A 51,849-nucleotide genomic window follows, 5' to 3' on the forward strand; every position below is an offset into this window, starting at 1 on the left:
GCCAGCACTCTGAAAGACGTACATTGTCGAGCCAGGGAGTTCTTCTAAGCCAGAAATGGCTGATTGCACCCAATCCTAACCCGAGATTATCGCTGGAATCAACTGCCCTGCAATAGTTCTAGGTTTCTCAGCAAGCCCTATCTTATCTCAGTTGGATACTGGCTTGGCGTTTGTTGTCGATCTGTGATCGAACGCGCCGGGCTTGATCCCGGAGGACTCGCTGTGGTGCGCAAGCACCTCCTTCGAGAGGGGGCCATGGATGTGCTCCCAGGGGAGAGTCGTCTTTATGTCCCATCGTCCATGAATCACCTCCTCCCAGGGGGGCATGGGGGCGAGAGGTTGAAAGGAGACGTGGGCTTCGCCCGCCAGCGCGGCCCGGTAGGCGGCCTTCCATCCACCCAGGCTGCCGTGGCGGCCCCGCACCGCGGCGATCACCGGTGCCAGGCGCCGGTCGCTGCGGGAGAGCAGAGCCTGGATCACGCTCCATCCGTAGCTCTCCGGGCGTAGCTGGATGCCTCGGGGCTTGAGCCGTTTCGCCAGAAGCTTCAGGCGTTTCTCCGCTTCGGGACGAACACCCTGCCACTGGAATGGCGTGTGGGCCTTGGGCACAAAGGTGCTCACCCCCAGGGTGAGCCGCAGCCCAGGTGTGGCTTTCTTCAGCGCCAGCATCAGAGCGGCCGTGGCCTCCACGTCGTCGTCCTCCTCGCTGGGGAGCCCCACCATGCCGTAGAGCTTCAACCCCGTGAGCCCCCCCTCTTTCGCGTAGCGAGCCGCCGCGAAGATCTCGTCTCTGCTGAGCTTCTTGTTCACCACCTCGCGCAGGCGCTCGCTGCCGCTTTCGATGGCGATCGTGAGCGATTTGCTGCCCCTCCGCGCCAGGATCCGGGCCAGTTGGGGGGTCACCGTGGCGGCCCGTACCGAGCTGACACTCACCCGCATGTCATCGAAGCGGTCACCATCCAGCCAGGTCAGCAGGTCATCGAACTGGGGGTGCTGGGTGACCGAGGCCCCCAGCAGGCCCAGGCGCTTGGTGGCGGTCAGCCCCTTTTCCACCGCCGGGATCAGTCCGTCGTCGAGGGAAGGCGTGCGGAAGGGCAGCGTGAGGTAGCTGGCCAGACAGAAGCGGCAGAGCTCGGGGCAGCTGCGCACCACCTCCACCATGTGGATCGAGGGCCAGGCCGCCTCCGGGGTGATCACCGTGGAGTGGCTGAGGGTGTTCCCCCGCCAGGTCTGCTTGGCCACCGTGGCCGGGATGTCCGCGTCGATGGGCTCGATGCTCAACAGCCGGCCATCGGAGCCGTAGCGAGGGACGTAGAGCGCCGGCACGTACACCCCCGGCACCTGGGCCAGGGCCCGCAGCCGCTCGGCTCGCGGGGCGTTCCTGTGGGCGATCACCGCCTCCACGAAGTCGGGCAGCAAGCGTTCGCCATCGCCCAGCAGCACGGCATCGAAGAAAGGTGCCAGCGGCTCGGGGTTGGCGGTGAGCACCGGCCCCCCTCCGAACACGATCGGGTGCTCCTCCCCCCGCTCCCGGCTCCAGAGCGGAATGTGCTGCTGCTCCAGCAGGTCCAGCAGCACCGGTCCGTCCAGTTCCCAGCTGAGCGAGAGTCCGAACAGGTCGCAGTGGCGGTGGGCGGGGTCGCCCCGGTCGGTGAACAGCCTGCGCACGTCAAGGTCGGCCCGCCGCGCCAGGGTCGCCCAGACCACCTGAAAGCCCAGGCTGGTGATGCCCACCGAGTAGGTGCTGGGGAAGGCCAGCACCGTGCGCAAGGCATCCGCCTGCGGCTGGGCCGGCTCGAACAGCAGGGTCTCCTGATCCAGGGGAAGGCCGGCAATGCAGTGTCACCAGGGTGTCACCCCCGGGGGGTGGCCGTTGCTCCGGCTGTCTGCCGGCTGATGGGCTGGTGGCTCCTCAGTTGGTCTTGAGCCCTTTCAGCAGGGTCATCAGGCCGGATATGGCGGCCCCTCCACTCTCGGCGGTGGGGGGTGTGGCGCCCCCGAAGGTGCTGATCACCTGCTGGGCGGCGGCCTCGATGGCCGGCCACTTGTCGCCGGCCAGGGGCTGGATCAGGGGCGCCACCTTGCTGTAGACCCCCTCGAACCCACCCATGGTGGCCACGGCGGCCTGGATGTCGCCGGCCTTGATCTGGCCATCACCCTTCCTGAGGATGTCGAGCAGGGGGGCGAGCGCAGGGCTGAGCGCTGTTCCGGAGGCATCACCGGCCGCCTGCTTGGCGGCCTCCCCCATGCCGTCCCCGGCCTGCTTCATGCCCTCCTGGGCGCCCTGGCAGCCCGTGAGCAGCAGGGAGACCGCCAGGGCCCCGCTCCAGGTGGTGCGGATCAGATCTCGAGGGGTGTTCATCAGCCACGGGCGAACGGACCTCAAGGTATGCAGCTGAACCCGATGCGCCCGTCGACGGGGGGTTTTGTAATCCTGGCTACCAAGGTGCGGGCGATGTCAGCGCGGATCAGAGCTGTCGGGGCCTGAGTGGCACCGACAGCACAGGCAGCCCACCGACCCCCTGACCGGAGGGAGTCCGGGGCGGCTCGTGGGGAATCAGCCGCTGGAAGATCGACTGGCGATGCAGCAGCCGGGCGATCACGAGGCTGCCCAGGCTGGCCACCAGCACGGGCTTGAGCAGCAGCAGGTCCTTGGTGAGGGCGAAGGTCAGGAAGGTGGCTGTCATCGGCGTGCGCGCGCAGGCGGTCATGAAGGCCGCCATGCCCGCGAAGATCGAGGTGTTGGGCGCGATCAGCCCCAGCTGCTCCAGCACCCCGGCGGCCGCCAGGCCCAGGGCTCCCCCGAGGGTGAGCATCGGGGCAAACAGCCCGCCTGGGGTGCCGGCGGCAGCGGCCAGCCCCGTGCTCAGGAACAGCACCAGAAAGATGGCCAGGGCTTTGCTGATGTCCAGATCGCCTTCCGCCACCGCCTGGCGGATGCCGGCACGGTTGATGAAATCCACCGGGAGCAGGGCGTCGACCACCCCCAGCACCACTCCGGCGGCCGCCATGGCTCCCGCCAGAGGGATGGCCCGCTGGCGGCGCCAGTTGTGCAGCCTGACCACGAAGCGGCAGTAGGCCTCCGCGCCCAGCGCCACCAGGGCCCCGAGCCCGAACAGCACCACCAGGTCGAGGGGCAACACCTCCACGTAGGTGCTGACCTGCCGCTCCAGGGCGAAGCCCCGGCCCAGGCTCCAGCCCGCGGTCGGCATGCCGATACCCGCCAGACCGAGCAGATCCGTCCAGGTGTCGGCCCAGAAGGTGGTGACCAGCACCAGCAGCATCACCACCGGACGGGCCCCCTGCAGCAGCTCTTCGATCGTGTAGAAGAAGCCGCCGATCGGGGCGTTGAACACCGCGGCGATGCCGGCGCCGCCGCCGGCGGCCACGATCATGCGCAGGAAGGCGTTGGGCGCCTTGAGCAGGCGGGCCATCACCCAGCCCACGGAGCTGCCCATCTGGACCGAGGGCCCGGACGGGCCGAGCGGGAAGCCACTGCCGATCGCCACGATGCCCGCCACCAGTTTCACCACGGCCACCTCGAAACCCATCGGGATCGGGCGCCGCATCAGGAACTGCATCACCTGGGGAATGCCCGAGCCCTGGGCCGCGGGAGCGCCGATCTGCACCAGCAGGCCGGCGATCAGGCCGCCGCCACCACTGATCGCAGGCAGCAGCAGCCAGTCGGGCCCGAGCGCGAGCATGCGGATGCGCAGGCGTCCCAGGCCATCAAGGCCCACCTTGAAGAGCAGGGCCGCACTGGCGGCCCCCAGACCGGTGATCACCAGGGCCAGGATCACCTTCAGCCAGTGCTCCTCCAGCATCCGGCGGATCGTGGAGGTGGTCAGCCGCTCCTTCTGCGGCTTGACGAGCGCGGTGGCGTGACGCTCCGTGCTCAGGGTCACACTTCCGCCAGCACCTTCGCCTCCTCCTCGCTGCTCACGATCCGGCCCTGGTCCTCGAAGCCCTCGATCTGATCGAAGTTGAGGTAGCGGTAGAGCTGGTCCGAGAGGGGATCGATCTTTGCCGCGGCGATCTCCAGATACTCGGCCGGGGTGGGAATGCGTCCCAGCAGAGCGCAGACCGCCGCCAGCTCCGCGCTGCCCAGGTACACCTGGGCGCCATTGCCCAGGCGGTTGTTGAAATTGCGCGTGCTGGTGGAGAACACTGTGGTGTTGTCGTCGACACGGGCCTGGTTGCCCATGCAGAGCGAGCAGCCGGGCAGCTCCAGGCGCGCCTCAGCCCCCTCAAAGATCCTGTAATAGCCCTCCGACTTGAGCATCTCCTCATCCATGCGGGTGGGGGGACACACCCAGAGTTTGGCCTGGCTGGTGCCGGCGCCGTCGAGCACGGTGGCGGCGGCGCGGTAGTGGCCGATGTTGGTCATGCAGGAGCCGATGAACACCTCATCGATCCGGTCCCCCGCCACCTCGCTGAGCAGCTTGACGTTGTCGGGATCGTTGGGGCAGGCCAGCACGGGTTCCTTCAGCTCGTCGAGGTTGATCTCGATCACCTCGGCGTAGGCGGCGTCGACATCGGCGGCCATCAGCTGGGGATCGGCCAGCCAGGCCTCCATCGCCTGGATCCGCCGGGCCATCGTCCGCTCGTCGTGGTAGCCACGGGCGATCAGGTTTCTGAGCAGCGCCACGTTGCTGCGCAGGTATTCGGCCACCGTGGCCTCGCTCAACTTGATCGTGCAGCCGGCACAGGAACGCTCGGCAGTGGCATCGGTGAGCTCGAACGCCTGCTCCAGCTTGAGGTCGGGCAGGCCCTCGATCTCCATGATCCGTCCCGAGAAGACGTTCTTCTTGTTGGCTTTCTCCACCGTGAGCAGGCCCTTCTGGATCGCCACGTAAGGAATGGCGTTCACCACGTCTCGCAGGGTGACGCCGGGCTGCAGGGAACCGGAGAAACGCACCAGCACCGACTCGGGCATGTCGAGCGGCATGGCGCCGATGGCTGCCGCGAAGGCCACGAGGCCCGAGCCCGCCGGAAAGGAGATGCCCAGGGGGAAGCGGGTGTGACTGTCACCGCCGGTGCCCACGGTGTCGGGCAGAAGCATGCGGTTGAGCCAGCTGTGGATGATGCCGTCGCCGGGGCGCAGGGCCACGCCGCCGCGGGAGCTGATGAAATCGGGCAGCTCGGCGTGGGTCTTGAGGTCCACCGGCTTGGGGTAGGCGGCGGTGTGGCAGAAGCTCTGCATCACCAGGTCGGCGGAGAAGCCCAGGCAGGCCAGCTCCTTCATTTCGTCGCGGGTCATCGGCCCGGTGGTGTCCTGGGAGCCCACGGTGGTCATCAGCGGCTCGCAGCTGGTGCCGGGGCGCACCCCCGGCAGGCCGCAGGCTTTGCCCACCATCTTCTGGGCCAGGGTGAAACCCTTGCCGGTGTCGGCCGGAGCTGCCGGGCGGACGAACACGTCCGAGGGAGCCAGGCCCAGCTGGGCCCGCACCTTGTCGGTGAGGGAGCGCCCGATCAGCAACGGGATGCGACCGCCGGCGCGCACCTCATCGGCGATGGTGCTGGGCTTGAGCGCGAAGCGGGCCACCACCTCACCGGCGTTCGGCTCGCCTGCGGCCCGCTCGATCGTGCCGGCGAAGGGGCGGATCGTGATCACATCGCCGCTGTTGAGGGTCGAGACGTCGCATTCGATCGGCAGCGCGCCGGAATCCTCGGCGGTGTTGAAGAAGATCGGCGCGATCTTGCCGCCCAGGATCACCCCACCGGCGCGCTTGTTGGGCACATGGGGAATGTCGGTGCCGGTGTGCCAGAGCACGGAGTTGATCGCCGACTTGCGCGAGCTGCCGGTGCCGACCACATCGCCCACGTAGGTCACGGGGTGGCCCTTGGCCTTGAGCTGCTCGATCAATTCCAGCCCGCCCGGCATCCGGGTCTCCAGCATCGCCATGGCATGCAGGGGGATGTCGGGGCGGGTGGTGGCGTGGGTGGCGGGGGAGAGATCGTCGGTGTTGGTTTCACCGTCCACCTTGAAGACCGTGACGGTGATCGCCGCCGGCAGCTCGGGCTTGGCGGTGAACCATTCAGCGGCGGCCCAGCTGTCGACCACCTGCTTCGCCATGGGGTTGGTGGCCGCCAGCTCCAGCACGTCGTGGTAAGCGTCGTAGACGAGCAGAGTGCGGCTGAGGCCCACGGCCGCCTCGGCGGCGATGGCGGCGTCGGTGTGGCTGAGCAGGGTGATCAGGGCGCCGACGTTGTAGCCGCCGATCATGGTGGCCAGCAGCCGGGTGGCCTCGATCGGGCTGACCAGGGGGCTCCGGGCGTGTTTCTGGGCAATGGCGCTCAACCAGCTGGCCTTGACGTAGGCGGCCTCATCGACGCCTGGCGGAATGCGCTCGCTCAGCAGCTCGAGAAGAAACGACTCCTCGCCAGCCGGAGGCTGCTCCAGCAGCTGGGTGAGGGCCTGGACTTCGGGGGCGGTGAGGGGCAGGGCCGGTACGCCCAGGGCCGCACGCTCCCTCTGGGCCTGGCGATGGCTGGCCAGCAGGTCGGAGGCCAGCAGGTCCGAGACATTCTCTGAAGCGGGCATGGTGAAACGTCGGGTTTGAAACCATTCTTTCGGGCCGCGGGCCGCTCCTCGGTCACCGTCGCTGCCAAAGATCCAGCCCGGAGAGTCTCTAGGGTGTGAGATTGGCCCACGGTTCACGACCGCTCCCGGCATGCTCACCACCTCCGACCTCCACATCGTGGAGACACGGCCGCTGGTGGCTCCGGCGGTGCTGCATCGCGAACTGCCCCTGAGCCAGTCGGCTGCCCGCACCGTGCTCGACGCCCGTGAGCGGATCAAGGCGATCCTGCACGGACAGGACTCCCGCCTGCTGGTGATCGTGGGCCCCTGCTCGGTCCACGACGTGGAGGCCGCCCGGGCCTATGCCGAAGCCATCGCCGAGGTGCGTCACCGCCACCGGGATCAGCTGGAGGTGGTGATGCGGGTGTACTTCGAGAAGCCCCGCACCACCGTGGGCTGGAAGGGCCTGATCAACGATCCGCATCTCGACAACAGCTACGACATCAACACCGGCCTGCGGCTGGCGCGAGGCCTGCTGCTGCACCTGGCCGAGATGGGACTGCCGGCTGCCACCGAGCTGCTCGATCCGGTGGTGCCCCAGTACATCGCCGATCTGATCGGCTGGACGGCGATCGGAGCCCGCACCACCGAGAGCCAGACCCATCGGGAGATGGCCTCGGGCCTCTCGATGCCGATCGGCTTTAAGAACGGCACCGACGGCAGCGCCGTCACCGCCATCCATGCCATGCAGGCCGCCTCCAAGCCTCATCATTTCCTGGGCATCAGCCAGATGGGCCATGCCGCGATCGTGTCCACCACGGGCAACCCCGATGGTCACCTCGTGCTGCGCGGCGGCAAGGGAGGCACCAATTACCATGCCGAGGCGATCGACGCGGCGGCGTCGGCTCTGGAGCAGGAGGGTCTCCCGGCCCGGCTGATGGTCGACTGCAGCCATGGCAATTCCAACAAGGACTACCGGCGTCAGGGCGAGGTGCTCGCCGAGGTGGCCCGGCAGGTACGGGGCGGCTCTCGCCACGTGATGGGGGTGATGATCGAGAGCCACCTGGTGGCCGGCAATCAGAAGATCCCCTCCGATCTCAGCCAGCTCACCTACGGCCAGAGCATCACCGATGCCTGCATCGACCTGGAGACCACCCGGGAGGTGCTCGATGGACTGGCTGCAGCGGTGAGCGAGGCCCAGGCCGCCAGCCTGGCGCCGGTCTGATTGGATTAGTTCTGGCACTCCCGGAGTGAGACTGCCAGGCTGATGCTTATGCGACAGGATGTTCCTGTTGAACAGTTCATTCTGGTCGGCGCACTAAGTTGCGCTTCTTGAGGCATCCGGTGATGCATCAGGAGGCGACTCAATGACCTATCTCCTCCAATTCTGCGGCCTGAGCGAGCCCCTCCAGCTCTTTTATCTCGAGCAGAGTGGGGCTTCCAGGGAGTCCCAGGGACCTGTCTTTGCGGGCTTTCGTCCCTTCCAGCTCGATGATCTGCTCGGCTGGGCTCTCGGTTCCGCCCGTCAGCGGGGCTGGGATCCCGAGGGCATTCAGGCCACGGTGCTTCAGGCCTGGATGGAGCGCGCCGAGGTGATCCGCCAATGGCAGCTGCGCCTCAAGGCTGAGCCGCATGATCGCCTGGTGGTGGCGGGCCTGGGCACCCCCAGCGACTGGCAACACCGCTGTGAGGGCATGCTCAGGGCCTGAGCGACAGCCAGTTCCAGAGCAGGCCCGTGGCCACGGGCACGGTGAGGTTGTCGAGACCGAGCACGGCGATCTGCTCCAGCATGGTGGCCGCCAGGCTGATCAGCACCAGGGCGCCGGGTCCTGGGCCCGCGCCCCCCAGCAAGCGCAGCAGCAGGAGCACCACCAGCGCCGTGCCGGCCATGGCGGCCGTGCCCACCACCGACTTCCGTTGGCCCAGAATCAGCCAGCTCGGTGAGGGGATCGAGGGGCCCAGCAAGCCGGCCAGACCATCCCCCCAGGCCATCACCAGCACTCCCGCCACCAGGGCCTGGGGCTGGGAGGGCCAGAACAGGGCCAGCAGCACCGTGATGGCGGCGCCGTAGGCCACGGTGCCGTAGCTGTGGCGCCCCACGTCCTCGATGGCCGGCAGCAGGCGATAGCGGTGGTTGAGGGCCGCCAGCAGGGTGACCAGGGCCGCCGCTGCCAGGGCGAGGCGGCGATCGACGGCCACGGCCCAGGCGATCAGCACCACGGGCCCGGTGCCGAGATGCAGCACCTTGCGGCTCCATTCGGGTTGCCCCGGCCAGCGCCGGCGCGCCGCCAAGGCCAGGCCGACCACAAGGGCCAGCCAGAGCAGCACCAGAGCCACCCCCATCAACGGTTCGATCCCGGAGGACGAGGTCCAGCGTGGCAGCCGCTCCGGTTCAGGCGGCCTGCTGCAGGTTGCTCATCAGCCGCAGTTTCATGATCGCCTTGGCTTCCAGCTGGCGCACGCGCTCGCGCGAGACATTGATCTTGCGTCCGATCTCCGCCAGGGTGAGGGGCTCTTTGCCTTCCAGGCCGAAGCGCAACCGCAGGATTTCCTGCTCCCGCTCATTGAGCTGGGAGAGCCAGGCGCCCAGGTGCTCCTTCTGGATCGAGCGGTCCATGTGGTCCATGGGCTCGGTGCTGGCCGGATCAGCGATCAGCTCACCGAGGGTGCTGCGGTCTTCCTCGCCCCTGGCATGGGCATCAAGGGAGGCGCAGGGGGCGCTCTGGGAGATCAGATCCTCCAGATCCTTGATGTCCATGCCCATGGCGTGCGACAGCTCCAGCCGGTTGGGCTGGCGGCCGAAGCGGTGGGAAAGCTCCCGGGTGATGCGCCGCATCTTGGAGAGTTTTTCACTCACATGAATCGGCAGACGAATCGTGCGGGCGCTGTTGTCGATGGCCCGCGTCATGCCCTGGCGGATCCACCAGTAGGCGTAGGTGGAGAATTTGTAGCCCATGGCCGGATCGAACTTGTCGACCGCACGCTCCAGACCGATCGCCCCTTCCTGAACAAGGTCGAGCAGTTCCAGGCCCTGGTTCTGATACTTCTTGGCGACGCTCACCACGAGGCGAAGATTGGCGGCCATCATCCGGTCGCGAGCCCGTCCACCCATGCGGATCTGATGCCGCTGGCGGGGGGTGAGGCTGGCATCAGGCAACTCGAGCAGGCGCTTCATTGCCTGCACATGGTGAGCGAGCTCGATTTCTTCCGCTGCCGTGAGAAGCGGGACGCGCCCGATATTGCTCAGATACCAGCCAATGGAGTCGGCGCTGAGCCGACCGCCGCCGGTCTTGGGCTGCACCCCCCGAGCCGTTGACTTCGCACCCTTGGGAGCGAGACCTGTGGCAGGGGTGGATTGCAGAGGTGTCCCCATCACCCCAGCCTCCGGATGAGTTGTGCGCGGAACATAGCAGGGTCCGGAGGTTGACTGCAGCAGGAATCCGAAAAATCCTTGAAGAAGACGATCAACTTTTCTTCATTGAGTTATCCATGATGCCGATTTCCGAGGTCGTGTAGCGATGCTTACCAGACCTGGAACACATGAGTCGCAGCGCCTCAGGCCGGCGCCGTCAGCCCCGTGCGCCATTGCTTGATCAGGTCGAGCTGGGCGCTGTGGGGTTCACCGCTCGGGTGGCGTTGGATGAAGCTGCCGTCGCTCTGCATGTCCCAGGCGGCGCAGTCGTCGTTCTGGTAAACATCCAGCAAGCGTTCCAGCTGGCCCCGCAGCTGGGGGCTCTTGATCGGGGTGATCGCCTCGACGCGGCGATCGAGGTTGCGGGGCATCCAATCGGCACTGCCGATGTACATCTCTGCCTCGCCACCATTGGAGAACCAGAACATCCGTGAGTGCTCGAGAAAGCGCCCGATGATGCTGATCACGCGGATCGTCTCGCTCACTCCAGGAACGCCGGGGCGCAGGCAGCACATGCCGCGGATCACCAGCTCGATCACCACTCCGGCCTGGGAGGCTTCATAGAGCAGGGCGATGATCGACGGATCCACCAGAGCATTCATCTTGGCGCGGATGTGCCCGCCCCTGCCGTCGCGGGCGTGGGCGATCTCCCGCTCGATCAGCGCCTCCATTCCCTTGCGCAGGGTGACCGGAGCCACCAGCAGACTGCGGAAGCTCTGCTGCTTCGAGAAGCCGGTCAGGTAGTTGAACAGCTCCACCAGATCCTGGCCCAGCTCCGGTTGGGCCGAGAGCAGGCCAAGGTCGGTGTAGAGGCTGGATGTCTTGGAGTTGTAGTTGCCTGTGCCGATATGCACGTAACTGCGCAGGCGCTCCTTTTCCTTGCGCACCACCAGCATGATCTTGGTGTGGGTTTTGAGGCCCAGCACGCCATAGACCACGTGAACGCCCGAGTGCTCCAGCTGGCGGGCCCACTGGATGTTGTTGTCCTCGTCGAAGCGGGCCTTGAGCTCCACGAGGGCCATCACCTGCTTCCCGTTCTCGGCGGCGCGGATCAGGGCCGCGATGATCGGCGAATCCTTGGAGGTGCGGTAAAGGGTCATCTTGATGGCCAGCACCGAGGGGTCGTCGGCGGCCTGGTTGATGAACTCCTCCACCGAGGTGGAGAAGAGGTCGTAGGGGTGATGGAGCAGCACATCGTTGCGGCGGATCGCCGCGAAGATGCTCTCGAACTCCTCCGCCTTGATCGAGCCATCCCCCAGGCGGCTCTTCTGGGCCCGCACCAGGGCAGCGGCGGTGCGGCCCTGGTGGGGCTTGTCCTTGAGCTGGGGCAGGGGGATCGCCAGCAGGTGCATCAGGTCGTCGAGACCCAGGGGCCCATTCACCCGGTAGAGATCGGCAGGATCCACGGCGGTGCCGTCCATCAGCAGCTCGATCACCTCGGCGGGCATCTCATCGGCCACCTCCAGCCGCACCACTTCGCCGCCGCGGCGACGTTTGCGCAGGCCCTCCTGCAGGGCCTCCATCAGGTCGTCGGCCTCGAGATCCCGCAGCTCCAGGTCGGCATCGCGGGTGATCCGGAAGAAGTAATGCCCCTCGATCGTCATGCCGGGGAAGAGGAGCTGCAGGTTGAAGGCCACCACCTGCTCCAGGGGCACCACGGTGTAGACGGGGGATGGCTTGCGGGTGCACAGCTCGGTGGGAATCTCCACGAAGCGCGGCAGGGTCTTGGTGGGGACCTTCACCCGGGCGAACTGCTGCTGGCCGGTGTCGGGGTCGCGGATCAGGGCCGCCACGTTCAGGCTGAGGTTGCTCATGAACGGGAAGGGATGGGCCGGGTCCACCGCCAGGGGGGTGAGCACGGGAAAGATGGCGGTCTGGAAGTAGGTGTTGACCCAGGTCTTCTGCTGCTTGTTCAGACGCTGATAGTCGATCAGCTGAACGCCCTGATCGAACAGGGCCTGTTTGAGCTCAAGCCGGTAGTGGTCCTGTTGCTGCTTCAGCAGAGGACGCAACTTCACCTGGATGGCGTCCAGTTGTTGCCGCGGGGTGAGGCCGTCGTCGCTGAGGGTGGAGAGGCCGGCCTCCAGTTGCGATTTCAGGGACGCCACCCTGACCATGAAGAACTCATCGAGGTTGTTGCTGAAGATGGCGCTGAATTTCGCCTGCTCCAGCAGGGGGGTGGCGGGATCGAGGGCCTGCGCCAGCACGCGGCTGTTGAAGTCGATCCAGCTCAGCTCGCGGTTGATGTAGAGCTCCGGTGCCACTGCGGGGTCATTCATCACCGGATCCATGGCTGGGGCTGCAGGGGGGAAGGTAGCAATCAAGGATTGGGACGCACTGTGTTGGGGTTGCTGGCTGAAGAACGGCGGAGTGCCCCTCCTCCCCCTCCGCTCACCAGCAGGGCCACCAGCAGGAACAGGGCGATGCCGGCCCAGAACGGGCTGGTTTTCCCCACCAGGTCATAGGCCAGCCCAGCCAGGGGCGGGCCGATGAAACTGCCCAGGCTCTGCAGGCCCTGCAGGCTGCCCAGGGCTGCCCCCTGGCCGCTGTCATCCAGCCGGCGGGACACCTGGCTGCGCAGGCAGGGGGTGACCAGCCCGGTGCCGCAGGCCAGTAGGGCCAGGGCGGTGAACACCACCGGCAGGGCATTGGCGGAGGTGGCCAGGGGAATCAGCAGACAGCCCACCACCACCAGGCCGAGGCCGGCCAGGCTGAGACGGCCCTCGCCGAAGCGTTGCACCAGAGGGCCGATCAGGCCTCCCTGCACCACCGTGGCCACCACGCCCACCACCAGGAAGGCCATTGCCGCCAGCTCCGGCCCCCAGCTGAAGACCTGCTTGAAATAGAGCACCAGCACGGCGGTGAAGCCGTTGAAGCCCAGAAAGAAGAGAAAGAAGGCCAGGCTGAGGCGCCGCACCCGGGGATTGCGGAACACCCGCATCAACTGGGTGACCGGGTTGAGCTCGCGCTTGCGGGGCAGCGCCAGCCGCGCTTCCGGCGGATGGGTCTCCGGCAGCACGGTGAGCACCAGCAGCAGGTTCACCGTGGCCACCGCCACCGCCAGCAGCAGCGGCAGGGTCACGTTCACCCCTGCCAGCAGACCTCCGAGGGCCGGCCCGAGGATGAAGCCGAGCCCGAAGGCCACGCCGATCAGCCCGAAGGCCTTGGCCCGCTTCTCCGGAGGGCTGATATCGGCCAGCACGGCGCCGGCCGTGGCGGCGGTGCCGCCGCTGACCCCATCGATCAGTCGCGCTGCGAACAGCAGCGGCAGGGGCCAGGCGCTGGACGCCGGCCAGGGCACGGCCAGGGTGAGGGCGAAACCGCCCAGGCCCAGCACCGAACCGGCCACGCAGCCGGCGATCACCGGTTTGCGCCCGAACCGGTCACTGAGGGCGCCGATCAGAGGAGTGAACAGGAACTGGGCCAGGGCATAGCTCCCCGCCAGCAGCCCCAGGGTGCGCCCGTCGCTGGTAAGGCTCGCCAGCAGGAAGGGCAGCAGGGGGAAGACGATGCTCTCGCTGAGGCGGTCGTTCAGCAGCGTCAGGAAGATGCAGAACCGCGTGGAGGGGCGCGACCAGCCCATGGCGGCGACCCGCGACAGCCTTTTACCTTCCCATGGGTGGCCGACAGATCCGATCGTCCGCCCCACCGGTATCTCTGGGGTGGACTGCCTGAGCCGACCCATCCATCACCAGCCGCCCTGGCCCGCGCCCGCCTGCCTGCAGGCGCTGATTCCCGTGCGCAACGAGGCCGGCACGATCGCGGCGGTGATCCAGGAGCTGCATGGCCAGGGTCTGGTGCGGATCCGCGTGGTCGACAACGGCAGCGGCGACGGCACGGCGGCGGTGGCCAGCGCCGCCGGCGCCGAGGTGCTGAGCGAAGAGCGCCCGGGCTATGGCCGGGCCTGCTGGCGTGGGCTGGGTGGGCTCCCGCCAGGAGTTCGCTGGATCCTGTTCTGCGATGGGGATGGCAGCGACGATCTGGCGGCATTGCCCCGGCTGCTGGCGGCGGCGACGGATGCGGATCTGGTGCTGGGCAATCGCCTGGCCGGCGCCGAGGGGCGGCGGGCGATGACTCCGCTGCAACGGTTCGGGAACCGGCTGGTCACCCGCCTGATTCAGCTGGGCTGGGGTCACCGCTACCACGATCTCGGCCCGATGCGCCTGATCCGCCGCGATTGCCTTGAAGCTCTCGCCCTGAGGGATCGCGGCTTCGGCTGGACGCTCGAAATGCAGGTGCGGGCTGTTGAGCAGGGCTGCCGCATCCTGGAAGTGCCGGTGGGCTATCGGCCACGCCAGGGGGGGCGCTCCAAGATCTCCGGCTCCTTGCTGGGCAGCCTCCGGGCCGGACAGGTGATTCTGCGCACCCTCGGGGGTCTGTACCTCGCCCGGATTCTGCGCCGCTTCGCCCGATGATGCCTCCGGTCCGCCACCACCACCTGTGGCGTCTCTGCGCCCTGCTGCTGGTGGGCGGAGCCGCCTGGATGGCGCCCCATGGCCAGCTCAGTGACTGGCCGACCCTTCAGGCGTTCTGGCTGGCGGTGGCCGTGATGGGTCTGGGCTTTGCGCTCTCCTGGCGCCTCAAGGTGCTGCCGGCTGCCTGGTTCTGGGGGGTGGCGATCGCCACCCGGCTGCTGCTGCTGCCGATGGAGCCAGGGGACGATGTCTGGCGTTACCTCTGGGAAGGCACGATCCAGCAGCACGGGTTCAATCCCTACGAGCTGGCGCCCGACGCCGGCGCGCTGCAAGGCCTGCGGACCCCCTGGTGGGGGCAGATCAACCACCCGGCGGTGACGGCCATCTATCCGCCCCTGACGCAGCTCGGCTTTCGTCTGCTCACCCTGGTGCCCGCCCAGGTGCTGCTGTTCAAGCTGGCTTTCCTGGCCTGCGATCTGGGCATCTGCGCGCTGCTGAGCCGGCGGTTCGGGTCTGCGTCCGCGTTGCTCTGGGCCTGGAACCCCCTGGTGATCTACAGCTTCAGTGGGGGCGCCCACTACGACAGCTGGTTCCTGCTGCCGCTGGTGGCGGCCTGGTTCCTGCTCGACCGCCCAGCCGAGCCGGGATCAGCACCCGATGGCCGCTGGGCCCTGGCCGCCCTGCTGATCGGAGTGAGCGTGGCGATCAAATGGGTCTCGCTGCCCCTGCTGGCCTACCCCTGCTGGCGGGCGCTGCGCCGTGGGCGAAGGCTGCTCGCGCTGGCACTCGCCCTGCTGGGGCTTCTGCCCCTTGGCCTGGGATCGCTGGCCTACTGCGATTCGATCCGCTGCCCCCTGATCCCGACGGGATCGGCCTTCGTGGCCCATGCCCGCAGCTCCGAATTCGTCCCCCACCTGCTGGCGGGGCTCTGGCCGGCCAGCGCGGGGAGCAACGCCATCCACCTGCTGCCCCTGCTGGTGGTGGTGGCCGTGCTGCTGGGGCGCTGCCGCCGCTTCGGGGGATTCGCCCAGGCCTACTGGTTCGCCCTGCTGGCGTTTTCGCCGATCGTTCATCTCTGGTACTTCAGCTGGATCGTCCCCTTTGCCGTGCCCACGGCGAACTGGGGCGTGCGGCTGGTGAGCCTGAGCGGCTTCATCTACTTCGTGCTGCTGCACCGGAATCCCCACTGGAACCTGCTGGAGATCGAGCGGGCCCTGATCTGGATCCCCTTCGTGGCGGGCTTCGCCATCACCCAGTTGCGGAGCTTCGGCCTTCAGCCCCCTGATCTCTCCACACCGTCCGTGCCATGACCCCCCTCAGACTGTTCCTGCTCGCCGGTGTGACCACCGGCCTGGTGGGTTGCTCCCTGCCCTTCGCCCTGCCGGGCTTCGACGCGCCGCTGACGGCGGCCCAGAAAGCCGCTGCCGCTCGGCCCTACTCCAGCGAGGCCTACGCGCGGGTGCTGCAGGAGCACGTGAACGACCAAGGTCTGGTGGATTACCAGGCCCTGCAGCGCCAGCCGGCTGATCTGGAGGGCTACGTGGCTGCGATCGGGGCCGTTCCCCAGGAGCGCTACGACTCCTGGAGCGACGAGGAGCAGATCGCCTTCCTGCTCAATGCCTACAACGCCATCACCCTGGCCTCGATCATCCAGGAGACCCCGCTGAAGGCCAGCATCAAGGACATCTGGGGCGTGTGGAATCTGCGCCGTCACCAGGTGGTGGGGCAGCCGCGCACGCTGGATGCGATCGAGCACCAGATCCTGCGCCGGGAGTTCAACGAACCACGCATCCATGCGGCGCTGGTGTGTGCGGCCGTCAGTTGCCCGCCCCTGCGCCGGGAGCCCTACGAAGCCTCCCGCCTGGACCGGCAACTGGATGATCAGGTGCGGAGCTGGCTGGAAGGTCCCCATGGCTTCCGGATCGATCGCGCCGGGGAGCGGGTGCTGATCTCAGCGATCTTCCGCTGGTTCGGCGAGGACTGGCGTCGGGCCGATCCATCGGCCGCGAAGGTTCCAGGCCATGAGAACGACAGCGCGGTGCTGGCCTTCATCGGCGCCTACGCCAGCCCTGAGGACCGTGCCTACCTGGCCCAGGGCGGCTATGCCCTGGACACCCTCGACTACGACTGGTCGCTCAATCGCCAGTGAAGGCCACCTGGGCGCCAGTCCTCAACAGCAGGAGGACGAGCCGGCCTCCACGGGCTGGCCACCGGCGGTGAAGGGCATCTCGCTGCCGCAGCCCGGGAACAGGCCGAAGTGGGCACTGGAGTCGGCGCCGATGAAGCTGAAATGGGGGGCGAGCCGGCTCTGGTGAAGCATCCGGAAGGTGTTGCCGCAGACGGGAAACACCCGGCCTGCTTCGAGGCTGTGGTGTTTGTCGAAGTCGAGGCGGTGGGGGTGGCCTGGGATCGTGCCCCGGTAGATCACGGCCTGGCCGTGGTCCTCGCAGGCGTCCTCCAGGTCGTCGATCTGGAACAGCCGGTAGGTGGCGGAGAAGAAGCGCACCTCCCCGGTGCGCTGGGCCAGCTCAGGATCGGTGATCTCCAGAGGGCGGTCGTTCACCAGGCGCGGATCGGCGAAGCCTGCCTGGCGGGCCAGGCGCAGGAAATCGTTCCAGTAGAGGGCGCCACTGAGGCATTCGCCGTAGAGCACCGGGTCACACTGCAGGGCCTTCGGCACCCGCCGATCGGCGTAGACATCGGCGAAGAAGAACTCACCACCGGGCCTCAGCAACCGCCGCACACCCCGCAGCACCGCCAGCTTGTCGGTGGAGAGGTTGACCACGCAGTTGGAGATCACCACATCGAAGCTGCCGGCCTCCAGCTCCAGCTGCTCCAGCTGCTCGATGTAGCCCTCGAGAAAGCGGACGTTGTCGTAGCCGAAGCAAGCGGTGTGAAAGGCGCGGTGGGCTTCGGCCACCGCCAGCTGCTCCGCCGTCATGTCGACCCCCACCACCGTGCCGCTGGGCCCCACCAGCTGGGCGAGCAGGTAGGCGTCGCGGCCGCTGCCGCAGCCCAGATCCAGCACCCGCGCCCCCTCCAGCAGCGGTGGGCAGACCAGGCCACAGCCGTAGTAGCGGGAGAGCACCTCGGGATGGAGGCGGCTGAGCAGGGGCTTGAGGGCGGCAGGAACGGCGCTGGCATCACAGCAGGCGCTGGTGCGCAGATCAGCGCTGCTGGTGAGGGTGCTGCCGTAATAGCTCTGCACGGCCTCGCGCACGCCGGGGCTCGATGGTGAAGCGGTCATCGCGAAACGGAAAGGGACGGGGTGGAGCGGGTTAATGGGCCCGGCGTGGTCAATGGCCCCGGCGCCAGGTGTGAAAGCGTTGCAGCAGGGCCAGCGTGCGCTGGGGGGCGTGGGCCCGTTTCCAGGCCCCGGCGGCGTACTTGTTGGCTTCCGAGAAGGTGGGGTAAGCGTGGATGGTGGAGAGGATCTTGCCGAGTCCGAGGCGCCAGCGCATCGCCAGCACGAACTCGGCGAGCAGTTCACCGGCCTGCTCGCCCACGATGGTCACCCCCAGCAGGCGGTCGCTGCCAGGGGCGGTGAGCACCTTCAAGAAACCGGTTTCGGCGCTCTCGACGATCGCCCGATCGAGCTCATGGAGCGGGAATCGGGTCACCTCCACCGCCACCCCCTGGCGGGAGGCCTCGCTTTCGCTGAGCCCCACGCTCGCCAGCTCCGGATCGGTGAAGGTGGTGCGCGGAATCACCCGTCCGTCGACGCGGAAGCGTCGAAAGTCGCCGAAGAGCGCGTTGACGGCGGCGTACCAGGCCTGGTGGGCGGCGGTGTGGGTGAACTGCCAGGGGCCGGCCACATCGCCGGCGGCATAGATATTGGGAAACAGGGTCTGCAGGGAGGCGTTGGTTTCGATCGTGCGGCCTGTGGGGATGCCGAGCTCCTCGAGGCCATAGCCCTCCAGGCGGGCGCGCCGGCCGATCGCGCAGAGCACCTGATCACAGAGCAGCTCGGTGGGCTCAGGCCCTTCCGGGCCGTCGGTCTCGATCAGCACCGCCGTTGCCGCTGCCACGCCTTCCGCCGCCGGGCGCAGCTCGAAGCCCCGCACCGTGCAACCCGTGAGCACCTGCACGCCATCGGCCTCCAGGGCCTGGCGCACCACCGCCGCGGCGTCGGGGTCTTCGCGACTGAGCAACCGTGGCCCCCGCTGCAGCAGGGTGACCCGGACCCCCAGCCGGGCCATGGCCTGGGAGAGTTCACAGCCGATCGGACCGCCGCCCATCACCACGATCCGCGGTGAGGCCAGGGGGCAGTCGCGCAGGGCCTGCCACACCGTTTCACTGGTGAGCAGGCCGACTGCCCCGGCCCCCGGGAGATCCGGCAGCACGGGGCTGGCGCCGGTGGCCAGCACGATCGCCGGCGCCGTGAGTCGTTGCTCCTGGCCATCGCGTGTGGTGATCGCCACGGTCCAGGGGTCGATCAGGCGGCCATGGCCGCGCAGCACCTCAACCCCCAGCCCCTCGTAGCGCTCGACGCTGTCGTGGGGGGCCACCTCCGCCACCTTGGCGAACACCCGCTCCAGCACCACCTGCAGCGACACCTGGGGCTCGTGGGGCTCGAGGCCGTAGCGATCGGCCTGGCGCATGCGCGCCGCCTGGCGGGCCGTGGCGATCAGGGCCTTGCTGGGCACGCAGCCGGTGTTGAGGCAGTCGCCGCCCATGCGCTCGGCCTCGATCAGGGTCACCTTGGCCTTCACGGCTGCGGCGATGTAGGCGGTGACCAGGCCTGCTGCCCCGGCGCCGATCACGATCAGGTTGCGATCGAAGCGGGCCGGCCTGGTCCACGGGCGGTAGAGCCGCCAGACCTTCCAGCGCTCCAGCGCCAGTCGCGCGATCCAGGGGAAGATCCCCAGCAGCGCCAGCGACAGCAGCAACGGCGGCGTGAGAATGCCTTCGAGGCTGCGCAACTGCGCCAGCTGAGTGCCGGCGTTCACGTACACAAGGGTGCCCGGCAACATGCCGAGCTGGCTGGTGAGATAAAAGGAGACCGTGCGGATCGGGGTCAGCCCCATCACCACGTTCACCAGGAAGAAGGGAAACACGGGCACCAGGCGCAGGCTGAGCAGGTAGAGCACCCCATCGCGGCGCAGCCCCTCCTCGATCGAGGCCAGGCGCGCCCCGAAGCGCTTCAGCATCGGCTCCCGCAGGAGGGTGCGCGCCAGCAGGAAGGCGATGGTGGCGCCGGCGCTGGAGGCGAACGACACCAGCAGGGTGCCGAGCCCCAGCCCGAAGATCGCCCCACCCGCCAGGGTCATCACCGCCGCTCCGGGCAGGGAGAGCCCGGTGACCACCACGTAGGCCAGTCCGTAGAGGGCCGCGGCCCCGAAGGGGGCCCGCTCGCGCCAGGCCAGCAGGCTGCCGTGGGCCTCGCGCAGGGCCTCGAGGCTGAGCTTCCCGGGCAGATCCAGCAGGAAGAACAGGGCCACCAGCCCCACCACGGCCAGCAGCAGCAGCCAGCGTCTGGAGGATGCGCCGCTGGGTCCGCGGCGAAGGGGATTTCGTGTCATGCCGCCAGGGCCCCACCGCAGCTGGAGCCGCTGCCGGCGGTGCAGCCGAAGCAGTGCTCCGCCACCTGGATCGGATCACCGGCTGGATCGCGCTGCAGCAGATCGCGCAGATGGGAGCGTTCGCCGCAGCCGCTTTCAGCATCGGCGGCCGGATCGCCAGCGGCCGCCAGCCCCAGTTGCTGGTTGAAATCGCAGTCGTAGAGGAAGCCCTGCCAGTCGACGCTGATCAGCTGGCGGCACATCACCTGGGACAGGTTGTCGTCGCAGTGGCTGCGGCGCAGCAGCTCCCGATAGCCCTCCAGCTCCCCCTGGGCGCTCAGCACCGCCGCGAAGCGCTGGACCGGCATGTTCGCCAGGGCATAGAGCCGGTTGAACACCACGCCGTGATCGGCCTGCAGCACCCGCCGGTAGTCGGCCTCCAGGGGGCCCTGCTCGGGCGGCAGCACAGCCCCCTGGGGGTTGAACACCAGGTTGAGTTCCAGGCCCGAGCCGGGCCGGCCATAGCCGAGGGCGTTGAGCTGGCGCAGGCCGCTGATGCTGCGCTGGAACACCCCGGAGCCGCGCTGGCGCTCCACGTTGTCCTGGAGGTAGCAGGGCAGCGAGGCCACCACGGTGACCCCCTGCCCGGCCAGAAACCCGGCGAGATCCTCCTGGCCAGGTTCCTGCAGGATCGTGAGGTTGCAGCGATCGATCACCTCCACCCCCAGGGCGCGGGCCTGGCGCACCAGCTGCCGGAACTGGGGATGCAGCTCGGGCGCGCCGCCGGTGAGGTCGAGGCAGCGCAGACCCCGGGCGGCGAGCACCCGGGGGATCAGCGCCAGGGTGGCGGTCTCCATGCTCTCCGTGCGGGTCGGGCCGGCATTCACATGGCAGTGGACGCAGGCCTGGTTGCAGCGGTAGGTGAGGTTCACCTGCAGGGTGTCCAGGCGTCCGCGCCGGAGGGGCGGGAAGGCCTGCCTGGGCTCCAGGCGGTCGTGTCCGGAGGTGGTGAGGCTGGGGGCAGTGGTCACGGTGGGGGGTTCAGATCGTGCTGGTGAGAACGCGGCGCCCGGCGGGCTTGGCCCCCAGCGCGTCCATGGATTCGATGCTGACGCTGACGCTGCTGGCCCGGCTGGTGGGGTAGGTGGGGATCGGCATGGCCACATGGCCCTTGCCATCGGGCACGAAGGGAACGCAGCCCACCTCACGTCCGTCGACCCGGGCCCAGAGCCGGTAGGTGGTGTTGGGCGGCGGCGGCGGCAGACCGTCGAGCATCAGCAGGTTGTGGGTGGGATTGCCGGTGACCAGCACCTTGCCGCTGGCGCCGCCCTCGCCGCCCATGGCCTGGAGCGGCAGCTCCCGGCTGGCGGTGGTGAGCGTGCCGCTGATCCCGGCCTGCTGCTGGGCCCGGGCCAGTTGCTGCCGGGTCTGGTGCAGCTGGGTGCCCAGCACCAGCAGACCGAGGCCCATCAGCGCCGGCAACAGCCAGGGGAGGAGCGCAGGCCGCCGGTGGGGTGGCTGATCCAGCAGACGCTGGCGCAGGCTCTGCGGCGGCATGGCGGCGGCGGGCAGGGCCAGGGGCAGCAGCTCGAGGGTGGTGCTGAAATCGTCGAGGCGCTGGCGCAGCTCGGGCCTCTGCTGCAAGAGCTCCGCCAGCTGCTGCCGCTCCTGCTCGTCGAGGTCACCGAGGGCATGGCCGGCCAGCAGCATGTCGAGGTCGGCCTCGGCCTGCGGTCCAGGTCCGTGGGGGTGGGTGTCGTGGCGGCTCATGGTTGGAGGCGACTGTCGATCAGCTGGTCACGCAGGCGAATCAGACCCTGACGGGAGCGGGTCTTGACGGTGCCGAGGGGAAGTTGCAGCCGTTCGGCGATGGCCGACTGGCTCAGGCCCTCGTAGTAGGCCATCTCCAGCACCTGCCGCTGGTTGGCGGGGATCGTCTCGAGGGCCGAGCGCACCCGCTGGCAGAGGTCGTCGGCCTCGGCGGCTTCCTGGGGGCTGCGCACGGCTGAGGGAAACAGCTGCGACGACCAGCGTTGCACCAGCTGCCAGCGGTTGCGACGCTGCTCGATGCGGTTGAACGCCATCGAGCGGGTCATCATCAGCAGGTAGGCCAGCACGGGCCCCCGTGTGGGGTCGTAGCGACCCTGCTGCCAGTAGCGCAGGAAGACGTCGTGGCAGAGGTCCTCCGCCTCCTGGTGCGACTGACTGAGCCGCAGGGCGAGCCGGAACACCGGGGCGCCGCAGGCGTCGTAGAGGCCGGCCAGATCCGGATAGCTCGCCGGGGGGTGGCCCGGGAGCCCGCCCCCTGGGGGTGCGGTGGCGGCGGGCTCGGGGGTGGTCACGCGCACCGGAGAGCCGAACGGGCTGGAACAAGCGGTGTACCGCCGAGGCAGTCGTTCGGATTGCGCAGGGTTGTGGCCATGGTGTGGGGTGCCGGGCAAACCGATTGCAGGGCTCGGCGGTAGTGAAGGGGCGTCAACCGAATCCACCCCGTCATGTTGTTCCCGAATTCCACCCTGGCTCGCGGCGTGGCCGCCTTGGCCCTGGGCGCCTCCACCACGCTGGCGGTCCAGGCCGCCGACATGAAGCAGCACAAGGGCAGCTTCATCAAGGCCGAAGCGCCGGTGAGCGGCAGTTTCGTGATCAAGAAGGAGGGCGGCAAGCAGCTGCTGATGCTCAGCCGCGACTTCAAGACCAGCGACACCGCTCCCGATCTGAAGCTGGCCTTCAGCCCTTCAGCCACCCCGCTGGCGATGAGCAAGCCCCCCAAGTTCTCCATCAAGCCCGGCAGCTACACGGTGCTGGCGCCCCTGAAATCCAGCAGGGGTGGCCAGACCTACGTGATCCCCGCCTCGGTCGACCTCAGCAAGCAGAAGTCGGTGCTGATCTGGTGCGAGAAGTTCAACGCCACCATGGCCTGGGCGCCGATCCAGGGCGCCTCGGCCATGGACAAGGACTCGATGATGAAGAAGTGATCCTGACCGGCCATGATCGCCGGCATGGACGCAGCTCGGGGCCGGCTCAGCCATCTCACCGCCGGCGGTGAGGTGCACATGGTGGAGGTGGGCGACCGCCCCGCCACCGATCGCCGTGCCGTGGCTGAGGGGTTCCTGACCATGGAGGCGTCGGTGCTGGCGCTGGTGCTCGAGGGGCGCGCCCCCAAGGGGGATGTGCTGGCGGTGGCGCGGGTGGCGGCGATCCAGGGGGCCAAGCGCACCTGGGAGCTGATCCCCCTCTGCCATCCGATCGCCCTCACCGGCCTGGAGGTGCGCATCGAGCCCAGCGCCGATGGGCGCGGCCTTCGCCTCGAAGCAGCGGCCCGCACCACCGGCCCCACCGGGGTGGAGATGGAAGCTCTCACCGCCGTGCAGGTGGGACTGCTCACCCTCTACGACATGGTGAAATCCGCCGATCCGGCCATGACCATCGGCCCGGTGCGGCTGCTGAGCAAGACGGGGGGACGCCAGGGCACCTGGCACCATCCGGGAGCCGTGCCCTCCTGAGCCGAGAGCCCCGATGAGCAGCAGCACTGCATCGCCAGAGCCCTACCCCCGCGAAGGCCTGCCCCTGGAGGAGGCCCGCCGCCAGCTGCTCGCCTCCCTGGTGCCCCTGGCCGGCAGCGACATGCTGCCGCTGCAGCAGGCCCTCGGGCGGGTGAGTGCCCGGCCGGTGCTCGCCGCGCAGACGGTGCCGGGCTTTCGGGCCTCGATCATGGATGGCTATGCCCTGGCCGCGGCGAGTGTCCCGCAGGTGGGACACTCGTGGCCCCTGCTGGGCCGCTCGGCGCCGGGCGCCCCCTATCCCCGGCCCCTGGCGGAGGGTGAAGCGATCCGCATCCTCACCGGTGCCCCACTGCCGGAGGGGGCCACCCGGGTGCTGCCCCAGGAGCTGGTGGAAGCCGATGGCGAGCGCCTCAGCTTGATTCGCGAGGCGGGGCCCAACCCCTGGATCCGCGCCGCCGACGAGGAGGCCGCCGCCGGCCAGGTGCTGCTGGGCGCCGGGGTGCGCCTCGGTCCCGCCGACCTCGGACGGCTGGCCAGCTGCGGGGTGGCGGAGCTGGCGCTGCGGCCGCGGCCACGCCTGGGGCTGCTGATCACCGGCGATGAACTGGTGCCGGCGGGCAGCGCCCGCGGGCCCGGGCAGATCTGGGAGAGCAACGGCACGCTGCTGGTGGCGTTGCTGGAGCGGCTGGGGGTGGTGGTGGTCGAGCGGCGGCTGGTGGCCGATCAGCCCGCCGCCCTGCGGGCGGCGCTGCTGGAGCTGGCGGCCGGCTGCGACGTGGTGGTCAGCACCGGCGGTGTGTCGGCGGGCGACAGCGACTGGATCCGGCCGCTGCTGGCGGAGCTGGGATCGGTGGCCTTCTGGAAGCTGTTTCTCAAGCCCGGGCGGCCCTTCGCCTTCGGCGAGCTGTTGGGCACGCCGTTCTTCGGGCTGCCGGGCAATCCGGTGGCGGCGGCGATCACGGCCCTGCAGCTGCTGGTGCCGGCCCTGCAGCGGCTGGAGGGGGCGCCGGTGGAGCCCCTGCCGCGCCTGAAGGTGCGCCTGGCCGCCGATCTGAAGCGGGGCGCTGGCCGCCCTGAGCTGGCCCGCGCCCGCCTGCAGGTGGGACCCGAGGGGGAGCTGCTGGCGCTGGTGGAGGGCAGCCAGGCCTCCTCCCGCATCGGTTCGCTGCAGGGCGCCGACCTGCTGCTGGAGATTCCGGCGGAGCTGGGCGCGCTGGCGGCGGGCAGCGAGTTGTGGGCGCAATTGCTGCGCCTGCCGATCTTCTGAAGGCCGCTGGTGCGCATGTCCTGCTGGCTCAGAACGCCGTGTTGCCCTCCACCCAGGTGCCCAGGCCGCCGCTCCACTCCCGTTTCCAGAAGGGGGCCTCGTGCTTGAGCGCTTCAAGCAGCTCCTGGCCGCCGCGCTGGGCCGGGCCGCGCCGGTCGGCGGCCACCGCCACCAGCACGATCGCTTCCCCAGGCAGCACCCGGCCCACCCGGTGATCCACCCGCACCGCCAACAGGCCGTGGCGGCTGGTGATGGTGGCGGCGATCCGCTCGATCTGGACCTCGGTCATGCCGGGGTAGTGCTCCAGCTCCAGGGCTTCGAGCGGTGCGCCGCTGGCGGTGCGGCCGCGCACACGGCCGATGAAATGGGCTTCCGCCGCCGGCGCTTCAGCGCCCGCGGCCGTCAGGCCCTGCTGCCATTCGGCCAGGGCGGCGAGGGGATCGAAGCGGGCGGGATGGAGGTGCAACACCCGCTCAGCCGCCACTGATCGGGGGCAGGAAGGCCACCTCATCGCCGGGCTGGAGCTGCTGATCGGCGGCGGCGAAGGACTGGTTCACCGCCACGCGCACCTGGGGCGGAATGGTCTCCCCCAGGGCCAGCTGCCGCCAGAGGTGCGCCGGTGTGGGCGGGGGGGATCCGGCCGGGGTGGGCACCTGTTGCTCTCCCCAGCCGGCCCGCTCCCGCAGCCCGGCGAACAGCCGCACGCGGATCACGGTCTGGTCGCCACCAGCACCCGGTGGCGGTGGTCGGAGGCCACCCGGCGGATCGCGCTGAAACCGGCCTCGGCCAGGGCGGCGGGCAGATCGAGACGGAAGTAGTCCTCGAGGTAGGGCTCGGTGGCCTTGAGCAGGGTGGCCAGGGCCGGGGGCATGGCGCGGATCGCCTCCGCTTCCGGATCCTGGTCCACCAGGGCCAGCACGCCCTGGGGCCGTAGCAGACGCGCCGCTTCGCCGAGCACAGCGCGGGTGGCGTCGCTCGGCAGTTCATGGCAGAGGAACTGAGCGGTGATCAGATCGAAGCTCTCTGCCGGCAGGCCCGTGGCTTCGGCGGCGCCGTGGTGCCAGGCCGCGATGCGGCCGCCGGTGTCGCGCACCCGCGCCACCGCCAGCATCTGGGGGGAGAGGTCGAGGCCGCTCACCCGCACGCCGCGGTGGCCGTGCTGCTCCAGCCAGTCGGCCAGGGCCAGGGTGCCCACTCCCACGGAACAGCCGATGTCGAGGACGTTGTGCACCGGGCCCCTGAGGCTGGGTTGGATCGCGGCATAGATGCCGTCGCGCATGCGTTGCTGGGCGGCTGTGGGGCTGAGTTGCTTCTCTTCTTTCCACACCCGCAGGGCCACCGAATCAGTGGCCTGCTCCGCCTCACAGGCCGCGTCCCAGCAGAGGTTCCCCTCGGCATAGGCGTGGAAGCGGGCCCGGTAATAGGGCGGGGCCACCACGGCCGCCTCGGTGCTGGCGCTCAGCAGTGGCTCCGCCTGCTGGCGCAGCTGTTCGCGCCGCTGACGCCAGGGGATGCCTCTGGTTTCGGCTGTGCGGATCATCATCCGCCGGGCCTGCAGGAACAGCAGCTGGCGTAAGGGCTCCACCGCCAGCGCCGCGGCGATCAGCCGGCCCAGGGGTGTGCGCGCGTCCACCCAGGGGGGTGGCGGCGGCGAGCCGATCACCGGGCCGGCGTGGATGGCACTGGAGTTCATCGGGGCGCTGGGATCGCGGCGAGGCTGCCATCCTGACGTCCCAAGTTCAGGCCTTGGGCTGCGTTTGCTCGATCACCCAGCGCTCGTAAGCGGGATCGGGATCCTGCAGGGGCGTGGCCGTGATCGCGGGGATGTCGTAGGGATGAGCCTCACGAATCACCTCCATCAGTGCCTGCCGGCGCTGTCGGGTGGTCTTGAAGGTGATCCGGATCTCCTGCTCCTCCACCAGCTCCCCCTTCCAGATGTAGAGGCTTTCGATCGGCTCCAGCTGGGCACAGGCCGCCAGCCCGTCCCTGATCACCTGCCGCGCCAGCCGCCTGGCGTCGTCGTGGTGGGCCACCGTGGTGTGCACGGCGAGCAGGACTTCCTCGTCGGCTGTCATGGCGGCTCAGTACCAGCTGCGATACCACTGCTCCATCTGGCTGATCTCCTCGCTCTGCACCCGCACCATCGACTCCTGCAGCGAACGCAGCTCCGGGTGCTGGGAATTGATCTGGGCCATCGAGGCCATCATCACGCCCATCTGGTGGTGGGGAATCATCTGCTCGATGAAGGCGCGATCGAAGTCGGCGGCCTGGCGCAGGGCGGCGAGGTTGGTGCCCCCTTGCATCCCCAGGCCCATGCCGCCACCCATCCCCATGTGGCCACCCATGCCGCCCTGCCAGCCCCAGCCGGCACCCAGTGACCACGTGGGGGCCTCCTGCCCATACCACTTGCGGTACCAGGCGCGCATCTGGGCGTTCTCCTGCGTCTGACTGTCCTTGATGCTGCGGGCGAGGGCCTTGACCTCGGGCCGGCGTGCCCGGGTGAGGGCCAGGTCCGCCATGGCGATGGCCCCGTCGTGATGGGGAATCATGCGCACGATGAAGTGCTGATCCGAGTACCCCATGCCCATCCGCCCCGGACTGGCCTGGCCACCCCAGCCCTGGCTGTGGGCTGGTTGCATCGCCACCGGTGGTGTCAGCAGAGTGAGGGCGCAGGCTGCTGACACCAGTGGTGCGATCAGGGGACGCGGGCGCCTGCGGCCAAGGGGTTGATGGGCTATGGGAATGACGCCTCCTGGCAGGATCTTCCCCCTTCATGGTGGTCACACCCGCTCGTGTTGGGACCCCATCAGACCTTGAGATTCGGGCCGATCACGGCGATGTTCCCCAGAGGATCGTCTCCAGGGTGAGTCCCAAGGTCTTGAACGGGGCTACGACTTGAGGAAGGGGCTTGACCCTCCACTGGGCTGGAGCCCATAGGTTGAAGGCATGGCCCCTTGCGATGGACCAGCCCTTGATCCGAGGCCCTCGATGAGCTCGCCATCTGCCGGCCCCTCCTGCTGCCATGCCGATGACCTGGCCGGATCGGCGTCGGGGATGGAGCGGGAGCTGGCCCATGAACTCACCCTGCTGCGCCGCAAGGTGACTGTGGCGGCTGTGCTCACCGCTCTGGTGATGCTCTCCAGCCTGCCGCACATGCTCGGCGTCCATGCCCTGCCGTTTCTGCCCGGCTGGTTCACCAGCCCCTGGACCCAGCTGGTGCTCTCCGCACCGGTGTTGTTCTGGTGCGGTCGGGAGTTCTTCACGGGCGCCTGGGCGGCCTTTCGCCAGCACAGCGCCGACATGAACACCCTTGTGGCGGCCGGCACAGGCATCGCCTGGCTCACCTCGCTGGTGGCCACCCTTGCCCCGCAGCTGCTCACCAACGAGGGGCTGCCGGCCGATGTGTACTACGAAACTGCTGTGGTGATCCTCACCCTGGTGCTGCTGGGCAGCCTGATGGAGGCCCGTGCCCGCGGCCAGACCTCGGAGGCGATCCGGCGGTTGCTGCAGTTGCAGCCGCCCACGGCCCGGGTGCTGCGCGACGGGGCTGTGCAGGAGATCCCGGTGGCCCTTGTGGTGGTGGGCGATCTGGTCCAGGTGCGTCCCGGGGAGAAGCTGCCCGTGGATGGGGTGGTGGAGGAGGGCAACTCCTGGGTGGAGGAGTCGATGCTCACCGGCGAGCCGACCCCGGTGGAGAAGGGGCCCGGCGACGCCGTGATCGGCGCCTCGATGAACCGCAGCGGCAGTTTCAGCTTCCGCGTCAGCCGGGTGGGCACAGGCACGGTGCTGGCCCAGATCGTGGAGCTGGTGCGCCAGGCCCAGAGCTCGCGCACCCGGGTGCAGCGTCTGGCCGATCAGGTGGTGGGCTGGTTCGTGCCGGCGGTGATCGCCCTGGCCATCGCCGCTTTCGTGGTCTGGTTCCTGGTCAGCGGCAACCCGGTGCTGGCGATGCTGTTTCTGGTCAGCGTGCTGGTGATCGCCTGCCCCTGCGCTCTTGGCCTGGCGACGCCCACCTCGATCATGGTGGCCTCCGGCAAGGGAGCGGAGAACGGGCTGATCTTCCGCAGCGCCAAAGCCCTGGAAACCGCCGGCGGTCTGCGCACCATCGTGCTCGACAAGACCGGCACCCTCACCCGCGGGCAGCCGGCAGTCACCGATTTCGAGCGCCTGCCCGCTGGCCGGCTGCCGGCCCAGGCCCTGCTGGCCGCCGTGGCGGCCCTGGAGGAGCGTTCGGAGCATCCGCTGGCCGAGGCGATCGTGGCCTTCAGCCGCCCCCAGCTCCAGGATCCGCAGCTGCCCGCCGTGGAGGGCTTCGAGGCGGTGGCGGGCCGGGGCGTCAAAGGCCGCACCGGCGGAATGAACGTGCTGGTGGGCACCCCCCGCTGGCTCAGCGAGCTTGGCCTCGAGATCACGGCACTCGAGCCCCTGGCTGCACGGCTGGAGGGATCGGCCTGCAGCGTGGCGGCGGTGGCTGTGGACGGGCGGATCGAAGCCTGCTTCGGCATCGCCGATCCGCTCAAGCCCAGCGCGGTTGCCGCCGTGGCCGCCCTGAGGCGTCTGGGTATTGAGGTGGTGATGCTCAGCGGTGACGCCCGCCGCACCGCCGAGGTGGTGGCCTCCCAGGTGGGGATCGAGCGGGTGATCGCGGAGGTGCGCCCCGCCGACAAGGCTGCTGTGATCCGCCGGCTGCAGGAGCAGGGGGAGGGCCCGGTGGCGATGGTGGGCGATGGAATCAACGACGCGCCGGCCCTGGCGGCGGCCGATGTGGGCCTGGCGATGGGCACCGGCACCGATGTGGCGATCGCCGCCAGCGACATCACCCTGATCTCCGGCAACCTGGCCGGCGTGCCGGCGGCGATCGAACTCAGCCGCCACACCATGGCCAACATCCGCCAGAACCTGGTGTTTGCCTTCGCCTACAACGTGGCGGGCCTGCCGATCGCCGCCGGCCTGCTCTTCCCGCTCACCGGCTGGCTGCTGAGCCCGATGATCGCCGGCGCTGCCATGGCCTTCAGCTCCGTGTCGGTGGTGAGCAATGCCCTGAGGCTGCGCCGCTTCCGGCCCACTCCCCTTGCCGCCAGCTGATGACCAGCTTCGTTGCCGCTGCCGCAGCCCTGACCAGCGGCGAACCGCTCTGGCGCACGATCGAGCAGCCCCTGGTGCTCCGGCTGGCGGTGACCGCCGCCGGCCTGGCGCTGATCGCCGCCGAACTCTGGTGGTTTCTCGCCCGCCATGGCGAGGCCGTGGCCGCCCGGGAAGGGGAGCGTGGCCTGCAGGAGATCACGATCACCGTTGATGGCGGCTACTCCCCAGCCCGGGTCAGGCTGATCGCCGGCCGCCCGGTGCGCCTCACCTTTCACCGCCTCGATCCCAGCGGCTGCGTGGCCAAGGTGATCGTTCCCGACTTTCGGCGCAGCCTCGATCTAACCCTGAACGCGCGCACCAGCCTGGAGTTGCCGGCGATGGAGCCCGGGGAGTATCCCTTCCACTGCGGCATGGCGATGGTTCGGGGGGTTCTGGAGGTGGTGTGAGCCTGGCGAGCTCACTGGCCTGGTGTGATGGCCTCGGCAGCTCCCTTGATCCCCTCCTTGATGGCCTCAGCGGGCGCCTGGATCATCTTGAGCTGGGTGTCGGACCAGATGCTCACGGCCCAGACCGCGGCGCCTCCCAGGATGATGGCGGCCACGATCAGACCGATCGCGGTGCCGTTACCCCCCTGGGTGACGACAATGGGAGTGCCCTGATCGCGCTGTGATGAGTCGTCCATGATTCGATGTGGCTCTGTCGTTGCTGCTTCACCAGTGTGCCCGCGGCAGGTTCCGATGACCATGGCCGGGGACTTGATCGGCTCGGGATCAGGAGGGCCGAGAGTGCAGCTGGCTCAACCGAAAGCAGCGGGTTGTTGATCAGCATCTCCTCTAAAGGGAGGATTGGTCGACCACCTTATTCGCGTAGGCCTGTTTGTAGTCTGTGAAGGCAGGGTGATGGGGGATAGTGATCAGTTCCAGGCCACAGTTTTTAGCATGTGCCGATTGTATCGGGTTGTTCAGATGCTCCAGTGGCTTGAGGCCTTGTTGTCGCTGATCTTCAGCATCACCTTCACGAATGAAGCGAGCGTCAGCCAGGCGGGCCTTGCCTGGGTCAGGGGCTCCAGCTGCGGATCAGATCGGTGATCACCGCCTGATCCTCGAACACCTCGGCCACATCGCTGATCGCGCTCACCGGGCCGGCGTCGTTCACGAACAACGCAAACGCCAGATCCCTGCCGCTGCGGCTGCGCAGGTAGCCCGCCAGCACCTGGGCCCTGAGGCCCGTGGAATCGATCGTGGTGCCCGTCTTGGCCATCACCTCCCCGCGGGCGGCAAGATTCCGACCGGTTTCGGCCAGCGATCCATCCACGCCCAGCACCGGCAGCGCTGCACGGAACACGGCGGCCTGGGGGCTGCGTTGCATGATCCCCAGCCACTGCACCACCGCCCGAGCCGTGGCCTGGCTGTCGGGGCTGCCGCTGCCGTTGGTGGGAAACCGGAAGCTCTGGGGGCTCAGACCCTGCCTGATCAGGTCGCCCGTTCGGCGGCCAGCGCCCCCTCGACGCGGCGCTCCCCCTCGCTCAGCCCCACCTGGGTGAGGCTGAGGTTGGCCCCCAGGTTGAGGCTCACCTTCAGGATCAACCGGGCCAGTTCGTCGTAGGGTGCCGAGCGCCAGGAAGCCACCGTCTGCTCCGCTTCCCCTGGGTCGGCTCGCTCGAGAAGGGCACGATTGTTCGGGGCCTCCAGGGGGGCCTGCACGTCCACGCCGGCCCGGGCGAGGGCTTCGCGGAAGGCGATCCGGGCATAGGAGGCGGGATCCTCGATTCGGAACGTGCGCACCGCCACCGGGCTGCCGGAGAGGGGAGCCCGGTAGTCGAGGGGGATCGTGCCGCTGATGGCGCCCGTGCAGGGTTCCCGCCAGCGGCAGTCGATCCGCCCCTCACCGGAGAGCTCGAGAACGGCCTCCTCCCCCGCCGCCACGGTGCGAACGCTGGACTTCAGCTGGAACGCGGCGCTGCGGGGCCGCCAGTCGACCCGGGCCGGTTCCCCCACGGCTGTGGGTGTCACCGACACGTCGACCATGTTCTCGTTCACCAGAATCGGTGTGATCAGCAGATTGCCGTTGGGGACCCGGTAGGCCGGAAACAGCCGATCGTCGACTACCAGATCACCCTCCACCTGGCTGATCCCTGCCTGCCGCACCTGGCGCGCGAGGGCGTCGAGTGCCTGCAGCGGATCCTGCGGCGTCAGCAGGGCTGTGCCGAGGTTGTTGGCATCGTTGTGATCGAAGGCCGTGAAGGCCACGCCGCCATCGGCCGGTTGCCGGCCGCCGAAGGTGAGGTCGCCTCCGGCAACCAGCACCAGATCGCCCGCCAGGCGACCCCCTTGCCTTGGGCCCCGCCGGAGCACGGTCGTCTCGACCCGGTGCTCGGCCCCCAGGGTCTGCAGGGCCCGGCCCACCGAGAACAGCTTGCGGACGGATCCGGTGAAGGCCAGTTGATCGGGGTTGAGCGCCATCAGCGTGCGGCCGCTGGAGAGATCGCTCACCAGCAGGCTCCAGCTCGCCCCCGCGTAACGCGGCTTGTTCATCACTGCCGCCACCGCCGCAGGAGGGGCCGCCTCTGCCAGGGCTTTCTCCGCCAGGGCCGGCGCGGCGGAGCCGGCGGGCACGAGCGCCAGGGCGAACAGTGCCGCCCTCACAGGCAGGGCCCCCATCAGAAGGCCTCCTGAAAGGCCGCCGCGATCGCGGCGAGATCGCGGTCTGCGGTTTCGAAGCTGCTCAGCAGGATGGCGGGGCTGGTGGGCACATTGTTGAGATACAGGGCATACACCAGCCGCCGGCCGCTGGCGGCCTCGATGTAGCCCACCTGGGTCTTGGCGGGGATCGACATCTGGCCGCTGGCGCTGCCCATCACCCTGGAGCCGTCCTTGAGCCGGATCCTGCCCGCTGCCGGGGTGCCCACCTGATTCTGCGCCTGGGTGCCATCCACCCCCATCACCGGCAGCCCCTGCCGCAGGGCCTGGCCCCAGGGTTCCTGCAGCAGGCGGCGCAGCAGGGTGGTCTGATCGATCGGGGAGGTGCGGCTGCTGTCGATGGAGCCGGCCCCGTCCTCCACCAGGGTGCTGGCGGGAGACACGCCCAGGGCGGTGATGACCTCCAGCTCCCGCGCCAGGCCGTCGGGGCAGTCACGGCTGCCCGCCTTCACCGCCACCAGGCAGACCATCAGATCGGCGCCGCGGTTGTAGCTGATCTTCAGGATCACCTTCACGAATTCCGAGAGCGGCGGCGAGACGTGCTCAGCCAGCTTCGGGGCACCGGCATAGGCTCCGCTGCCGGCCGGCAGGATCGCCGCCGGGTTCCCCCCTGTGGCCGGGGCGTCCACCGCCACGCCGGCGCGCTCGAGGGCTTCGATCAGGGCAGTGCGCGCGAAATCAGCGGGTCGGCGGATCTCGGCGGTGCTGATCTGCGGCGGGGCATCGGCAGCGATCCGGCCGCTGATTCGCACCCGCCCCCCATCGAGCGGCTCCACCTGCAACGGCTCGGTGGCCGTGCCCTCCGCCACCGTCGTCACCTGCGACACCACGCTCAGCGCAGTGGTGCGCGGTCGCCAGTCCACCAGGGCAGGTTCGCCGGGCCGACCAGGGCGGGTGGTGATGTCGAGCAGGTTCTCGTTCACCCAGATCGGCGCGATCAGGCCATCGGGCCAGCCCGAATAGGTGTTGAACAGGCGATCGTCGATGGCCACATCACCCCGCACCCTGCGGATGCCGCCGGAGCGCACCTGGCCCGCCAGCTGGTCGAGGGCCCTGAGGGGATCGCTGTCGGGAAGCAGGGCCACGCCCGGAAATCCGGTGCTGGCGTAGTTGTGATCGATCCGGGGCAGGCTGTTGAACCCGAGGCTGCCGTCGGGCCGCTCGCGCAGGCCGAAGCTGAAATCACCGGAGCCCACCAGCACCAGGTGGCCGTCGAGCACGCCGTTGCGCACCGTGCCCAGCTGGTGGATCGGGGTGCGGAAGCGGTGGTCGGCTCCGTACTCCTTCAGCACGGCGGCGGTGCTGTAGGTCTTCATGATCGAGCCCGGCACGAACATCTGGGCGCTGTTGCGCTCCAGCAGCACCGCGCCGCTGCTCTCCTCCACCACCCGCCAGCCCCAGGTGCTGTGGCGGTACATCTCCTTGCCGGTCACCGCCTCCAGGCGTCGCGCCAGAGCGGCAGGCGGCGCTGGCGCGGGCCCAACTTCCGCCGACAGTGCCGGGAAGGCCAGACTCCCGATCGCTGCGGCGGCCGCCGCGCTGCTGGCCACCATGGCGTTGGAGAGGAGCGACATCGAGGCAACACCAGGGACCTGGGCACACCATCCTCAGCCCTTCAGCCGTGCTTTCGCCTGAGGCTCTCGTAGGCCACACAGAAGGGTTCCCCCAGGGCCTCGCGCAGCACCGTGTCGGCGGCGAAGGCGGCCAGGGCCTCCTCGAGGCTGGCGGGCAGCTCGGTCGCGGTGCCGGCAGCCGGCGGGTCGGTGTAGAGGTTGGCGTCGTTGCGGGGGCCGGCTTCGAGCTGCCGCTCGAGGCCGTCGAGGCCGGCGGCCAGCACCGCCGCCGGCAGCAGGTAGGGGTTGGCGGCACTGTCGGGCAGGCGCAGCTCCAGGCGCTGGTCGTCGGGGAGGCGCACCATGTGGCTGCGGTTGTTGCCGCCGTAGCTGATCCAGCCCGGTGACCAGGTGGCGCCGGAGTTGGTGGTCTGGCCTCCGAGCCGCGCGTAGCTCTCGGCGGTGGGATTGGTGATCGCGCACAGGGCCGGGGCATGCGCCAGCAGACCCGCCAGGAAGTGATAGGCCAGCGGCGAGAGGCCCAGCTCGCCGCGGGGGTCGTGGAAGAGGTTGCGGCCTGAGGCGTCCCAGAGGGAATGGTGCAGGTGGGCGCCGCTGCCGGTGAGCTGGGGGAAGGGCTTGGGAGCGAAGCTCACCCGAGCGCCCATGGGTTCCGCCATCGCCTGGGCCATCACCCGGAACAGGGCGTGGCGGTCGGCGGTCACCAGCGCATCGGCGAAGGTCCAGTTGATCTCGAACTGGCCGTTGGCATCCTCGTGATCGGCCTGGTACGGACCCCAGCCCAGCTCCTCCATCGCCTCCAGCAGGCCGCCGATCAGCTCGAACTGGCGCATCAGCGCCAGCTGGTCGTAGCAGGGCTTGCTCTGGGTGTCGTGGGTATCGGCGATCGCTGTGCCGCCGGGCTGCAGCAGAAAGAACTCCGCCTCCACCCCCGTGCGGAAGCTGTAGCCCAGCTGGGCCACCCGCTCCAGCTGGCGGCGCAACACCCAGCGCGGGGACTGCTCAAGCGGCCGGCCCTCCACCTGCAGATCGGTGGCCACCCAGGCCACGCTGCGCTGCCAGGGAAGCACCGCCAGGCTGGCGGGATCGGGCAGGCCGAGCACGTCGGGATCAGCCGGAGTCATCGCCAGCCAGGCGGCGAAGCCTGCAAAGCCGGCGCCATCGCGGGCCAGCTGGTTGGCGGCGCTGGCAGGCACCAGCTTGGCCCGTTGCACCCCGAACAGATCCGAGAAGGAGAAGAGGAAATGGCGAAGGCCGTGGTCGGCGGCGTAGCGGGCCAGGTCGGTCATGGGCTCAATCGTGGCAAAGGTGCTCCAGGGCGGCGCGGATCAAGGCCTGCTCCCGTGGCGCGTCGCGGGGATTGCCGGCCCGGTGCCCCAGCACCGACTCCAGCCGCTCGAAGCGGGCGCCGGGAATGCAGGCGGCTTCAGCGGCGCAGTCGTCGGGGGGGAAGTAGAGGTCGTGGGAGCCGGCGATCACCGTGGTGCGGGCCGTGATCCGCCCCAGGGCGGCGGCCAGCTCCATGGGCCTGCCATCCCCCCGGGCCGCCCCCACGGCGGCGCCGAGATCGTTGGCCAGCCAGGTGTCGAGCATCGCCAGCAGATCACGGGGGTCATGGCGGCGGTAGGCGGGCAGCCAGCTGCGCTCCACGTAGTCGTCCACGCTGCTGTAGCCCAGCGCCTCGTGCCGGCCCTGCCGGTAGTAGGGCTGGCTGGCGGCCCAGCTGGCGTAGATCAGGGCGAAGGTGCGCAGGCCCTGCTCGGGGGTTGCTCTGAAGCGCCGTCCATCCCAGGCGGGATCGGCGGTGAGGGCCTGGCGCAGGCTGAGCAGGAACAGGCGGTTGTGGGGCGTGGTGCGGGCCGTGCCACAGAGGCAGCAGATCCGCTCCACCGCCCCTGGCTCCAGGGCTGCCCAGTGGTAGGCCTGCTGGGCCCCCATCGACCAGCCGTAGATCAGGGCAAGGCGCTCCACGCCGAACACCTCCCGGATCAGGCGTTGCTGGGCGGCCACGTTGTCGGCGTGGCTGATCACCCACCCGTCCTCCGCCAGGCCCATGGGGCTGTTGCTGGGGCTGCTGGAGCGGCCGTTGCCGAACTGGCTCACCACCAGCACACAGAACCGCGCTGGATCGAGGATCGGCCCCACCACCCAGTCGATGTCCTCGGGCCAGGCGCCGTAGGAGCTGGGGTAAAGCACCAGGTTGGAGCGTGCGGCGTTGAGCTCGCCGAACACCCGGTAAGCCAGTCGTGCCTGCGGCAGCAGGCGACCGCAGGCCAGGGGCAGATCCCCCAGCGTGAATGTTTCGTCCCGTCGGGGCGGAGACGCAGCCGCGTTCATGCTGTCGGCAGCGTCAGCTGGGCGGGATCGGCCAGGAAGCGCCGGTGCAGGGCCAGGTAGCCGGGAGCCTCGTGCACCAGCCGGGGTCCGATCCAGCCGTGGGCTGCCGGCAGGGCATGGAAGGGGATCGAGGCGAACAGGTGGTGCTCGGCGTGAAATGCCATGTTCCACATCAGCCAGCGCAGCGGTACCAGGGTGAGGGTGGTGCGGGTGTTGCGCAGCGCGTCGGTGGCGGTGCTGCAACCGCCGTGCTCCGCCAGCAGCACGAAACGGAGCAGGGGCTGGCCCACTGCCAGCGGCAGCAGCCAGAACCAGAACAGAGCGCCGTTCCAGCCCGGCAGGGAGAGGGCCACCAGCACGGCGTAGACGGCCAGCTGGCGGCGCAGGGAGGCGCACACGGCCGGGGCCGCTTCGGGGGGGATGTAGGGGCGACCCGCGAAATCCCCGACCAGACCGCGGGCATGGCCGCGCAGCTTGTCGATCCACCAGGGCAGGCCGCTCAGCGACAGCAGGTAGGCCCTCCGCGTGTCGGGCGGCGCCGACTCCAGCTCCGGATCCAGCCCGAGCTGCTGGGTGTGGCGGTGGTGCCACTGGTGGTAACGGCGGTAGAAGTCAGCGTTGTAGAAACTGAGCACCCCGGCCCACCAGGCCACGGTGTCGTTGACGCGGCGGCTGGCGAAGGCGGTGCGGTGGCCGCATTCGTGCATGGCGCAGAAGGCGAAGGCCAGGCCCCAGCCGAGCAGCAGCAGGGCCGCCAGCCGCAGCGCCCAGGGCAGGGCGGCATGGCCCCAGACCAGTCCGGCCCCCAGGATCAGCCCGCCGTGGCCGGCCAGCTGCCGCCAGGCAGGGCCATCGCGGCGGCCGTTGAGCTGGCGCAGCACTTCCGCGGGAATCAGCCCGCCGGTGCCACGGCTGTCTCTCCCATGGGCCAGATCGAGGCCCGGGCCAGTCGCCGTCATGAGCCCAGCAGCGCCGTGCACTCCAGAGTCTCCTGGCTGCCATCGCGCCGCAGCTGGCGTCGCTGGATCACCTGCGCCAGATGATCGGCATCCCCGCCGACGCCGCAGAAGCGGCCCGACCCCCAGGTGTGCAGCCAGGGCAGACCGATGAAATAGAGACCAGGCGCCTGGGTGACGCCCCGCTGGTGGACCGGCTCGCCGCCGCCATCGAAGACCGGCACCTCCACCCAGCTGAAATCGGCGCGGTAGCCGGTGCACCAGATCACCGCCGCCAGGGGTTCCTCGGCCAGCTCCAACCTGGAGCCGCTCCCGTCCGGTGGGGGGCTCCAGCAGGGTTCGTAAGGCGGATCGATCGGCGCCGCCAGTCCCTGATCCGCGATCCAGGCGTCGATGCTGCCGCGGATGCGCCGGTAGACGGCATCGGCGGCCTCGAGGTTGGCGGCCAGGTTGGCGGCAAAACTCAGACCCGTGGGGCTGATGCCCTCCAGACGGCCGTGCAGCACCATGCCCTCGCGGGCACGCTGGCGCAGGTCGATCTCACGGCCGCCGTCGCGGCCCGTGAGGTAGTGGTTGGTCTTGTGGCGCACGGCGCGGGGATCCTCGTGGGCATCGATCGGGGTGTCGTAGACCCCCATCCGCTCCAGCCACTCGACCACGTCGCGGCCGCGGTAGCGGCGGGGCGAACGTGGCGCAGAGCCCACGCTCAGATGCACCCGGCGGCCGGCCAGGGCGAGGTCTTCAGCGATCTGGCAGCCCGACTGGCCACTGCCGACCACCAGCACCGGGCCCACCGGCAACTGGTCGGGGCGGCGGTAGTCCCGGGCATCGAGCTGGAGCACCGTGGCGGGCAGCCGCTCGGCCAGCGGATGGCGCCGAGGGCGGTGGTAGGCGCCGGTGGCGATCACCACCTGCTCAGCTTCGATCACCCCGGCGCTGGTGAGCAGGCGGTAGCCGTCGCCGCTGCTCTGCAGCCGTTCGACGCTCACCCCCTCCCGCACCGGCACCGCCGCCCGCTCGGCGAAACGTTGCAGATAGGCCACGATCGCCTCGCGGCCCATGAACCCGTGGGGGTCGTCACCGTCGTAGGGGAAGCCGGGAAGGCGGCACTGCCAGTTGGGGGTGACCAGGCAGAAGGAGTCCCAGCGCTGGTGCTGCCAGGCGTGGGCGATCCGGTGACGCTCCAGCACCAGGGGCTCGATGCGCCGTTGCCGTAGACAGCTGGCCAGGGACAGTCCCGCCTGGCCGCCTCCGATCACCACCACCGCAGGGGTCAGGGTCATGGGGCGAGCAGGCTTTGGCCCATCGTTGACCCGCGACAAGGGCTGCGGTGGTAGCAAGCAAGACCGAAGCGGAAGCCAGGGTGAAGCTGATTCAGTGCCGGAAGATACACAACTTCACACTTTGTTCGGGCATGGTCGTGCTCTTCCCACCTCCAGAGGTTGCTGCTTCATGCCCCAGGTCACCCGCCCCGCCAATCAACCGGGGGACTTCCTCGTCGACTACGAGGAGAAAGTATTCCCTGATGTGAAGGCCGAGCCGGGTGAGAAGGCGCTCGTCACCTTCCACACCGTGGCCTTCGAGGGCTCCATCGGTCTGGTCAACCTGCTGCAGGCCAGTCGCCTGATCAACAAGGGCTTCGAGACCTCGATCCTGCTCTACGGCCCCGGCGTCACGCTCGGTCTGCAGCGGGGCTTCCCGAAGCTGGGGGATGCCGCCTTCGATGGCCACCTCAATTTCGGCGCCCGCATCCAGAAGTTCATGGACCAGGGCGGCAAGGTGTACGCCTGTCGCTTCGCCCTGCAGGCCCTCTACGGCCACGGCGAGGGTGCCCTGATCCCGGGCATCACGCCGGTGAACCCTCTCGATGTGCTCGACATCGTGCTGCTGCACCGCAAGGAAGGTGCCTTCATCCTCGACACCTGGACGCTCTGAGCATGGACGGCCCGATCGTCGTGGCCGCCGCCCAGATCCGTCCGGTGCTCTACAGCCTGGACGGGTCCGTGGAGCGGGTGCTGGCGGCGATGGCCGAGGCCGCCGCCCAGGGGGTGCAGCTGATCGTTTTTCCGGAAACCTTCCTTCCTTACTACCCCTATTTCTCCTTCGTGGAGCCTCCGGCCCTGATGGGCCGCTCTCACCTGAAGCTCTATGAGCAGGCGGTGACGGTGCCGGGCCCGGCCCTCACCCGCATCGCGGCGGCCGCCCGCGAACTCAGCCTGCACGTGCTGCTGGGCATCAACGAACGCGAGGGCGGCAGCCTCTACAACGCCCAGGTGCTGATCGACGCCAGCGGCGCGCTGGTGCTGAAGCGCCGCAAAATCACCCCCACCTTCCACGAGCGCATGGTGTGGGGCCAGGGCGACGGCTCCGGCCTCACGGTGGTGCCCACGGCCCTGGGGCGCATCGGTGCCCTGGCCTGCTGGGAGCACTACAACCCCCTGGCCCGCTTCAGCCTGATGACCCAGGGCGAGGAGATCCACTGCGCCCAGTTCCCCGGCTCACTGGTGGGGCCGATCTTCAGTGAGCAGACGGCCGTCACCCTGCGGCACCACGCCCTGGAGGCGGGCTGCTTCGTGGTGAGCGCCACGGCCTGGCTCGACCCCGCTGATGTGGAGCGGATCAGCAGCGATCCTGCCCTGCAGAAGGCCTGCCAGGGGGGCTGCCACACCGCCGTGATCAGCCCGGAAGGCCGCTACCTGGCCGGACCGCTGCCGGAGGGTGAAGGCCTGGCGATCGCCGAACTCGACCTGGCCCTGATCACCAAACGCAAGCGAATGATGGACAGCGTGGGTCACTACAGCCGTCCCGACCTGCTCGGGCTGCGCCTCGATCGCAGCCCGGCCCGCCAGGTGGAGGACAGCGGCGCCATCGCCGCCAGCCCTGCGCTGCCGCAGGCGCTGACCGCAGCGCCCCCTGACCACCTGCCGTTGACGCCCAGCAGCCCTGCCCCGGAGCCCGTCCCCCATGGCTGAATCCAACGATCCCGCCGCCCTCGGCCGTCTGGTCACCGACCTGCAGGTGCAGGGGGTGGTCGAGCCAGCTTTGGAGGGCAACACCGGCCGCCGCGGCGGCGCCGGTCCCTCCGACCATCGCGCCCTCACCTTCGGTGACACCACGGTGATGGTTCCCGTGTACAGCCACGCTGCCCAGCGTTCCCCCTACCGGCTCAGCGCGCCGGCGGACACCCCCGCTGCCAGCGCCCGCACGCTGGCCTCCGGCAGCAACCTCCAGTTAGCGACGGTGGAAACCCCGGCGCAGCCGCGTTTCTACGGCCTCCACACCGCCGATGGCACCCCCTACCGCGCCATCGCTCTGCTGCATGGCCGCGACGTGCTGGCCACCACCCTGCTGCAGACCTGCATCCGCTTCCGCGACCGCAGCCAGTCGTGCCAGTTCTGTGCCATCGAGCAATCCCTCGAGGACGGCCGCACCGTGGTGCGCAAGACCCCCGCCCAGGTGGCGGAGGTGGCCGAGGCGGCGGTGCGGCTCGATGGCGTGCGCCAGCTGGTGATGACCACCGGCACCCCCAACAGCGACGACCGGGGCGCCCGTCTGCTGGCGGAGACCGCCGCCGCGGTGAAGGCCCGGGTGAACCTGCCGATCCAGGCGCAATGCGAGCCGCCGGAAGATCCGATCTGGTTCCAGCATCTGAAAGACGCCGGCGTCGACAGCCTGGGCATGCACCTGGAGGTGGTGCAGCCCGAGGTGCGCCGGCGCATCCTTCCGGGCAAGGCGGAGCTCAGCCTGGAGCGTTATTTCCAGGCGTTCGAGCAGGCGGTGGCGGTGTTCGGTCGCGGCGAGGTGTCCACCTACCTGCTGGCGGGTCTGGGAGACAGCGCCGCGGCGATCGTCGCCTGCTGCGAACGGTTGATCGCGGCAGGCGTGTATCCGTTTGTGGTGCCGTTCGTGCCGATCAGCGGCACGCCGCTGGAGCACCATCCGGCTCCCGAGACCAGCTTCATGGTGGAGATCTACACGGCGGTGAGCCAGCTGCTGGCCGCCTCGGATCTCAGCGCGGCGGCGATGTCGGCGGGCTGCGCCAAGTGCGGCGCCTGCTCCGCCCTGTCGCTGTTCGAGCAGGCGGCCACGGAATCAGTTGCCGCGCCAGTCCCCGGGCCGACCCCCTGATCCTGTGATGTTCTTCATCGATCCCTCCAGCCACGACATCGGCCGCAGCCCCACGTCGGCGCCGGCTGCCTTCACCCCCTCGGTGCGCTGGGGCCTCGGCATCGATGCCGAGGATTTCCGCCTCTCCCCCTCAGCCTGCTCCGAGCGCTTCTCCTTCCATCTGCTGCGCCCGGGCACCCCACTGCTGGCCCAGTACTGGGAGTTGCGCAGCCGCATCTTCTGTCAGGAGCAGCACCTGTTCGAAAGCTCCGACCGCGACGAGCACGACGCCAGCGCCACTGCAATTGCGGCGATCGCCCACGGCGCCAACCGCGCCGGCAGCAGTCCGGTGGTGGGGGTGGTGCGGATCCTCGAGCAGAAGCCGCGCCTCTGGTATGGCGGCCGCCTCGGGGTGGATGCCGCCTTCCGCCGCCACAACCAGATCGGCAAGGGGTTGATCTGGAAGGCGGTCACCACCGCCAACGGCTGGGGCTGCGACCGCTTCCTGGCCACCGTGCAGCTGCAGAACGTGCGCTTCTTCCAGCGCCTGCACTGGAGCTCGGTGGACACCCTGGAGATCAAGGGGCTGCCCCACCACCTGATGGAGGCCGACCTCAGCTACTACGCCCCGTCGCGGGAACGCCGCCCGGTGGCATGAGCGCCATCAACGGAGCGCCTGCCAACGGTTCCATCGAGCTGGCGCCATTGGTGGCACTGTTGCGGCAACTGGGCGGGATTCGGGGCAAGAACGCCATCCAGCGGCCCGCCGCCCACTTCCCCCACCAGCCCTTCGCTGAGCTCGGACCCGCCGCCGCCCTCGGCGATGACGCCGCCCTCTTGCCCGCCAGCAGCGGCCAGCTGCTGCTGGCCAGCGAGGGCATGGATCCGGACCTGATCGAGCGTGATCCCTGGTTTGCGGGATGGTGCGGCGTGCTGGTCAATCTCAGTGACATCGCAGCGATGGGCGGCCGGCCCCTGGCGCTGGTGAACAGCCTCTGGTGCCGCGAGGCTGATCGGGCCGAACCGGTGCTGGCGGGCCTGCAGGCGGCAGCGGCGCGCTTCGGGGTGCCGGTGGTGGGGGGGCACACCAACCTCAGCAGCCCCTACGACGCACTGGCGGTGGCGGTGCTGGGCACGGCCGCCGGGCCGGTGCTCTCGGCCCGCTTCGCCCGGCCCGGTGATGCCTGCGTCCTCCTGGTGAACACCTCCGGTCGCATGCGCCACCCCGACCCCTTCTGGGATGCGGCCACCGAAGCGGATCCCGCCCTGCTGCGCCGTCAGCTGGCGTTGCTGCCTCAGCTGGCCGAAAGTGGCGCCGCCCGTGCCGCCAAGGACATCAGCATGGGCGGCCTGGTGGGCACCGCCGTGATGTTCAGCGAGAGCTCAGGCTGCGGCCTGCTGCTGGATCTTGATGCGATCACCCCGCCGGGCGGCGTGACGCTGGAGGCCTGGCTGAGCTGCTTCCCCAGCTTCGGATTTCTGCTGGCGGTGGCGCCGGGGCACGGTGAGGCGCTGGCCCGGGCCGTTGCCGCGAGCGAGACCGGCCCCGCGACGACCCTGCTCTGCCAGCCGATCGGACGGTTCACAGCCGAGCCTGGCGTGCGCCTGCAGGCCGGTGGCATCGCGGAGATCCTCTGGCATGGCAGCGAGGCGCTCACTGGTTTCACTGCCCTGGCGCCGCCCCTGGGAGGCTGACCTCAAGCCACTGCGGCAGTCCTGGTCTTCGCCAGCGATCGGCAGGATCTTCAGGTCGTTCAGGTCTTCGTGGCGGCATGGCTGATCACCCGCTGCGGGAAGGGAGTTGCATCTATGCAGCCAAAAAGCTCTGATCTCAGGCTGTTGCAGCTGGCCCAGATCAGTTGCACCCCTGAAACGGTCAGTAGTTTGACCAGGCAGTACGCACACCACTCCCATGCCGGCTGTTGCCAATGCCTGGGCCCAGCCCAGGAAGCACTCCGAACTGGTCACCTTCCGCTGCAGCCCTGAGCTGCGCGCACGCATCGCCGCAGTCGCTTCTGGCGGCCAGGTACGCCCGACCACCTGGATTCGCGATCAACTCCAGCGGGCCCTTGATGATCTGGAGCCGGCCGCATGACTACCCGCCACCGGCACTATCTCCAGTCCCATCTCTGCGGCCACTGCCGCGCCGCCCACGGCTGGTGCCCTACCTGCTCCGAGCCGTGGGATCTCGATCTGAGCGACCGCATGGGCGGCCCATGGCCCGATCGCTGGACCCAGCCCTGCACCCGCTGCCAGGCAAAGCTCTACATCGAAGTAGTTGGCCCCGCGCCGCTTCCCCCTGGCGCTGATCGCCCCGTGCAGTGGTCGCCCCTGAGCGATCGCCTGCCCGCCCTGGAGCGGGCCCTGGCAAAGGTCGCACCGCGTGATGTCCTGCCCCGCCGCAACACCTGGGAGCGGCTGATCTGGGGGTTGGAGCTTCCATCCGCCCAGATGCTGCTGCGCGAGCACGCCCGCCTGGTCAGCGCCAATTCCGATCGGCTGCTGATTGCCGTTGATCCGCGCTGGCTCCCCATGGTGCGTGCTCGCCAGCATCTGCTGGAGCGGTCGCTCGGTGACGGCCGGCGGGTGGTTCTGGTTTCTTCGATGGGCGTCAGTGCCCCCGTCGCGCCGCCGCCGCCGCCGCGGCCGAAGAAGCGGCAATCCCACCGGATGCAGCCCCACCACCTGGAGCGGCTCCGCTCCCAGGTCGCGGCCCAGGCCGTGAGCCCCTACGCGCCATGCCCTGCTGGCGTCGAGCGCCGCACGTTGCGCGAATGGGTCGCGGCTGGTGAGCCGATCACGGCTGTCCCGGCTGCAGTGGCCGCGGCCTACGTGCGCCGCTTCGGCCGCCCACCGCGCAAGCAGGGCCAGATGGCCACGTACTCCCGGCGAGAGCTACAGATCGCAGCAGCAGAAGTCCACTGATTGAAAGACCCCCTGGGGTGGTGCCCAGGAGGTCAGTCAATCGATTCACCCACTCAGTCCACTCGGCCCTAGCAAGCCATGAACTTCAACAACGATACTTTCGAATCGCCGTCATGGGTAGACCCAGGGAACACCCATAGGTATGCCAGTACTGTAACACCTAAGCCCCCCAGGATTGACCGCGAGCAGGCCCACCGGATGCTCGCCCTGCTCGGCAAGGACCCTTCCACCACCCGCCTGCGGGCCTTCGCCCACAAGAACAACCCCGACAAGGCGCGACTCAGTGCCCGGTCTGGCGGGTGGGATCTGGACCGCGCCGAGCAGTGGCAAGCCGAAGGCCGCGGCCTGTACCTGGTCATCAATGACGGCGGCGACCGCAAGGCCGACATCACCACCTGCGGGGCGTTGTTCGTCGAGTGGGACGACAAGCCGATCGAGTGGCAGTGCACGGCATGGCAGGAGCTGGGGCTCCCTGAGCCCACCTTCCAGGTGGAGACCGGCGGGAAGTCCGTTCACACCTACTGGACCCTGGCCGAGCCGTTGCCGAAGGCGCAGTGGGAGCCGCTCCAGGCCCGCCTGATCGAGCATTGCGGCAGCGACCCCGCCTGCAAGGACGCATCCCGCGTGATGCGCTTGGCGGGTGCTCTTTACATCGGCGCGGATGGGCTGCCCCTGGCCCAATCGAAGCTGATCGAGTGCTCTGGCCAGCCCGTCGCGCTGGAGTCCATCCTGGCCGCGCTGCCGGCCGAAGCCCCGGCGGAGCCGCCACCCGCGCCCAGGCCCACCAGGTCCACCAGCCCCAGGGGTCATGCCCCCCGCGATCTGGAGCAGATCCAGGCGGCACTCAACATGGTGCCCCGGCGATCGGCTGCCACCTACGAGAAGTTCCGCAATCTGCTCTGCGGCCTGATCGCTGCGGTCGAAGAAGCCGGCGGCACCGAAGCGCAGGCCATCGCCTTGATGGAAGCTCACTCCCCTTCAGCGGAATGCTCGTGGGGTATCGCGCAGGTGGCCCGGTCCACCACCACCCGCTCGGCCGCGACGTTCTGGGCGATCTGCCAAGAGCACGGCTTCAACCTGAAGCGCAGCGCCCCGCAGCAGGCCCCTGGCGGCCACAGGAAGGCGGCTCAGGCACGCGTCACCTACGAGAAGGACGAAGGCCCGATCGATCTGTACGCCGCTCAGGTCCTGCAGGAAGAATCCGCCCACACCATTGCGTGCCATCAGGACGCTTTCTTCGTTTACGCCCCCGACGCGGGCTACTGGTCACGGGTAGCCATCGATGTGATGAAACGGCGGGCGCTCGATGTCCTGAAGCGTATTTACGTGATGGTCGAGATCCCCGCGGGCAAAGGCACCATCGAAGTCGAATCTTTCCGATTCGGTTCTGCACGCCAGATCAACGACACCATCAACGCATTGCGAACTGTCGCGGGACCCGGGCCGCTGGAGCGCACCAGCCCGCCACGCGTCGTTGTCTTCGCCAACGGTGCCTACAACCTGCGCACATCCACCCTGGAGCCCCACAGCCCAGACCATGCCGCCACCTATGCCGTGGCAGGTCCATTCGTTCCTGGTGCCGCATGCCCACCTGAAGTGCTGCGGATCATCGCCACATGCTTCCCGGACGAAGCAGAGCCGATCCTGCGTGCCTTGTTCCGCTGGATTGTTGACCCGACCATCCGCTACGGAGAAGCCTTCCATTTGCTCGGCGGCACTGGCACTGGCAAGGGGTTGATCCTGACCCTGGCGCAACACCTGCTGCCTTCCACCCTTGTATCAACGCTCAGCCACCCGGCAGACCTGAAAGGCCCAGAACAGCTCTACCAATTCGCGCTTGGGCGGCGCCTGCTGCTGTTCCCCGATTGTCCGGCCAAGATGCCGCGCTACGCCGAGCATCTCGGTGCGTGGTACGAGCTGGTCGAAAACAAACCGCAATCGCTCAGGCGGCTGCATGGCAGCGACACCGACGCCTGCCGCCTGCACTGTCGCTCGATTATCGCCAGCGTGACCCCGCTGAAACTCAGCGATTCCCGCGACGGCGCCCAACGGCGACTGCTCACCGTCGAAAGCCTGCCGCGTCGCGGCGAACCCGACCCGAGCCTGCACGACGACATCAGCTGCGATACCAACCGCCAGCGGCAGATGCTTGGCGAGCTGGCGTCATGGGCGCTGCTGATGCCGATCAGCGACGTAAGTGATGTGCTCTCCAAGAACGATCCCGGCGGGTTGCTGCGGGCATCAGCCGCAGCCGTCGCCGTTGAAGCCGACACCGTGGGCCAGTGGATCGACGCGTGCCTGGTGCCGCACCCTGACGGGCCGGTCGCGGAAGTTAGCGACGCCGACTGGCAGCAGATGTTCGAGTCCTACCTGGGCTGGTGCAAGGCCGTGAACGTCTCCTACGGGATGCAGTTCAGCAACTTCCAGGGCCAGGTACGCCGCACCTTGGGCGCGGCCAGATGTCTGCCACGGCGGAAAGAGTCACGAGCATCCGCACAGGCGACTGGGCGGGTGCGGATGAACCTGCCGCGACTCGATGCGGGTTTCGCACTGCGCAGCGGACTTCTGGGGTCCGTCTTCGAAGGCGATCGAAGCTCTTTCGAGCGCGGGCGGATGGGCTCTGGCGGGTTGGCCGCGATAGCCGCGCTGACGCCTTTGGAGCCCATGGACTGCCCTGAGACCACCCCTGAGACCACCCCTGATAGCCCTGAGACCACCCCCCCCGATAGCCCTGAGACCACCCCCTGTAACCCATCCGTTGTTCCACGCACGGGTGGAGATACCGCCGTCAGTGTCGCCTGGTCTCAGGGCTCTGCAGCCCTGGTCTCAGGGCTCGGCTCAGGGCGGTCTCAGGGCGGTCTCAGGGCAGTCCCGATCGCTGACTCTGCTTCCAGTGCAGGCGGAGTCAGCGAATCTGAAGGGGTGGTCTCAGGGCTAGGTGCTCTGTTAAGTCACAACGAACAGAAAAAGGGGTCTACGGAGCCTGCCGCTCCCCCCCCGCGGAATAACCCCGCACCTAGCCCTGAGACCACCCCCCCGCTGGCCTGGCACCCGCTTGTCCTGGCCATGCGCCTGGAGCACCCGGACTGGATCCCGGCGCAGATCGCCAACCACCTGGGCGCCGACTTCCGCCACGTCAACGGCCGAATGGTGAAGGCGTTTCTCGAAGGGACAGAGCCGGATCCCTGGGCGTAATCCGCCCGACCCGCGATGCCCGGCCTGCTGCCGGGCCCCGATCTGGCCGCCTTTCACACCTGCATCCCATGACCTTCGCCACTCCCGCCCGCGGGCCGCCATCCCCGCGCACTGCACCCGCTCAATTCACCTTCCTGAAATGCCATGACCACGATTCCCCCTTCCGAGTGCCCCGCCTGCGGCTGCCGCGACATCACGCTCGATCCGGCCGCGCCGCCGCTGCCCCCACTCCCCCCGCTGTCCCCGTCAGGCGAAGTCCCAGGCCTTCCTGCGATCGATGGGCCGACGGGCTTCCTGTGCTCCGACTGCGGGCGCCCGGTGCCCTGGGCCGACTTCCCCGACGACAAAGACCCTGACGCGATGGATCTCCTCGACATCGACCCCATCGTCGAGCACCTGGACAAGTTCTTCACCACGGCCCTCGACCCGCTTTATGTCCTGACAGACCCGGGCATCGTCACCGATGACTTCCTGTCCAACTGGATCGACGTAGCCGAGCTACTCGGCTGCTACGACGGCGCCCCGGATAAGGCAGACGGTATTGGCGCCGTTGCGGCCCATTTCGCCCTGCTGGGCACCGTCCTGCTGATCAACACCGAGCAGGAACGCCGCGCTTCGTCTGCCACCACTCCCCCCGCAGATTCATGACCACGATTCCCACCCAAGACCCTGACCCGATAGACGCCGCGATCGACCTGCTCGAAACCTTCATCGATGAGGTGGTCGAGCACGACGGCGGCATGACCAACTTCGACGTGCTGCCGGCCGCAACGCTCGATGAGTTCGTCAGCCAAGCGGTCGAACTCAACACCGGCACCGAGATCCCCGACCGCGCCGAAAAGGCCCACGTCTATGGCCGCGAGTACCGGCTGGCATCGCTCGCCCTTCGCCTTGTCACCGAATGGGCCGCCGATGAACGGGACCGCCGCCAGGCCCTGGTGGAGCAACTCAACCAACGGATTGCATCATGAACAGCCACTACGCGCAGCGCCCCGCTCGACGCAGTCCCAGCGCACGGCCTGCCTTCCGCAGTCGGCACCTGGGCCGCTCGATCACATCCGCAGACCTGCACCACCTGGATGACGCCGACCTGGCCGCATTCCGCCAGGAAGTCGAGAGTGCTCTTGCCGCCGTGAAGCGCGACATCGTCCGCGCCAAAGCTGGCCCGCGCATTCCGAACCATCAGTTCGCGGAACTCGAAGCGCAGCGCATCGAACTGGGCTCCCTGCACCAGTCGATCCTGCGCTTCCTGAAGGACACCCAGAAGGCCACGCACAAGGCCGCCCAGGTCGATGGCGGCGGCGGCACCGATGTGGCGGCCTACTTCCAGCGGGTGGCCCGCCAGGAGCTGGACGCCGTCACCTACCAGCGGATCGTGCTTCAGGCGGAGATGCGCCGCGCTGCTGATCAACAGCGCGCCCGTGCGGAGGTGGCGGCATGACCATCCCCACCCGCGTGCAGCGCAGCCGCCGCCACAAGCTCCCGCCCGGTGCGGTCTATGTCGGCCGCCCCACCCGCTGGGGCAATCCGTTCACTGTTGCCGATCACGGCCAGGCCGAAGCCGTCGCGCTGTTCCGCTCCCACCTGCTCGGGAATGCCGAGCTACTGGCCGCGGCCTGCACTGCGCTTCGCGGCAAGACGTTGGCCTGCTGGTGCCGACCTGATCAGCCCTGCCACGCCGATGTCCTGCTCGAAGCCGTCAACCCCACAACCCACCGACCCATGACCGCATCGAAACCATGACCAACACGATTCCGCGGCGATCCTTCGACGCACCCGACCACACCGTCTGCCTGGCTGAAGATCGAGCCTTGAAGCTCAAACCCAACACCGTCTGGCGATTCAAGAAGCGCCACGGCATCGCCCTGGATCAGCCGCTCAGCCCCAGCGCCAAGGTGCTGCTGCTGGAGGAGATCGACACCGACCGCCGCGTCCATAAGGGCAGCAAAAGCGTGTTCGATCGTGCGCTTCGGGCCACCGCAGCCACCACCCCCGAATGGGCAGCATTGATCGCTGCCGCAATCCCCACCCAGTCGCAGGTTCCACAGAGCTGCTGGGTGCTGGATCGCGGCACGGTCACTGACTTATGTTCAATGGCCAACCACAGAGTGAGGTGCTGCTCACCAATGACGATTCGCCGCAGCTCGAGAGAGTGGCGAAACTGATCAAAGTCTGCGCCGGATGCAGCTGGAGTAAACATTGTCATCATCGTTCTGATTCATTATGAAACCCTTCTGAAACAGTTTTGAAACAACCAATCTTCCTGCTCAACCCTCCACGTTCCTTCTCTTCAGTCGTCTCAACAATACTTGGTCAGCATCCAGAGCTCTATTGTTTTCCTGAGCTGCAGCTGATGTGGCGTGATGATGTTGATCAGGTTCTCTCCAGTAAGAATAATGTTTCTCAGGCACGCTTTGCTCCGAGTGGCCTGCTGAGAGCCATCGCTCAAGCTCACGAACGTGAGCAGCACAGTGCGTCCATTGCTCGCGCCTGGATGTGGCTGATGAACAACCAGTCAATGACGACAGAGCAGTTATTCAGTTATTTATGCGCTGCCTACTCCTCCAGGATGTGTATAGAGAAATCGCCTGAGAATACGCGACGAGTTGATCGAATGGTGAAAATGCTGCGGCATTTCCCAGATGCGAAGTTTATTCACCTCACCAGAAGCGTGGTTGGATCTTCTAAATCACTCAAGGAATTCCTGGAGCATAAAAGTTCTAAAGATCGCAAGGCGCTGGAAAATCCACTGGTCAAAGACAACTACGCTCTATTCTGGTATCAGATTCACATGAATATATTGAAATTTCGGTCAATTGTCAGTCCGGCCAACTTTCTTTCCGTGAAGGGAGAAGCGATTTTATCGGATCCTCATCACGTATTGCCGCAGATCTGCGAATGGCTTGGCGTTTCCACCTCCAAGCACAGTATAGATGAGATGATGCATCCAGAGCGCTCCCCCTATTCATTTTTTGGCCCCCGGCTGGCGCCCTGCGGCAACGATCCAAAATTCATCACGAATCCTGAGTTCAGGATCATGAAAAAGAAGGCTTACTCAACGGCAAGTGTGCGTTCCTATATGGATTCCGACGGTCGTTCAAGCTTCACGCGCCACTTCATGGCCAACTCCAAGGACGAGGCGACAACAAGCCGGCTGAAAAGCTGGAATGAGGACATCCTTGAGCGATTAATGGATATGGAAGCCCAGTTGGGCTATGGATAAGCAGGCGACGATTGTTTTCTGGCTGCAGGCCAGGGCTCTCGGCCGGGAAGGTCGTCTCCCGGCTCTGGCGATCCGCCGTTGTCAGGTTGGATGGAGAAGACGGAGGCTGGCTCCACTGTGGTGGCGCTGGGCCTGGCGCACGGACGCCGATTCGTGAGCTTTGATCAGTGCATCAGCCTGGATCTTGACCTCCCAGGGCCAGCACAGAGCTCACTCGGCGGCCTTGATTGCGGCCTGGCAGGTGTGCATCAGCGCTTCGATCTCACGCAGAAGTTGCGCCCGCGGCGCCGGCAGTGGAAAGGGCCCTTCTTCGTAACGGGCTTCCACCGCGAAGGTCTGCAGGTCCAGCAGTGCCGGATCCAGTGAAAGGCCAGCCATCGCGGCGAGTTCCGTCAGGTCAGGCCGCCGCGGCGGACGGGCATCAGCCAGCACGATCCAGGCCTTGAGGATCTTCTCCACCGCCTGCTGAGCGGTGAAGCCCCAGTCTTCTTCCGGGAAAGTAGACTCCAGGCAGAGTTCCAGCGCCTTGAGATGGCGCTGCACGATCGCCAGCAGCAGCGCGGCGTCTTCAGCCGGAGGTATACAGCACCTTCCCCTCGCGGGCCACATCGCCCATCACATGCCAGCGCGATCCCGCCAGATGAGCGGCATCCGCCGCGCCCACCACCAGCAGATCCACGTCCTGGCCCAGCAGTCCGAGCGCGTCCCGGCATCGCCGCCAGTAGTCCCGCTTCTGCTCCGGGGTGAGGCTGTCGGCCGCGTAGATCACCGCCAGATCCAGATCCGAATCCGCTCGCGCCTCACCACGCCCGCGCGATCTAAAGGCCACCAGCGCCTTGATTCCCGGCTGACGGCAGAGCCGCTCCAAGCCGGCCTGCAACCGGGCCGGCTCCAATCCGGGGCCCAGCTCCACCGGGCCCGCCAGGGGCAGTGCATCCTGCCAGGGCAACGGTGCCGTCGCGCTCACTGCGGCCATGGTTCAGCGTTAGGGAGGCTCTGGAAAACCCGAGCCATCCGCGCGAAAATACTCCTGTAACCGCAGGCACGGTCTGGGTTCATGGGCAGCAAGCAGCTCGGATTTGGTGATTACGAGCAGACCACGGCCAAGAAGCGCACCAGGCGCGAGC

The 51,849-nt window shown here is 68.4% G+C and carries 52 protein-coding genes; 24 read left to right on the top strand and 28 right to left on the bottom strand.

Translation table 11 applies throughout. The annotated features are described in order from the left end of the window. Window positions 1–147: 147 nt before the first annotated feature. The 4 genes from KQ297_RS07085 to acnB all read right to left on the bottom strand — a co-directional run bounded on the left by KQ297_RS07085 (window position 148) and on the right by acnB (window position 6,544). On the bottom strand, window positions 148–1,761 hold the full coding sequence (locus tag KQ297_RS07085) for a radical SAM protein (RefSeq protein WP_259738846.1): 1,614 nt from the start codon (window positions 1,759–1,761) through the stop codon (window positions 148–150). Between the two features lie 151 nt (window positions 1,762–1,912). Further along, complete coding sequence (locus tag KQ297_RS07090; RefSeq protein ID WP_259738797.1) at window positions 1,913–2,362, bottom strand: hypothetical protein; 450 nt, start codon at window positions 2,360–2,362, stop codon at window positions 1,913–1,915. Window positions 2,363–2,468: 106 nt separating this feature from the next. Beyond that, window positions 2,469–3,905, bottom strand: coding sequence for a ClC family H(+)/Cl(-) exchange transporter (locus KQ297_RS07095; protein ID WP_259738798.1), 1,437 nt, complete (start codon window positions 3,903–3,905; stop codon window positions 2,469–2,471). Further along, a complete protein-coding gene (acnB, locus tag KQ297_RS07100) occupies window positions 3,902–6,544 on the bottom strand; it encodes a bifunctional aconitate hydratase 2/2-methylisocitrate dehydratase (protein WP_259738799.1) in 2,643 nt (880 codons plus the stop codon). The genes KQ297_RS07095 and acnB overlap by 4 nt, the downstream gene beginning before the upstream one ends. A gap of 130 nt (window positions 6,545–6,674) precedes the next feature. Between acnB and KQ297_RS07105 the strand changes: the two genes are divergently transcribed. Next, the gene (locus KQ297_RS07105; protein WP_259738800.1) at window positions 6,675–7,748 is read left to right on the top strand and encodes a 3-deoxy-7-phosphoheptulonate synthase; all 1,074 of its coding nucleotides are present in this window, start codon (window positions 6,675–6,677) and stop codon (window positions 7,746–7,748) included. A gap of 142 nt (window positions 7,749–7,890) precedes the next feature. After that, window positions 7,891–8,232: a hypothetical protein gene (locus KQ297_RS07110; protein WP_259738801.1), complete on the top strand. Its 342-nt coding sequence runs from the start codon at window positions 7,891–7,893 to the stop codon at window positions 8,230–8,232. Here KQ297_RS07110 and KQ297_RS07115 read toward each other — a convergent pair. From KQ297_RS07115 to KQ297_RS07130, 4 genes are all read right to left on the bottom strand, one after another. After that, window positions 8,222–8,866: a diacylglycerol/polyprenol kinase family protein gene (locus KQ297_RS07115; protein ID WP_259738802.1), complete on the bottom strand. Its 645-nt coding sequence runs from the start codon at window positions 8,864–8,866 to the stop codon at window positions 8,222–8,224. The two genes, KQ297_RS07110 and KQ297_RS07115, sit on opposite strands and share 11 nt — an antisense overlap. 49 nt (window positions 8,867–8,915) lie before the next feature. Continuing rightward, window positions 8,916–9,896: an RpoD/SigA family RNA polymerase sigma factor gene (locus KQ297_RS07120; RefSeq protein WP_259738803.1), complete on the bottom strand. Its 981-nt coding sequence runs from the start codon at window positions 9,894–9,896 to the stop codon at window positions 8,916–8,918. 182 nt (window positions 9,897–10,078) lie between these two features. Then, complete coding sequence (ppk1, locus tag KQ297_RS07125; protein WP_259738804.1) at window positions 10,079–12,214, bottom strand: polyphosphate kinase 1; 2,136 nt, start codon at window positions 12,212–12,214, stop codon at window positions 10,079–10,081. Window positions 12,215–12,255: 41 nt separating this feature from the next. Then, window positions 12,256–13,518 (bottom strand): MFS transporter, encoded by a 1,263-nt coding sequence (locus KQ297_RS07130; RefSeq protein WP_259738805.1) that lies wholly within the window; start codon window positions 13,516–13,518, stop codon window positions 12,256–12,258. Window positions 13,519–13,597: 79 nt separating this feature from the next. Here KQ297_RS07130 and KQ297_RS07135 point away from each other — a divergent pair, with 79 nt between their 5' ends. From KQ297_RS07135 to KQ297_RS07145, 3 genes are read left to right on the top strand one after another with little or no spacing between them, the layout of a single operon-like run. Beyond that, entirely contained in the window at window positions 13,598–14,350 is a 753-nt protein-coding gene (locus tag KQ297_RS07135) for a glycosyltransferase family 2 protein (RefSeq protein WP_259738806.1), read from the top strand. Then, a complete protein-coding gene (locus KQ297_RS07140) occupies window positions 14,350–15,660 on the top strand; it encodes a hypothetical protein (RefSeq protein ID WP_259738807.1) in 1,311 nt (436 codons plus the stop codon). The genes KQ297_RS07135 and KQ297_RS07140 overlap by 1 nt, the downstream gene beginning before the upstream one ends. Next, window positions 15,657–16,499: a DUF547 domain-containing protein gene (locus KQ297_RS07145; RefSeq protein WP_259738808.1), complete on the top strand. Its 843-nt coding sequence runs from the start codon at window positions 15,657–15,659 to the stop codon at window positions 16,497–16,499. Before KQ297_RS07140 ends, KQ297_RS07145 begins: the two co-directional genes overlap by 4 nt. 21 nt (window positions 16,500–16,520) lie before the next feature. Here KQ297_RS07145 and KQ297_RS07150 read toward each other — a convergent pair whose 3' ends face one another. Genes KQ297_RS07150 through KQ297_RS07170 form a run of 5 tightly spaced genes read right to left on the bottom strand, consistent with a single transcriptional unit; the run spans window position 16,521 to window position 22,193 of the window. After that, the gene (locus tag KQ297_RS07150) at window positions 16,521–17,597 is read right to left on the bottom strand and encodes a methyltransferase domain-containing protein (RefSeq protein ID WP_259738809.1); all 1,077 of its coding nucleotides are present in this window, start codon (window positions 17,595–17,597) and stop codon (window positions 16,521–16,523) included. Between the two features lie 49 nt (window positions 17,598–17,646). Beyond that, window positions 17,647–19,872, bottom strand: coding sequence for an FAD-dependent oxidoreductase (locus KQ297_RS07155; RefSeq protein ID WP_259738810.1), 2,226 nt, complete (start codon window positions 19,870–19,872; stop codon window positions 17,647–17,649). Next, window positions 19,869–20,882 carry an arsenosugar biosynthesis radical SAM (seleno)protein ArsS gene (arsS, locus tag KQ297_RS07160; RefSeq protein ID WP_259738811.1) on the bottom strand — a complete coding sequence of 338 codons (1,014 nt, stop codon included), beginning with the start codon at window positions 20,880–20,882 and terminating at the stop codon, window positions 19,869–19,871. The genes KQ297_RS07155 and arsS overlap by 4 nt, the downstream gene beginning before the upstream one ends. Before the next feature lie 10 nt (window positions 20,883–20,892). Continuing rightward, window positions 20,893–21,621, bottom strand: a complete 729-nt coding sequence (locus KQ297_RS07165; protein ID WP_259738812.1) for an anti-sigma factor — start codon at window positions 21,619–21,621, stop codon at window positions 20,893–20,895. Next, complete coding sequence (locus KQ297_RS07170) at window positions 21,618–22,193, bottom strand: sigma-70 family RNA polymerase sigma factor (protein WP_259738813.1); 576 nt, start codon at window positions 22,191–22,193, stop codon at window positions 21,618–21,620. Before KQ297_RS07170 ends, KQ297_RS07165 begins: the two co-directional genes overlap by 4 nt. A 153-nt stretch (window positions 22,194–22,346) precedes the next feature. Between KQ297_RS07170 and KQ297_RS07175 the strand changes: the two genes are divergently transcribed. Genes KQ297_RS07175 through glp form a run of 3 tightly spaced genes read left to right on the top strand, consistent with a single transcriptional unit; the run spans window position 22,347 to window position 24,621 of the window. Then, complete coding sequence (locus KQ297_RS07175) at window positions 22,347–22,826, top strand: DM13 domain-containing protein (RefSeq protein WP_259738814.1); 480 nt, start codon at window positions 22,347–22,349, stop codon at window positions 22,824–22,826. Window positions 22,827–22,850: 24 nt separating this feature from the next. Beyond that, complete coding sequence (gene moaC / locus KQ297_RS07180) at window positions 22,851–23,354, top strand: cyclic pyranopterin monophosphate synthase MoaC (protein ID WP_259738815.1); 504 nt, start codon at window positions 22,851–22,853, stop codon at window positions 23,352–23,354. A 13-nt stretch (window positions 23,355–23,367) separates the two neighbouring features. Next, window positions 23,368–24,621 (top strand): gephyrin-like molybdotransferase Glp, encoded by a 1,254-nt coding sequence (glp, locus tag KQ297_RS07185; protein WP_259738816.1) that lies wholly within the window; start codon window positions 23,368–23,370, stop codon window positions 24,619–24,621. Window positions 24,622–24,649: 28 nt separating this feature from the next. On the opposite strand, the gene KQ297_RS07190 is transcribed toward glp, so the two are convergent. From KQ297_RS07190 to KQ297_RS07210, 5 genes are read right to left on the bottom strand one after another with little or no spacing between them, the layout of a single operon-like run. After that, window positions 24,650–25,132, bottom strand: a complete 483-nt coding sequence (locus tag KQ297_RS07190) for a molybdenum cofactor biosynthesis protein MoaE (RefSeq protein ID WP_399251404.1) — start codon at window positions 25,130–25,132, stop codon at window positions 24,650–24,652. Next, window positions 25,095–25,334, bottom strand: coding sequence for a MoaD/ThiS family protein (locus KQ297_RS07195; protein ID WP_259738818.1), 240 nt, complete (start codon window positions 25,332–25,334; stop codon window positions 25,095–25,097). The genes KQ297_RS07190 and KQ297_RS07195 overlap by 38 nt, the downstream gene beginning before the upstream one ends. After that, window positions 25,331–26,314, bottom strand: coding sequence for a class I SAM-dependent methyltransferase (locus KQ297_RS07200; protein ID WP_259738819.1), 984 nt, complete (start codon window positions 26,312–26,314; stop codon window positions 25,331–25,333). Before KQ297_RS07200 ends, KQ297_RS07195 begins: the two co-directional genes overlap by 4 nt. Window positions 26,315–26,360: 46 nt before the next feature. Continuing rightward, window positions 26,361–26,696 (bottom strand): divalent-cation tolerance protein CutA, encoded by a 336-nt coding sequence (gene cutA / locus KQ297_RS07205; RefSeq protein WP_259738820.1) that lies wholly within the window; start codon window positions 26,694–26,696, stop codon window positions 26,361–26,363. A 6-nt stretch (window positions 26,697–26,702) separates the two neighbouring features. After that, window positions 26,703–27,305 (bottom strand): DUF305 domain-containing protein, encoded by a 603-nt coding sequence (locus KQ297_RS07210; RefSeq protein WP_259738821.1) that lies wholly within the window; start codon window positions 27,303–27,305, stop codon window positions 26,703–26,705. A 304-nt stretch (window positions 27,306–27,609) separates the two neighbouring features. Between KQ297_RS07210 and KQ297_RS07215 the strand changes: the two genes are divergently transcribed. Both KQ297_RS07215 and KQ297_RS07220 read left to right on the top strand, forming a co-directional pair. Further along, a complete protein-coding gene (locus KQ297_RS07215; RefSeq protein WP_259738822.1) occupies window positions 27,610–29,706 on the top strand; it encodes a copper-translocating P-type ATPase in 2,097 nt (698 codons plus the stop codon). Beyond that, window positions 29,706–30,152: a cupredoxin domain-containing protein gene (locus KQ297_RS07220; protein WP_259738823.1), complete on the top strand. Its 447-nt coding sequence runs from the start codon at window positions 29,706–29,708 to the stop codon at window positions 30,150–30,152. Before KQ297_RS07215 ends, KQ297_RS07220 begins: the two co-directional genes overlap by 1 nt. Window positions 30,153–30,163: 11 nt before the next feature. On the opposite strand, the gene KQ297_RS07225 is transcribed toward KQ297_RS07220, so the two are convergent. From KQ297_RS07225 to KQ297_RS07260, 8 genes are all read right to left on the bottom strand, one after another. Then, the gene (locus KQ297_RS07225; protein ID WP_259738824.1) at window positions 30,164–30,388 is read right to left on the bottom strand and encodes a hypothetical protein; all 225 of its coding nucleotides are present in this window, start codon (window positions 30,386–30,388) and stop codon (window positions 30,164–30,166) included. Between the two features lie 374 nt (window positions 30,389–30,762). Beyond that, complete coding sequence (locus KQ297_RS07230) at window positions 30,763–31,182, bottom strand: D-alanyl-D-alanine carboxypeptidase (RefSeq protein WP_311133988.1); 420 nt, start codon at window positions 31,180–31,182, stop codon at window positions 30,763–30,765. Next, the gene (locus KQ297_RS07235) at window positions 31,179–32,366 is read right to left on the bottom strand and encodes a D-alanyl-D-alanine carboxypeptidase (RefSeq protein WP_259738825.1); all 1,188 of its coding nucleotides are present in this window, start codon (window positions 32,364–32,366) and stop codon (window positions 31,179–31,181) included. Before KQ297_RS07235 ends, KQ297_RS07230 begins: the two co-directional genes overlap by 4 nt. Further along, window positions 32,366–33,979, bottom strand: coding sequence for a D-alanyl-D-alanine carboxypeptidase/D-alanyl-D-alanine-endopeptidase (dacB, locus tag KQ297_RS07240; protein ID WP_259738826.1), 1,614 nt, complete (start codon window positions 33,977–33,979; stop codon window positions 32,366–32,368). The genes KQ297_RS07235 and dacB overlap by 1 nt, the downstream gene beginning before the upstream one ends. A 41-nt stretch (window positions 33,980–34,020) precedes the next feature. Further along, complete coding sequence (gene glnT / locus KQ297_RS07245; protein ID WP_259738827.1) at window positions 34,021–35,268, bottom strand: type III glutamate--ammonia ligase; 1,248 nt, start codon at window positions 35,266–35,268, stop codon at window positions 34,021–34,023. A gap of 4 nt (window positions 35,269–35,272) precedes the next feature. Continuing rightward, complete coding sequence (locus KQ297_RS07250; RefSeq protein WP_259738828.1) at window positions 35,273–36,316, bottom strand: alpha/beta fold hydrolase; 1,044 nt, start codon at window positions 36,314–36,316, stop codon at window positions 35,273–35,275. Next, window positions 36,313–37,275, bottom strand: coding sequence for a fatty acid desaturase (locus KQ297_RS07255; RefSeq protein ID WP_259738829.1), 963 nt, complete (start codon window positions 37,273–37,275; stop codon window positions 36,313–36,315). The genes KQ297_RS07250 and KQ297_RS07255 overlap by 4 nt, the downstream gene beginning before the upstream one ends. Beyond that, on the bottom strand, window positions 37,272–38,555 hold the full coding sequence (locus KQ297_RS07260; RefSeq protein ID WP_259738830.1) for an MSMEG_0569 family flavin-dependent oxidoreductase: 1,284 nt from the start codon (window positions 38,553–38,555) through the stop codon (window positions 37,272–37,274). Before KQ297_RS07260 ends, KQ297_RS07255 begins: the two co-directional genes overlap by 4 nt. 169 nt (window positions 38,556–38,724) lie before the next feature. Between KQ297_RS07260 and KQ297_RS07265 the strand changes: the two genes are divergently transcribed. The 14 genes from KQ297_RS07265 to KQ297_RS07330 all read left to right on the top strand — a co-directional run bounded on the left by KQ297_RS07265 (window position 38,725) and on the right by KQ297_RS07330 (window position 50,722). Continuing rightward, window positions 38,725–39,207 (top strand): MSMEG_0572/Sll0783 family nitrogen starvation response protein, encoded by a 483-nt coding sequence (locus tag KQ297_RS07265; RefSeq protein WP_185464841.1) that lies wholly within the window; start codon window positions 38,725–38,727, stop codon window positions 39,205–39,207. Window positions 39,208–39,209: 2 nt separating this feature from the next. Further along, entirely contained in the window at window positions 39,210–40,244 is a 1,035-nt protein-coding gene (locus KQ297_RS07270; protein ID WP_259738831.1) for a Nit6803 family nitrilase, read from the top strand. Continuing rightward, a complete protein-coding gene (locus tag KQ297_RS07275; RefSeq protein ID WP_259738832.1) occupies window positions 40,237–41,400 on the top strand; it encodes an MSMEG_0568 family radical SAM protein in 1,164 nt (387 codons plus the stop codon). Before KQ297_RS07270 ends, KQ297_RS07275 begins: the two co-directional genes overlap by 8 nt. A gap of 7 nt (window positions 41,401–41,407) precedes the next feature. Then, a complete protein-coding gene (locus tag KQ297_RS07280) occupies window positions 41,408–42,037 on the top strand; it encodes an MSMEG_0567/Sll0786 family nitrogen starvation N-acetyltransferase (RefSeq protein WP_259738833.1) in 630 nt (209 codons plus the stop codon). Then, window positions 42,034–43,074, top strand: a complete 1,041-nt coding sequence (locus tag KQ297_RS07285) for a sll0787 family AIR synthase-like protein (RefSeq protein ID WP_259738834.1) — start codon at window positions 42,034–42,036, stop codon at window positions 43,072–43,074. The genes KQ297_RS07280 and KQ297_RS07285 overlap by 4 nt, the downstream gene beginning before the upstream one ends. A gap of 217 nt (window positions 43,075–43,291) precedes the next feature. Next, entirely contained in the window at window positions 43,292–43,474 is a 183-nt protein-coding gene (locus KQ297_RS07290) for a hypothetical protein (RefSeq protein WP_259738835.1), read from the top strand. Next, the gene (locus tag KQ297_RS07295; RefSeq protein ID WP_259738836.1) at window positions 43,471–44,304 is read left to right on the top strand and encodes a hypothetical protein; all 834 of its coding nucleotides are present in this window, start codon (window positions 43,471–43,473) and stop codon (window positions 44,302–44,304) included. Before KQ297_RS07290 ends, KQ297_RS07295 begins: the two co-directional genes overlap by 4 nt. Before the next feature lie 198 nt (window positions 44,305–44,502). Next, a complete protein-coding gene (locus KQ297_RS07300) occupies window positions 44,503–47,499 on the top strand; it encodes a hypothetical protein (protein WP_259738837.1) in 2,997 nt (998 codons plus the stop codon). Window positions 47,500–47,643: 144 nt separating this feature from the next. Beyond that, complete coding sequence (locus KQ297_RS07305; protein ID WP_259738838.1) at window positions 47,644–48,147, top strand: hypothetical protein; 504 nt, start codon at window positions 47,644–47,646, stop codon at window positions 48,145–48,147. After that, window positions 48,144–48,470: a hypothetical protein gene (locus tag KQ297_RS07310; RefSeq protein WP_259738839.1), complete on the top strand. Its 327-nt coding sequence runs from the start codon at window positions 48,144–48,146 to the stop codon at window positions 48,468–48,470. The genes KQ297_RS07305 and KQ297_RS07310 overlap by 4 nt, the downstream gene beginning before the upstream one ends. Beyond that, window positions 48,467–48,940, top strand: coding sequence for a hypothetical protein (locus KQ297_RS07315; protein WP_259738840.1), 474 nt, complete (start codon window positions 48,467–48,469; stop codon window positions 48,938–48,940). Before KQ297_RS07310 ends, KQ297_RS07315 begins: the two co-directional genes overlap by 4 nt. Beyond that, window positions 48,937–49,242, top strand: coding sequence for a DUF4326 domain-containing protein (locus tag KQ297_RS07320; protein WP_259738841.1), 306 nt, complete (start codon window positions 48,937–48,939; stop codon window positions 49,240–49,242). The genes KQ297_RS07315 and KQ297_RS07320 overlap by 4 nt, the downstream gene beginning before the upstream one ends. Then, complete coding sequence (locus KQ297_RS07325; RefSeq protein ID WP_259738842.1) at window positions 49,239–49,664, top strand: hypothetical protein; 426 nt, start codon at window positions 49,239–49,241, stop codon at window positions 49,662–49,664. The genes KQ297_RS07320 and KQ297_RS07325 overlap by 4 nt, the downstream gene beginning before the upstream one ends. Before the next feature lie 80 nt (window positions 49,665–49,744). Beyond that, a complete protein-coding gene (locus tag KQ297_RS07330; RefSeq protein WP_259738843.1) occupies window positions 49,745–50,722 on the top strand; it encodes a sulfotransferase in 978 nt (325 codons plus the stop codon). Window positions 50,723–50,932: 210 nt separating this feature from the next. On the opposite strand, the gene KQ297_RS07335 is transcribed toward KQ297_RS07330, so the two are convergent. Further along, window positions 50,933–51,331: a HEPN domain-containing protein gene (locus KQ297_RS07335; protein ID WP_259738844.1), complete on the bottom strand. Its 399-nt coding sequence runs from the start codon at window positions 51,329–51,331 to the stop codon at window positions 50,933–50,935. Then, window positions 51,291–51,698: a nucleotidyltransferase family protein gene (locus KQ297_RS07340; RefSeq protein WP_259738845.1), complete on the bottom strand. Its 408-nt coding sequence runs from the start codon at window positions 51,696–51,698 to the stop codon at window positions 51,291–51,293. Before KQ297_RS07340 ends, KQ297_RS07335 begins: the two co-directional genes overlap by 41 nt. Window positions 51,699–51,849: the final 151 nt, after the last annotated feature.

It is taken from the genome of Synechococcus sp. CS-205 (genome assembly GCF_025128255.1).
Classification (GTDB): Bacteria; Cyanobacteriota; Cyanobacteriia; order PCC-6307; family Cyanobiaceae; genus Regnicoccus_A.

Coding starts and splice junctions, on each gene's coding strand:
- KQ297_RS07090 (WP_259738797.1), bottom strand. CDS start 2,362: ATGAACACCCCTCGAGATCTGATCCGCACCACCTGGAGCGGGGCCCTG.
- acnB (WP_259738799.1), bottom strand. CDS start 6,544: ATGCCCGCTTCAGAGAATGTCTCGGACCTGCTGGCCTCCGACCTGCTG.
- KQ297_RS07105 (WP_259738800.1), top strand. CDS start 6,675: ATGCTCACCACCTCCGACCTCCACATCGTGGAGACACGGCCGCTGGTG.
- KQ297_RS07110 (WP_259738801.1), top strand. CDS start 7,891: ATGACCTATCTCCTCCAATTCTGCGGCCTGAGCGAGCCCCTCCAGCTC.
- KQ297_RS07115 (WP_259738802.1), bottom strand. CDS start 8,866: ATGGGGGTGGCTCTGGTGCTGCTCTGGCTGGCCCTTGTGGTCGGCCTG.
- KQ297_RS07120 (WP_259738803.1), bottom strand. CDS start 9,896: ATGGGGACACCTCTGCAATCCACCCCTGCCACAGGTCTCGCTCCCAAG.
- ppk1 (WP_259738804.1), bottom strand. CDS start 12,214: ATGAATGACCCCGCAGTGGCACCGGAGCTCTACATCAACCGCGAGCTG.
- KQ297_RS07130 (WP_259738805.1), bottom strand. CDS start 13,518: ATGGGCTGGTCGCGCCCCTCCACGCGGTTCTGCATCTTCCTGACGCTG.
- KQ297_RS07140 (WP_259738807.1), top strand. CDS start 14,350: ATGCCTCCGGTCCGCCACCACCACCTGTGGCGTCTCTGCGCCCTGCTG.
- KQ297_RS07145 (WP_259738808.1), top strand. CDS start 15,657: ATGACCCCCCTCAGACTGTTCCTGCTCGCCGGTGTGACCACCGGCCTG.
- KQ297_RS07150 (WP_259738809.1), bottom strand. CDS start 17,597: ATGACCGCTTCACCATCGAGCCCCGGCGTGCGCGAGGCCGTGCAGAGC.
- KQ297_RS07155 (WP_259738810.1), bottom strand. CDS start 19,872: ATGACACGAAATCCCCTTCGCCGCGGACCCAGCGGCGCATCCTCCAGA.
- KQ297_RS07165 (WP_259738812.1), bottom strand. CDS start 21,621: ATGAGCCGCCACGACACCCACCCCCACGGACCTGGACCGCAGGCCGAG.
- KQ297_RS07175 (WP_259738814.1), top strand. CDS start 22,347: ATGTTGTTCCCGAATTCCACCCTGGCTCGCGGCGTGGCCGCCTTGGCC.
- moaC (WP_259738815.1), top strand. CDS start 22,851: ATGGACGCAGCTCGGGGCCGGCTCAGCCATCTCACCGCCGGCGGTGAG.
- glp (WP_259738816.1), top strand. CDS start 23,368: ATGAGCAGCAGCACTGCATCGCCAGAGCCCTACCCCCGCGAAGGCCTG.
- KQ297_RS07190 (WP_399251404.1), bottom strand. CDS start 25,132: ATGAGGTGGCCTTCCTGCCCCCGATCAGTGGCGGCTGAGCGGGTGTTG.
- KQ297_RS07200 (WP_259738819.1), bottom strand. CDS start 26,314: ATGAACTCCAGTGCCATCCACGCCGGCCCGGTGATCGGCTCGCCGCCG.
- cutA (WP_259738820.1), bottom strand. CDS start 26,696: ATGACAGCCGACGAGGAAGTCCTGCTCGCCGTGCACACCACGGTGGCC.
- KQ297_RS07215 (WP_259738822.1), top strand. CDS start 27,610: ATGAGCTCGCCATCTGCCGGCCCCTCCTGCTGCCATGCCGATGACCTG.
- KQ297_RS07220 (WP_259738823.1), top strand. CDS start 29,706: ATGACCAGCTTCGTTGCCGCTGCCGCAGCCCTGACCAGCGGCGAACCG.
- KQ297_RS07225 (WP_259738824.1), bottom strand. CDS start 30,388: ATGGACGACTCATCACAGCGCGATCAGGGCACTCCCATTGTCGTCACC.
- KQ297_RS07235 (WP_259738825.1), bottom strand. CDS start 32,366: ATGGGGGCCCTGCCTGTGAGGGCGGCACTGTTCGCCCTGGCGCTCGTG.
- dacB (WP_259738826.1), bottom strand. CDS start 33,979: ATGTCGCTCCTCTCCAACGCCATGGTGGCCAGCAGCGCGGCGGCCGCC.
- glnT (WP_259738827.1), bottom strand. CDS start 35,268: ATGACCGACCTGGCCCGCTACGCCGCCGACCACGGCCTTCGCCATTTC.
- KQ297_RS07250 (WP_259738828.1), bottom strand. CDS start 36,316: ATGAACGCGGCTGCGTCTCCGCCCCGACGGGACGAAACATTCACGCTG.
- KQ297_RS07255 (WP_259738829.1), bottom strand. CDS start 37,275: ATGACGGCGACTGGCCCGGGCCTCGATCTGGCCCATGGGAGAGACAGC.
- KQ297_RS07260 (WP_259738830.1), bottom strand. CDS start 38,555: ATGACCCTGACCCCTGCGGTGGTGGTGATCGGAGGCGGCCAGGCGGGA.
- KQ297_RS07265 (WP_185464841.1), top strand. CDS start 38,725: ATGCCCCAGGTCACCCGCCCCGCCAATCAACCGGGGGACTTCCTCGTC.
- KQ297_RS07270 (WP_259738831.1), top strand. CDS start 39,210: ATGGACGGCCCGATCGTCGTGGCCGCCGCCCAGATCCGTCCGGTGCTC.
- KQ297_RS07275 (WP_259738832.1), top strand. CDS start 40,237: ATGGCTGAATCCAACGATCCCGCCGCCCTCGGCCGTCTGGTCACCGAC.
- KQ297_RS07280 (WP_259738833.1), top strand. CDS start 41,408: ATGTTCTTCATCGATCCCTCCAGCCACGACATCGGCCGCAGCCCCACG.
- KQ297_RS07285 (WP_259738834.1), top strand. CDS start 42,034: ATGAGCGCCATCAACGGAGCGCCTGCCAACGGTTCCATCGAGCTGGCG.
- KQ297_RS07290 (WP_259738835.1), top strand. CDS start 43,292: ATGCCGGCTGTTGCCAATGCCTGGGCCCAGCCCAGGAAGCACTCCGAA.
- KQ297_RS07295 (WP_259738836.1), top strand. CDS start 43,471: ATGACTACCCGCCACCGGCACTATCTCCAGTCCCATCTCTGCGGCCAC.
- KQ297_RS07300 (WP_259738837.1), top strand. CDS start 44,503: ATGCTCGCCCTGCTCGGCAAGGACCCTTCCACCACCCGCCTGCGGGCC.
- KQ297_RS07305 (WP_259738838.1), top strand. CDS start 47,644: ATGACCACGATTCCCCCTTCCGAGTGCCCCGCCTGCGGCTGCCGCGAC.
- KQ297_RS07310 (WP_259738839.1), top strand. CDS start 48,144: ATGACCACGATTCCCACCCAAGACCCTGACCCGATAGACGCCGCGATC.
- KQ297_RS07315 (WP_259738840.1), top strand. CDS start 48,467: ATGAACAGCCACTACGCGCAGCGCCCCGCTCGACGCAGTCCCAGCGCA.
- KQ297_RS07320 (WP_259738841.1), top strand. CDS start 48,937: ATGACCATCCCCACCCGCGTGCAGCGCAGCCGCCGCCACAAGCTCCCG.
- KQ297_RS07325 (WP_259738842.1), top strand. CDS start 49,239: ATGACCAACACGATTCCGCGGCGATCCTTCGACGCACCCGACCACACC.
- KQ297_RS07335 (WP_259738844.1), bottom strand. CDS start 51,331: ATGTGGCCCGCGAGGGGAAGGTGCTGTATACCTCCGGCTGAAGACGCC.
- KQ297_RS07340 (WP_259738845.1), bottom strand. CDS start 51,698: ATGGCCGCAGTGAGCGCGACGGCACCGTTGCCCTGGCAGGATGCACTG.